We start from the raw sequence: 41,582 nt of genomic DNA on the forward strand, positions 1-41,582 counted from the left end.
CGTTGCCCACTTCCTGAGGCGTGAAGGTTAGCTTCGCGGGCTGGCCGGCGGTGAGCTGCATGGGTTGCGGCTCAAATTTCATGGCGTAGGTCTTGCCGTTGCCGGCGGCCTGGTCGTTGTGTTCGAGCTTCATGCCGCACTTGGGGCACTTCTCCCCTGCCTTGGTGCTGGTCACTTCGGGGTGCATGGGGCAGGCGTAGGTGTGGCCGCCCCCGTGTTCGGCCGTGCCGGCGGCCGGCGCGTCCGTGGGGGTGGTAACGGTGTTGGTGGCGCTGCTCGAAGCAGAATCCGAAGAGCAGCTGGCGATGCTGAAGGCGCTGGCCAGCGCCAGCAGTGAAACGGGTACGCGAAACATGGAGGGATAATTAGGGGATGAACTGCGGGGCCAGGATAGGCTGCCGGGGGCTCGGGCCGGGCTCAGGCCTGCCACTGCTGCCAGAGCACGAAGCCCAGCGCGGCGGCCAGCACGGCGTAGAGCAGGTAGGAGAGCAGGCGACGGCCCGGCCCACGGGGGGACGGTGCGCCGGCTTCCTGGCAACAACTCTTCATTGCCGAAGGAAAAAACCAAGAAAAGGAAGGGAGGGGGCGCCGCTTCGGCGCAGGCGACGGGCAAACGAAAAGGCCCGCCCCGGACATAGCAGAGCTATGCCGGCGCGAGCCTTAGCGCGTCGGGACAATCAGACCGTCAGGGACCGAATGAAAATGCGGATGTCGGGTATTTTAGGCTTCAGCTGCCGCCGGGCCACCAAGAGCACGGGACGTGACCGGTCCCACTGCTGAAAGCGGAACACCACGGTCAGCGGAGCAGGCGGCAGGGCCACCGGCATAAAGGCCATTTTCTCGATGCCGGCTTTGGGCGGGTGCGCCAGCGAAGCCCACACGGCCGCGGCGTCGTCCTGGCAGCAGGCGCCCTTGGGGCCGTGCTGGTGCGGGCCCGCAGCCGGGGCTTTGCCGTCGTGGTGGTGCGCGGCGGCCGCGTCGTGGCTCGCCCCGTGCTGGTGGGGCGTCTGGTGCTCGTGCGGCGCCTTGTGTGAATGCTGGTGGGCCGGGGTGCCGGCCGGGTGCTTGTGCGGCGCCGGCGCGGCGGGCATAACCAGTGCGCAAAAGACCTGCCCGAAGAACACGTTGAGGAAGACCACCAGCAAGGAGGCCGCCATCGTGCGTCGGGAATGGGTCTTAAGTCGGAACATTGGTACGAAACAACGGCAAAATTATCTGAAAAGTTTAAATAGCATTCTGCTGATACTGCTCCTGATGGAGCGCTACCATAAAGCCGCGTTAGTGCCCTCTGGCATCCGAAATAGCTTTTTTCGCCGGTTATGGTCCTTAAACAACGTTGCGCGGGGATTGCACAACGGGTAGCGACAGGGTACCGGTATGGAAATATTGTAAGTCTGACGACTGAATTGTGTACGTGTAGGGATTTGTTCCTTGTAGGCTATACAAATGTTGTAAGCGTTAAGCGCAATTCTGCACATCCATTGGGGGCCGAAGCCAGTTTACTTCGTGTTTACTACAACGAGCGAACCTCCGCTTCCTACTAACGCTACTGCCCGTGGAAACCATACCTCACCATCACCCGGCACCACCGGAGCCTCCTCAGTCCACGGCTCCCGCTGCCGGTACCCAGACGGCCACCCTCAACATCGAGGGCATGACCTGCGCGTCCTGCTCCAACTTTGTGGAAAAGGCCCTGAACCGCACGCCCGGCGTTAAAAGCGCTACCGTGAACCTGGCCAGCGAAAAGGCCACTATCGAGTACCTGCCGAACCAGATTGACCGCGCGGGCCTGAAAGCCGCCGTGGAGCAGGCCGGCTACGGCGTGCACGAGCCGGCCGCCCCAGTTGCTGCCAATGTGCTAGCATCCGATGAGGAGCTGGACGCGCGCAAGGCGCAGGCCTACCAGAAGCTCAAGCGTCGTTTCCAGGTGGCCGTGGGCCTGGCCGTGGTCATCATGCCGCTGAGCATGCTCATGCTCTGGCCGCGGATGATGAACCTGATTCCGACGCCGGTACTCAATTACCTCCTGTTGGCGCTGACGTTGCCGGTGCTCTTCTACAGCGGCCGGGAGTTCTACGTGTCGGCCTGGAACGGCTTTCGGCACCGCACCGCCAGCATGGACACGCTCATTGCCGTGGGCACGGGCGCGGCGTTTCTCTATAGCCTGGCCGCCACGCTCATCCCGCACTGGTTTATGCAGCGCGGCATCATGCCCGAGGTGTACTACGATACCACCGCCACCATCATTGCCCTGATTCTGCTGGGCAAGGTGCTCGAAAGCCGGGCCAAGTCCAAGACCTCGGCCGCCATCAAAGCCCTGATGGGGCTGCAAGCCAAAACGGCCCGCGTGGTGCGGGGCGGTCAGGAGCTAGATGTGCCCATTGAGCAGGTGGTGCTCGGCGATGAAGTGGTGGTGCGCCCCGGCGAAAAGGTGGCCACCGACGGGGTGCTGCTCAGCGGCCACTCGGCCGTGGACGAGAGCATGCTGACCGGCGAGAGTCTGCCGGTGGAAAAGAAGGAGGGTGACAACGTGTTCGGCGCTACCCTTAACAAAACCGGTTCCTTCCGCTTCCGCGTCACCAAGGTGGGCTCGGAAACCATGCTGGCCCAGATTGTGAAGCTGGTGGAAGAGGCCCAGGGCAGCCGCGCGCCCATCCAGCAGCTGGCCGACAAGGTCAGCGCCGTGTTCGTGCCCGTGGTCGTGATGATTGCCATTGTCACCTTCGTGCTCTGGTTTGACTTCGCCCCCGAAGCCACGCGCCTGCCACTGGCGCTGGTCAACTTCGTGGCCGTGCTCATCATCGCCTGCCCCTGCGCGCTGGGCCTGGCTACGCCCACGGCCATTATGGTGGGTACGGGCAAGGGCGCCGAGCACGGCGTGCTGATTCGCAATGCCGAGGCGCTGGAAAAAGCCGAGAAGGTGACGACCGTGCTGCTCGACAAAACCGGTACCATCACCCAAGGCGAGCCCAGCGTGACAGACTTCGTACCCGTAAGCGGCGCGGTGCCGGCCCAGCTGCTGCCGCTGCTGGCCGCCGTGGAGCGCCAGTCCGAGCACCCGCTGGCCGAGGCCGTGGTGCGCTACGCCGAGGCACAAAGCGCGGCGCCGCTGCCGGCTACGGCCTTCCAGGCCTACGAAGGCCGGGGGGCCGGGGCTACGGTGGAGGGCCAGCCCATTCTGCTGGGCAACCGGCGCCTGCTTGACGAGCACCAGGTGACGATTTCTGCCGCTACCGAGCAGGCCGCTGCGCAGCTACTCAGCCAGGCCAAGACGGTGCTGTACGCCGCCGTCGGCGGGCAGGTGGCGGCCCTGATCGGCGTGGCCGACACGGTGCGCGCGTCCAGCCGGGCCGCCATCCAGGCCCTGCAGGCCGAGGGCATTGAGGTGGTGATGATGACGGGCGACAACCCTCAGACGGCTGCCAAGGTGGCCGAGCAGGTGGGTATCAAGCGCTACTTCGCCGAGGTGATGCCCGCCGACAAGGCGGGCAAAGTCAAGGAGCTGCAGGCCGAGGGCCGCGTGGTGGCCATGGTGGGCGACGGCATCAACGACGCCCCGGCGCTGGCCCAGGCCGACATTGGCCTGGCCATGGGCGGCGGCACCGACGTGGCCATGGAAGCGGCGGGCATTACGCTCATGCGCTCCGACTTGCAGGGCGTGGTCACGGCCATGGACCTGTCGCGCCAGACCATGCGCACCATCCGGCAGAACCTGTTTTTTGCCTTTATCTACAATACGCTGGGCATCCCGGTGGCAGCGGGACTGCTCTTTCCCTTCTTCGGCTGGCTGCTCTCGCCCATGCTGGCGGCCGGCGCCATGGCCCTGAGCTCGGTGTCGGTGCTGACCAATTCGCTGCGCCTGCGCGGCTACCAGCGGGCCGCGTAAGGTGCCGGCCCTTTTCTTTCCCTTTTGTACCCTTTTCGATGGATACTGCGCAAATAATCGTGACCTTGGTGGGCGCCGGCCTGCTGGGGTTTGTCGGCTGGTTTTTCTTTTTGGCTCCGCACCGGGTAGCGACGGCCGTTTCCTCGTCGGCGGGCATCCAGCAAGTTGACATCATGGTTAAGGGCGGCTACTCGCCCGACGTCATCGAAGTAGAGCACGGCAAGCCGGTGCAGCTCAACTTTTACCGCGACGAGGAGAACAGCTGCTCCGAGGAGCTGCTGCTGCCGGACTTCAATATCCGGCGCGACCTGGCTCCGTTTAAAACCACGGCCATTGAGTTGTTGCCCCAGCAAGCCGGTACCTTTGAGTTTACCTGCGGCATGCACATGCTGCGGGGCCGCCTGGTCGTAAAATGATGACACTACCACAGTCCGCCTCTTCCGTATTGCCGGCCCCCGCGGCGGGGGCGGTCCGTCTGTCCATTCGCAACATGGTGTGCCCCCGCTGCCTGCGTGTGGTGCGGCGCGAGCTGGAAAAGGCCGGGCTGCTAGTAGACGGCGTGGCGCTGGGCGCCGCCAACGTGCGCACAGCCGACGGCGGGCCCGTGAGTGAGGAAGCAGCGCGAGTCGCCCTGCAGGCGTATGGGTTTGCTTTGGTCGACGACCCGCGCGACCAGCTGATTGAGCACGTCAAGGCCGTGGTGGTGGAGCTGATTCACTACACGCCCCCCGAGCAGCAGCCCTTCCATACCTACTCTCACTATATCAGCGAGCGGGTGGGCCGGGCCTACGCCTACTTATCCCACCAGTTCTCGGTGCGGGAGGGGCTGACGCTGGAGAAGTACATCATCCGCCAAAAGGTGGAGCGCGCTAAGGAGCTGCTCAGCTACCAGGACGCCAAGGTAGCCGAGGTGGCCGCGCGCCTGGGTTACAGCAGCGCGGCGCACCTGACCAACCAGTTTCGCCAGGTCACGGGCATGACGCCCTCCGAGTTTCAGGCCCTGGGCCCCGGCAGCGCCGGCCGCCAGGGCCTGGAAACCCTTTCCTAGCCGCCCAGGGCTGGAAACTTTACAAGCAGTTAGGCCGAATCGTGGGTAAACGTGAGCGTAACTCCACCGTTTAGCTAGGATACCTTTTTTGTTTCCTCCGCCTTAACGACTCCCCTATGTTCCGTTCCCTTCGCCTCCCCCTGCTGGCCGCTCTGCTCTCCCTGGGCTCCTTGGCCGCGTGCAATAAAGATGACTCCGACGGCCTGAAAGTGCAGGCCCACGACGACAACGTGTTCATGAAGCAAATGCACGCGATGATGGACCAGATGATGGCCATGACCAAAACGCAGGACCCCGACCACGATTTTGCCATGATGATGAAGATGCACCACCAGGGCGCCGTCACCATGAGCCAGGAGGAACTGCGCAGCGGCAAAGACGCCGACATGAAGCAAATGGCTCAGGCCATCATCACCAAGCAGCAGGCCGAGATTCAGCAGCTGGATGCCTTTCTGAGCAGCCACACGCCCCAGCAGCCTGCTGTGCCCGAGTTCAACATGAAGCAGATGGAGAGCATGGAGCGCATGATGCAGGCCAACGACCTACGCCCGCTCACCGGCGACATCGACTATGATTTTGCCCAGCTGATGGTGGACCACCACCGCAGCGCCATGGAGAATTCCCAGGCAGAAATTGAGTACGGCCGCACAACGACCATGAAAACGCTGGCCCACAACATCATTGATGACCAGGAGATGGAAATCAAGGAGTTGCAAGCCTGGCTGCTGGCTCACAAAAAGTTTTAGCGGCCCGGTTTCTCCGTTACTATGCAAGAGCGGCTTCTTCGGAAGCCGCTCTTCTGATTTCCTGACCGTCCACCAACTGCCTATGGTGCATGCACTGCTCCACTTGCTCGTGCCTGGCGTCGTGGCGCTGCTTTTTTACCGGCCACGCTGGCGCCGGGCCTGGCTGATCCTGGCGGCGGCGTTGCTGCTGGACGTGGACCACCTCTGGGCCACGCCTATGTTCGACCCCAACCGGTGCAGCATCAACTTCCACCCGCTGCACACCTACTGGGCCATGGGCGTCTACGGGCTACTACTGCTGCCGCCGGTGACCCGCGTGTGGGCGGTGGGCTTTCTGCTGCACATGATTCTTGATTACGCCGAGTGCCTGCAACTGGGCGTGCTGCTGCCGCGCTGAATTCGGCAGCCGCTACTTGGCTTGATTCTACTACTCCCTACTGCCCCGCTGATGCATTCCATGAATACCCCGCTGTTTCCTGAGTACTTATTGTGGAGTTGGTTTATCCTGACGGCCCTATCCGTGGCCTACGTGGCCTGGGACCTGTTTACCAGCACCCCCGAAATGAAAGTGATGAAGTGGGGCTGGGTGCTGGTGACCCTGTATACCGGGCCGGTGGGCCTGCTGGTATATTGGTTTTCGTGCCGGGAGCCCGCGCCCGGCACCCACGAGCAGTTCGTGGCCCCGCTCTGGAAGCAGGCCGTGGGCTCCACCATTCACTGCGCGGCCGGTGACGCGACCGGTATTATCGTGGCCGCCGCCATCACTGGCTACTTTGGCCTGCCCATGGGCGTGGACATCTGGCTGGAGTACGCCGCTGGCTTTGCGTTCGGGCTGTTCATCTTCCAGGCCCTGTTTATGAAGGACATGATGCGCATGAGCTACGGCGAGGCCCTGCGCAGCTCGTTTCTGCCCGAGTGGATGTCGATGAACGCCATGATGGCCGGCATGCTGCCCACGATGGTGATTCTGATGACCCGCGATATGCGGGCCATGGAAGCCAGTTCCCCCTGGTTCTGGGCCTCGATGTCGGCCGCGACGCTGGTGGGCGTGGCCGTGGCCTACCCCGTCAACTGGTGGCTGGTCAAGCACCAGCTCAAGCACGGCATGGGCACCGAGCGGGCGCTGGGTAAAGGCGGGGCCACGGTAGCGGCCGGACCCGCGCACGCGGGCATGGCCATGCCGGGCATGGTGCATAACGCGCCCCCGATGGCCGCCGGCGCGCACGCGGGCCACACCATGCCGGAGATGCCCACGGCCGGCACCGTGGCGCCGGTATCGCCCGCGCGCAAGGCCCTGGTCACGGTGCTCACCCTGCTGCTGCTGGCGGCCGGCTACTACCTCGCCGCCCGGTTCGGCGACCTGTCGATGCGGCCCGGCCAGCCCATGGACATGCCCGGCATGGCGATGCCCGGTATGACGCACTAAGCGGGACGACGAACGGATTTCGGCGGGCAAACTTGCAAACCCCGGGGTTCTGCGCATCTTAGTAATCCCATTTATCCCGCCCCGTCAATGCCCGCATCGTTACCGCCCCTCATTCAGCAATACAAAGCCGATTCCGAGTCCGTTTACAACACCTGGTTCATCAACAACGAGGAGCGCCTGAAGGCGTTTCGCTCCATCCGGCGCGGGGTGCAGCAGGTGGTCAAGGACATCAAGGCGGGCAGCTTCGGCAACGACTTCAAGGGCACGTCGCTGGAGTTCGTGCTCAGCGTCATCAGCGAGCAGAAGCAGGTATTTCAGGGCGCGGCCCATCCCTTCTACTGGAAGCCCAAGCTGCGCATTCCGGACATCTACGAGCACGAGGACAACAAGCGTGCTTTCGGTCAGTTTCTGGAAAGCTGCCTGGCCGCCACTACTGAGCAGCAGTTGCTCAAGGAAATTGACCTACTCGACCGCCGCAAAATCAAGGGCCTGGGCCCGGCCGTAGCCAGCATCCTCTACTTCCTGCACCCGACGCTGATGCCGCCCTTTAACACGGCCATCGTTAACGGGTTCAACGCCCTGTTCGGGGAGAAAATCAAGCTGGGTTCCTGGTCGGAGTACCTGCGCATGCGTGAGCGGCTGCGCGACCTGAATCAGGAGCACCGCCAGCACCTGAGCCTCGACTACGGCGCCTTGAGCGGCCTGCTCTTCGACGTGGGCGTGAAGAAGATGATTGCCGGCGACCAGCAGTTTGCGTCCGACGAGGACCGGGACAAGTACCAGCAGCAGGCCCGCAAGCGCCACCAGGAGGTGCAAACCGAGGCCCAGGAGGAAAACCAGCACACCGAGATGCAGCACCACCTGCTGCGCGTGGGTAAAGCCCTGGGTTGCGACGTAACGACGGCCATCAACGACCGCAACCGCCTCTGCCAGGGTCAGAAGCTCTCCTTCCTCTGCCTCGACCAGCACCCGGAACTGCCCGTCCCGGCCGACGTGGCCACCACCATCCGCCTGATTGACGTGGTGTGGTTCGCGCCCGGCACCAACCGTGTGGTGGCTGCCTTCGAGGTAGAGAAAAGCACCAGCATCTACTCGGGCATCCTGCGCCTGACCGACCTGGCCTTCTCCATGCCCGAGCACGAAACGGCGCTTTACCTAGTGGTGCCCGATGCCCGCGAGAAGGAAGTGCAGGCCCAGCTTTCGCGCCCGGCCATCCGGGCCGCCGGGGCCACCATTCATTACATCCTGTTTTCGGAATTGCGCCAGCACTGTGAGGCGCTGTGCAAGTTTGGCGACACCCCGGCCGCGATGCGCAAGATTGCGCGCTCGGTGTAGCTGCCCTCGCTTCCGAAATAATGATTGACTAAAAGTGGAGCTTATTACGCAATACCCGTGGCTACCTGTGCTCGGAGTGCTAGCCGGGGTAGTGTTGCTGCTGGCTTGGAATAACCGACTCGCAAAGGCATTGGCAGCAGAAAAGAGCCGCCTGTATAAAGAGTATCAATCGAAGACTGGTGAGCTGAACATCCGCGAGAAAGTTTTGGACCAGCGTACTTCTGAGCTGGAACGCTTGGAAAAGCTGTTGACGGAGAAAAGCAAAAGTTTCCCTTGGCTTGCCGGCGCAATTGCGGACCTAGTGCTGCTGAATAACAACCAGGTTGCCGATTATCTGGCCTTTAAGCCCCGCCCCGCCAAATCGTCGGCACTGGCAGTCCGGGAGGTAGGAAAAGAAAAGCGCATACTGGCGGCTCAACTAAAACACCTGCAGTACGTCATCAATCAGTACGAGGGACTGTTTCCTTTCCTAACGGAGTTCCGAGAGGGTGAAATTGAGGAAGCCCTGCTGGAGATAAAGGACACGTTTGGCGAACAAACAGCACCAGAAGCGGACCCGGTTACTGTCTTTCTCACAGCCGGCGAGTACAACAGTCTTTCCACAACAGAGCGGAACCAGCGGGCTTTGGAGCGCTACATGCAGGGCCGGAAGAGCCCTTACCAGCTGGGGCGGGACTACGAGCGTTACGTAGGCTATTTGTATGAGCGCGAAGGCTACAGTGTTTCCTATTTCGGCATTGAGAATGGCAAGGAGGACTTAGGCCGGGACTTGATATGCCGCAAGGACGGCAACACGCTCATCGTGCAGTGCAAATTCTGGAGCAAGCATAAGCTCATCCATGAGAAGCACATCAACCAGCTATTCGGTACAACGGTCAAATTCTACTTGGATTCAACCCAAAAGAAGCTAGCAGACCAGCAGCTGCACCTTTTTCCGCAACTGCTCGCTGCCAGCAACATCTCCGGGGTCTTTTGCACTTCCACAGTGTTGTCGGATACGGCTCGCAAGTTCGCCCAAGCGTTAGGCATTCAGGTACGTGAGCAGGTCAAATTGGGAGCCTTCCCCATGATAAAATGCCACATCAGCCCTGCCACGGGTGAACGAATTTACCACCTGCCCTTCGACCAGATGTATGACCGAACCAAGTTAGATAAGGCAGGAGAGTTTTATGCGTTGACCGTCGCAGAAGCGGAAGCCAAGGGCTTTCGAAGAGCTTGGCGGTGGCGTGGCTAGCCGGATAAGAGTTAATGTCGCTTGTACGTAGCATTAAATGGTTTTTTAGCTATTAATGCAATGTGTAAGCATCATTATCAGCTGTTTGAAGTGATTAAAAGTATACTTATTAATGCTATCTTTGCGTAACATTAACCCGTAAATTGGTCGTTAATGCTACGTAAACGTGTCATTATGGATTGGTACGCTTTAACAGACCTTGCAGCGGTCAAGGAAATTGGCCGCAACCTGCAGTTGATTCGCTTGAATCAGGATATCTCCCAGCAGGAATTAGCTACTCAGACGGGTCTGAGTCGTCTCACGATTAGTCAGGTAGAAAACGGTCGGCCGGCTTCCACCTTGACGCTGGTGCAGTTACTACGGGCACTGGGGCGCCTGGATGTGCTGGAAGTCTTGGAAGAATCCGCAACTATCAGTCCCTTGCAGGCTGCAAAACTGGCGCGACAACAACGGCAGCGGGCCAGCCGCCGGGATGAGGATACCACTGCTCCTGGACTATGACACCTGTAAATACCGCGACCATTTCTATTTGGGGCCAGCCGGTTGGGGCCGTGCTGTGGGACGACAGACGCCGAATTGGCTCTTTCGAATACGAGCCCGCTTTCGTGCGCACGGGGTTGGAACTGGCTCCGCTAACGATGCCCCTGCCGCAAAGGCGGCAGCGAGGTATCTTCTCGTTCCCGGTCCTGAACCGGGACACGTACCATGGCCTGCCCGGGCTGCTCGCCGACAGCCTGCCTGACCGGTACGGGCGCCAGCTCATTGATGCCTGGCTGGCTTCCCAAGGTAGGGATGCGGCCTCCTTTACACCCATTGAGCATTTATGCTACCTCGGCCACCGCGGCATGGGCGCGCTGGTATACGAGCCGGCCTCGCAGCCCGCGCTCGAAAAAGGAACTTCCCTTGATGTGGCCGAATTGGTGCGATTTGCCCGGGAGGTTTTGACCAACAAGGAAGGGCTGCAGACGTCGCTGGCCGGCAATGCCGCCGCCGGTTTGGCGGAAATTATCAGTGTTGGCACCTCGGCCGGCGGGGCCCGCGCCAAGGCCGTCATTGCCTATAATGCCAGCACCGAGGAAGTGCGTTCCGGGCAGGTCGATGCGCCCGAGGGGTTTGAGCATTGGCTGCTCAAACTGGATGGAGTCACCAACGCCAGCCTGGGTGACCCGGCGGGATACGGCCGGATTGAATATGCCTATTACCTGATGGCCCAGCAAGCGGGCCTACACATGACCCAGTGCCGGCTGCTGGAAGAAAACGGCCGGGCACACTTCATGACGCGGCGGTTTGACCGGGTGGGAGGCAGCGAGCGGCTGCATATGCAAACCCTTTGCGGACTGGCCCATTTCGACTACAATCAGCCCGGGCTGTATACATATGAGCAGGCTTTTCAAGTGCTGCTACGCCTGCGATTACCACATCCGGCCGTCGAGGAACTGTATCGGCGCATGGTGTTCAACGTAGTGGCCCGCAACCAGGACGACCATACCAAGAATATTTCTTTCCTGATGGACCCGCAAGGAAAGTGGAGTTTGTCGCCAGCGTACGATGTGACGTATTCCTACAACCCAACGGGAGACTGGTCGAGCCAGCATCAGATGTCACTGGCCGGTAAGAGGGACAACTTTTCGGATGATGATTTTCTGGAACTGGCCAAGAAGGTGCAGGTGAAGAAGCCGCGGGAGATAATGCAGCAGGTAACAGAAGCCGTAGCGAACTGGCCCCGGTTTGCGGCAGAGGCGGGCATACCGGAAAAACAAAGCGCCGCCATTGCGTCGACGCACCGACTCGAGTTGTTTAAGGGTATTACGGCGTGACCGGTTGGTGACTTGGCTCGGGCTTTCAAATCAACTGGCTGCTCAACGCTTCGCTAACATGGTTGTGCTTCACTTAGGCCTCTGGATTTGACTACATCATCAGATGGGCGTATTCTAAGGTGCGAAAGTCCTGCTCGTGGGTGTGCAGGGTCATCGGATTTGCCATTGCGCGCGGTTGGGTAAGGCCTGTTCGGACAAACCAAGCTTATAAGTGGATAAGGGATTCAGGCTGGCTTTCAGCTTGGTGGCTAGCTTAACTTCACCCAGCCCTTCCAGCAGGGCCCCCAGCAGGGCGCGCGTGGCCGGGTTGTAGTCCTGCGCCAGGCGAACCAGAGCGGCCTGCTCAGTCGGCAGGAGTTGTTTTATCTGCTCGCGCAGGCGCAGCAGGGCCGCAGCCGGCGTGGTGTCGGGCAGGCGCTTAATCTGCCGCAAAGCGTCGAGCAGCTGGCAGAGCGGGACTTCTTCCAGCTTCACATCGGCCCGGCTGCGCACGAAGCGTACGCGCACGTTGCCGACTTTCTTCGGCCGCCCCGGCCGGGAGGTGGCAATCTGAATTTCCTGTGGCACCTGCGTGGTCAGCCCCAAGCGGTTAAAGGCCGCGACGCCGGTAGGGTAGCCCCGCAGCTTCTTGCTGGGCGTTTGCAGCAGCACCTGCAGCACCTGTTGCTCGGAAACCGGGACCGGGCCGAACCGACTCTGCAGGGGGAAGCGGTACGTGCCTTTCGTGACCTGCTGCACCACGCCTGCCTGGCGCAGCCGGCTCAGGTTCACGGCCACCGTGCCCGGCGCAATGCCCAGGCTGGCAAAGTCCCGGTAGCGCACGAGGGCACCCGGCTCCAGCTGTTGCAAGCGGTTGAGAATTTTCTGGCGGGCGGTCGTGGATTTGGGCGCTTTTTCCATCTGCTACGGCCGGTAAAGAAACGCTAATTGTAAAGTTTTTTTGCTGCAAAACATTACAAATCATACGTCGTGTTATGTCAGAATCGTGGAGTAATACTGTCAAAGTGTTATAATCCTCACACAAATTGAATAAGGGCTGCCAGGGTAGTCGCCGCAGCTCGCACGTTAGATGTGAACTAGGCTTTGCGCTTGCCCCTCTGTGAGAGCGAGCTGCCCGCGCCGGTGGTTCGTGGAACTGGGCCAGCCTCTAGCTCATGTAACCGCTAACCCAGAGCAATAAGCAAAGGCAAGTGTATCCCATGCGCTTATGCTGACCCACCTAAGCAAAATTTTCCTGCGCCGAAAAATCGATGGTATAATTTGTAGCCAATCACCAAGTTGGGCGAACCGACGGGCTGACAAAAGCTACTTCGCCCTTTTGTTGACCAAGCCGTACAGGAAGTAAAAAGCTGACTTCCTGACGGTCAGTGTCAGGTAAGATGCAAGCTTTGCCACTAGAAAGCGGTCAAAATGGCTGTTTCGAGGCAGGTTACCTTGAAATGCTAATGAAATAAGAAAATTGGCTAAATAATTGAGCTGTTTTCGGCGCAAAACGGCTCGTGTGAGTTCGTTGTAAGCAGTCTGCCTATGGAATTAACCAATACTCGTCTTTTCAACTTTATTGACCGAATCAAGCTGCCCCGGGATAGTATGGGGAAGTATCGTGACCAGGTAAACAACCTGCAGGAAAAGCTCGCGGATAAAATTAAGAACGATGACCGCACCGGAGTTAAGGTTTCCGGCTACCGGATTGCAGGCTCCTGGGCCAAACACACCATCCTTCGGGCAACAGGACTTAACCCCATTGATATTGACTTGGTGCTGTTCGTTTCAGGCGATGAGTCCTTGCGAGACGATGTGGGGAAGCTACATGATTTCGTGGTGTCTTATCTGGAGGAGATATACCCCACAAAGGATATTGCGAAGGATGTGGATGCCGAGGGCAAGACGAAGGCTATTACCATCAAGTTCGTGGGCACGGGCCTGCACGTGGACATCGTACCCGTGGTTCCGCTCGACAAGCCAGCTGGCTACGTGTGGCAACCCGAACGCGGCGGCGGCGGCCGGTACCATACCAGCGTAACTGGTCAATTGGACGCCGCGAAAACGTGGAGGGGCAACAATGCTTCGTACACCTCCATCGTTCGAGCCGCCAAGCATTGGCGCAATCACCAAGAACTGGACCTGCTGTCTTCCTTCACAATAGAGCTTATCGTGGCCTATCTGGAAGAGCATGAAGGAGTAAGTACCAACATTGAGCACGGGTTGTTGCGCTTCTTCCGCTTTCTGAGTGATGCCACCTTTCCGGTTATCTCTTTCCCCCAGGCCATCCATAGCGTGCCAAGCACCTTTTCCAATCCAGTGTTTATCGCTGACCCGACGAACAACGAAAATAATGCGGCCAGCAAACTGACCAAAGTAGGTTGGGATGAGGTGCGCAGCAAGGCGTTAGAAGCGTACGAAACCATCCATATCGCCCGTACTATGTCGGATTTAGACAGCACCGTCGATGAGTGGAAACAAGCATTCGGTCCTAAGTTCAACGTCGAAGCCTAAGCACCATAATGAGTACCTACACGCAAACCACAACGCGCACCACCACGGATGTTCAAAAAACCTTTCAAGGGTTTAAAGCGGACCTAGGCATGATTGCCATGCGCACGAGCAAGTGGACCCAGGCGCAGGTAGACTTCTACTTCCATGACGTGCTGAAGCTGGCAGAAAATTCGTACCTGAGGCGCGTGGATATCATTCTCCACAATAGCTTGACTGGTGACCCTATCCGAGTAGCCACGTATACCGTCAACAACGAGGGCACGGCTATGGATGGCGGGCGCGCTGGCGGTAACGACTGGCCTAATCTGGCCAATACGCACCTATCCTTGCTGCTGCATTATACGTCGGAATGGAGCAAGCTCACGCCGACGCAGCAGAGCGACTTTGAAGGTAAGCTAAATGGTGCTTGGTCGCCTTCCTCCATCAACAGCAGCTACCCCCACCTGACGCGGGAAGCGGCTCAGCTTTACGCCACCAACGGGTACGAACTCCAAAAGCAAAACCTGAAGTAAATGTCTTCTTCTACGATTTTTGACAGTACGCTAGAGCTTCCTACGCAGGAACTGGTCGACCGGGCCCAAACGCTCATCGGCTTTGACGACCGGTTTACCCAAGTGCATTTCAACCTAAAGCTGCTGCTCGACCCCGAGGGGCTCAGCACTTGGAGCAAGAAGCACCACCAGCGGGAGTTACCTATTATTCGTTCGCTCACGGACCGGCACCCGCTTATCATTCTGGAGGGTGATGCAGGTACTGGCAAGACCGTGTCGGCTGAGGTCATTGCCAATAAAATGTTGGTAGAACTCAATAAAACCGGCTACTTCATGAAGCTTAGCACCCGGGTGCGTGGCGATGGCGTGCATGGGCAAATGGCCAAGCTGGTCAACCAGGCTTTTGAAGAGTTGAAGAAGGTGGCGGGCCAAAAACGCATTGCATTCTTATTCATCGACGAAGCCGATGCTATTGCCACCACCCGTGCCACCGCACAGATGCACCAGGAGGAAAAAGCGGCGGTGAACACGTTGATTCAGAAAATTGACGAAACCCGGGAACTAGCTGGTCGAGCCATCGTTTTTCTCGCTACCAACCGCTTACACTTTCTGGACGAAGCCATTGTGCGGCGGGCGGCGGTAGTGATGAAATTTGACCGTCCGACGGAGGAAGAGCGCAAAGCATTGCTCAAGCAGGAACTGGCCGGCGTGCCGCTATCGGCGAAAGAACTGGATGAGTTGGTGGCTCTCACTGACGCCGCCAAGAACGGCGGCGTTGGGTACTCTTTCTCCGACCTGCGGTTGCGTTTCCTGCCTGCCGCCGTAGCGTTAGCTTACCCAGATAAACCGCTGGGTTACGAGGTTTTACGGCAAGCTTTGACCCAAGTCCGCCCGAGTCCTCAAATCAGGTAGGCCGGTATGAAACGCATCATTGCGCTGGCGTTGGTCACGGTGTTGAGCGTGGTCGTCGTGTTCCTCATTCAAGTCTACCCGCTGGATAAAAGTCCATGGGCCGCTCTGGCAGTAAGCATGCTGGTGAACGTCATCACGACGCCGGTATTTGCGGCGATGGTGGAGCTGTTTTTTAATTTCCATCGCCTCCCGCTTCGAATCAAAACCTTGTGGTATTGGAACAAGGAAGTCCGGATTTCCATCGCGTACCTATTCCGTATTCAGGTAAACGGTAAGTACCTGCTGGTTAAGAACAGAAAACGCAACTATTACCAGCTCGTGGGCGGCGCCTACAAGGCGTTTGATTCGGCCAAGCCCACTTTCACTAAATACCGGGTGAATCCTGATCGTCAGTTTACCACCAGCCACGGGGTGGCTAAAAGCGACTTGCGCTTTATGGTGCCGGGCTGGCATGTGCTCAGTATGATTGACTGGTTTAACTCGCAGAAGGACCGGGAAACCAGTCAGTGGCGCGAGTTCTGCGAGGAACTGCTTACGACAGGGATTCTCGACAAGCACTTGTTCCGGTACGTGGACTATGCCTACGTTACGACTATTCAGACGCCCATGCGCCGCGCCAAGCGTCTTCCTAATCAAGAAATCTTAATTTTTGAGATTTACGATGTGCTACCCACCACGGAACAGCAAGCAGCTTTGGAGGAACTGTTTGCGGCGGGCGACACCGACCAGGTGAAATGGGCATCCCGAGACTTGATAGAAACGCTCGGTACCGACCACGCCAGTGAAGTCACTCCATACGAAATCGGTGCACATACTAAGTGGGCTGTGAACGGCCGCTGGAGTGACGACTGATTCAACACCACATCTTTTCCTCATGACTGCCGAAGAGCTTTACACCAGTGTCATTGCTGACTTAGCGGTGCCATCAATTCATCCGCTACACCAAGCCATCTTAGAAGAATGCTGCGAAAATGCTTTGGCGAATGACCAAGGAATTACGGGTGCCATCGAGCTTAAAAAAGTGGTACACTTGGCCTTTCTAAGCGCCTTAGCCGCGGCCAAAGGCATCCTCCTGGGCGCCTTGACTGCGGCGGACGCTGACCAAGCTACGCTACAGTATCGAGGAAGAACTTTCGTGATACCAGCCAACTCTACACTACTGAAAGATTAATCAAACGGTCCGGTTTTACCCGGACCGTTTGATTAATCTTTATCGACTTGTACGTAAAGTATCAAGCGACAACAGCGTTGGCGGGATTATTTCTAGATTACATTTATAGCCGAAATCAAAACATCAAAATGAACTTACAATCGATTTTCGACGACATTACCCAAGTGTTTGATGGACAGAATGTGAACGGAGGTTCTGTTGATGTCAACTACATCAAGAAGTACCCGCATTCAGGCCCTGTCAATCAGCACCCAAATCGGCTTATATCAGAGGTTTATAGAATAGAAGCAGACACTAGTAATTTCATTGTCGTTGATTACGAGTGCCGGGACGGACTGAGGACATTCCAAATCAATCCTGATAAAAATACGGTCGATGTCGCTTTGACTGTGAACGGACAAGTAGTAGCTAACAAGTATTACTACTGGGAGGACTAAGACTGGTAAATAAGGTAGCCAAGTCTATACAAGGAAATTAGCTAGGGCTTACTGGAAGCCACGTGCCCGGAGCAGGTCGCTGTTGGAAAGCTTGAGCTTAATATTGCGCCCGCCCCCTTTCTCGTACACCTCGACAACTAGGTTTTTCTGGTCGGGAATGGTGAACTTCTTGAACACAAACACCTGCTGGAGCTTGCCGGCGGCTTCAATCTTTTTCAGGTTGCCGTTGTAGACGTAGGTAGGCGTGAGTTCAATGGCTTGCTCGGCCGTGCGCTTGGTTACCTTCTTGTCCTGGATGTAGAACTTGACGAAATCCACGTCATACGTCACGTTGGAGCGGTTGCGCAGGTGCAGCGGGAAAAACAGGGTTTCCTGCTGGTAGCCCACGCTGCCCGCGCGCACGCTGAGCTGGTTTTTCGTGTCGCTGGCCGCCGCGCCGCCGCGCGCCAGCGCCTGCTGGGAGTAAGCATCCAGGTTGCCCTGCGGAATGGGCGTGTTCGACAGGATGGCCTCGCTGCCGGCCTGCGCGGTGGAGTTGGCTGGCGTGCTCAAATCCAGGCTCAATACCTTGGGGTCGTGCTGGTAGTTGACGACGAACATGTACAGCTTGCCCCCGGAGGTGAGCACGGTCATGTTGGTTTCGGTCAGGCGGTTGCTGGCCGCCTTCACGCGGACAATGTTGTCGGCACCCGTGGCCTTGGCGGCCAGAATGCCCGAGCTACCCAGGTCGACGTAGGTGACCGGATAGGGAAACACGAGGTGCGTAGTTTTCTGGTCCGAAACGTAAAGCGGAAGCACGGGGAGCTTGGCGGGGCCCGCGCTGGGCGCGCCCAGGTCCAGGCCCAGCTGGCGCGGGTTGCGCTGGTAGCCCACCACGAAGGAGTAGAGCTTGCCGCTGGCCGTCAGCACGGTCATGTTGGTTTCGCTGAAGCCGCTGCCGGCGGCCTTGACCCGTACGATGTTTTCGGAGCCCGTGGCCTTAGCCGCAATCAGCCCGGCGCTGCCTAAATCGACATAGGTGACCGGGGAGGGAAAGACCAGGTGGGTCGTTTTCTGGTCCGAAACATACAGCGGATACGTCGCCAACTTCGCCGCGGCCGCTGGGGCCACGGGCCGGGTGCTGGCCAGCGTCGTGGATTGGGCCAGGGCGGGCATTGCGGTCAGGCTGAGGGGCAGGGTGCAGAGGGCAAGGACGATTCGCATAGCGTAGCTTATTTATCAATCTTCAACATGACCTGGTAGCCGGCTTTCAGGCGTACTTTGACCAGGCGGATTTTCTTCTGGCCGAGGCCCTTGACGGCGGTAACCGCAACGCCGGCCGCGGCCAGCGTGGGGTCGGCGCTCATGGTCATGGCGTCGGCGGCGTTCAGGCCGTCGGCCCCAGCTTGCTTGGCTGCGTCCCGGGTAATGGCGCCCGGGATGTGCAGGCCTTCCAGGCCGTCCACGTCGTAGACTTCGAGGGCCACCGGGAAGACCCGATTGCCGGTTTTCAGCGTTTCGATGCTGATGTTCAGCCGCTCCCCGGCCAGGCTGCACTTACCGTAGATGAAGGTGTTGGCCGGCAGGGCGCGGCCGTTGACCACGGCCGATTCCGTCAGGCGCATTTTCACCAGCGAGCCGCTGACAACTTCCTGCGATTCGTGAATGACGGCCGGCAGGGTGTTGGCATCCTCCGTAGCCGCCCGACCGTCATCCAGACCCGTGAACGAGGCCGTGCGCCTCCTGCCCGCGCCGTTCGAGCCCAGCCGGGAAACGACAGCATCGTCATCGACCACTTTGGCGCGGGTGCTGGCTTTTTTCCTGGTCTTGGCCACCGCCGGCGCGGCCGGGCGGGCAACCCCTCCCCCACTGCTGTTGCTCTGCGCCAGCAGCTGGGCCATCTGCAGTTGGGCGTCTTTCTCGGCCAGCTCCCGCTCGTGCTGGCTGCGCATCAGCTCCAACTGCTCCTGAGGAGTGAGTGACCCAGGCGCCGCTGTCGTTGGGTCCACCGCCGTGCCGGGCGTGGTTCCGCCGTTCAGTTGGGCCTGCTGGGCGGCAATGAGTTGCTGCTGGGCTTCCACCACGGATTTATTCACCGAGCCGTTGGGGCCGGGCTTACCGTCGGCGCCAATCGAATACGACAGGCCCGAGCCGGCGGCCGTATCGAGGCGGGCATCGACCAGGCCCCGGTTGCGCAGGGTGTCCACCGGGCTGGCGTAGGCTTCGAGCTTGCTAGCCGTAATGGAACCCTTCTCGGCCGTGGGCAGGGAAGTATTGAAGCCGGACGGCACATTCTGAGCCTCGGCGGGCGCACCCTGGCCCCCGTCGCCCAGGTAGAACATGACGGCCAGGAAGGGGACGCCCACCACCGGCAGGAAGGTGGCCATCTTGCGGGTGCGCAGAAATTGCGCGTCGTGCGGTTTGGTTTCCATCGGGTGGGGCTTAGCGGGGCTGAGTACTGAGGTCTTCGTTGCGCAGCACGCGCCAATTTTCCATCAGGAAGCCGTGCGGGTTGTTCTCCGAGCGCGTCACGTCGCGCAGCGAGCATTCCGAAAGGAAGTTGCGGGTGGTCACCGAGGTGGCCCGGATGACGCGCTGGTGGCCGTAGCACCGTGCTACCAACGGGCGCGAGTTGGTTATCACCACGCTGTCCACGCTCATTTCCAGGCTGATGTTGGCGGCAATCAGGTCGTTGTAGAAGCCCTTCTCCTTGAAGTTCTCGTACTGGCGCTTCGCGGAGTTGTCGGCCAGGTACAGCGCCTTGTTCACGTTGCTGTCGATGGCCTTCTGGTCGGGGTCCAGGGTGAAAAACAGCTCGTGGAAGCGCGTGACGTGGGCGCGGGCTTCCACCGGGCGGTTGGCCCGCGCATCCCGGGCGCCGGCCGTGAGCAGCTGCCCGCCCTCCAGCACGTAGATGCGGTTGGCAGCTGCGGTGGTGGTCTGAAACGCGAAGTAGGCAATGGTGCCGGCCAGCACCAGCACCGCCACAATGAAGAGCAGGGCCAGGGTCTTAACCTGCTGGAAGGCGGAGTCGATGGTTTTCAGGGATGCGAACATGGCTAGGAGGGGCTAGTGGGAGGATAGGGAGCTGGTCACTCAGCTTTTGCGGCTAAATCGTTCGCGCAAAGCCATGCCCGCCCGGTGGCCGAGCTCCTCGCTGCGCGACATGTTTTGGGTGGTGGCCCAGCCGGCTGCGCCCTGGGCCACACCCGCGCTGGTCCGAAGGCCGGCGCCACTGGCTGCACCGGCAATGGCGGCGGTGGTGGCCGTGGTGGTGGTGATAAACGAAGTGGCCGCGCTGCCCACACCCGAGCCGTCAATCAGCATATCCGCCGCCTTGGGGACGCAGATGTAGCCCACGATGGCCAGCACGAGCATACACAGGTAGGCAATGTCAGCCGATTCCACGCTTCCGCCAGCGCTGAGCTGCCGGATATTCTCGTTGAGCATTGTTACCTGAACGTGGGCCAGCACCGCCGCATAAATGTTGGCTACCGGTACCCAGAGCGAAATCGTGAGGAAGTAGCCGAACCACTTCAGAAGTCCCCCGCCAAAGCCCGGAATGATAGCAATGCCAAAGGCTAGCGGGCCGGCGACGCTGAGCAGCACCAACAGGAAAGTGGAAATGAGGCTAATGGCCAGCTTGGCGGCCAGCGCGCCCAACTCCAGAATAGACTTGGTCCATTCCCGGAAGTTCTGGCCCACACTATACTGGACCTGATTGAACGCCAGACTGGCCTTGCGGCCCACGTCCAGCGCCCCGAGCTTGCCCAACTCCTTTTCGTAGTCCTCATTGATTTGCATGTCGGCTTTGGCTTTCGCATCAGCGGCCAGACGGTCGCGTTCTGCCGTGAGCCGGTTTACTTCCGCCAATTGCCCCATCCGGATAGCATCGGTGCCATGGGCTACGGACATGGTGATGCCGCGCAATGCACCGCACAAGGGCACGAACAGCAGGATGGCCAGACCGATAGCAAATGGCCGCAGCAGCGGAAACAGGTCGATGGGCTCGGCCCGGGCAATGTTTCCCCATACCTTGCTGCTGATGTACAACAGGGCTCCGATGCCCCCGATGGCCCGTCCCAGGTTGATGAACAGGGAGGTGAACGTGAGCATTTCGGTGTAAATGGCGTCGAGCTTCTGCTCGTACACGGCCATGTTCAAATCAATTGCGGTCGGGTCCATGCGGGCATTGTTAAAAGCGGAGCGAGAGACTTAATTGGCTACCTGGGCATACTCCCCTTCCCCGGAAACCAGGAGGTGGTTTTTCTCATCCAGGTAGATGATGTCCATAGCTCCGAATCCGGTGTTGACGGTGAGCTTGTGATTATCCTTGTCATAGGTGAGCGGGTATTCCTTTTTGCCTTCCAGCAGCGTCAGATTATCTCCGCGCTCCTGAATTGTCATACGCGGCCGCTCGGGGCTATCTACTGACTGCCATTCACCCAGGAACTGGGCTGTTCCGCTGTTGGAGGAACACGAGGTGAACAGTGCCATTGTCAGGGTGGCAACTACAGTGAGCAATTGATTTAGCTTGCTTTTCATCGGGTCGAAAGTGGAAGTGAAAGGAAAGGGTGCCCCCTAGCGGGCAGTCATAAAAGCATTTACCGCTTCCCGGTCCCGCACCTGCTGCGCCTGGTGCTGCGCGATGGCCCGGCACTTGTTGCTGAAGTAATTCATCAAGTCGTGCTGCTTGCTGATGCGGTCGGCGATGTTGTCGATGAACTCAATGCGCTCCGGGTCGGTCATCTTCGCCTTATTTGCGCTAAGCACCCCGGCCAGCTCCCCGAGCAGGGCGACGTTTTCCTGCAGGATGGTTTGGTAGACCGTAGAGGCTTCGCTGAGCTGCGCGGGGGTGAGCCGCTGAGCCCGTAGCTCCGGGATGGCACCTGCGAACTGGTTAATCATCTCGCTCTGATGCGTATAAATCTCCCGAACCCGGCGGTAGTTGCGGACTCCGGCGCTGATTTGGAGCAGGCTGCTGTACCATTGGTCGTGCAGCTGCTGCGTCTTGTCGATGATGCCCTTAATCTGGCCGCTCACCACTTTCATGTCGCCGGCCAGCTTCTTGCCCTGCCCCAGCAGGGTAGTGGACACGCCCTGGTGGAAAATCTGCTTACGCGAGCTTTGCTCGGCAACCGGAGCCGATATGACAGCTTGCGCGCAGGCTGGGCCCGCCAGCAGGGTCAGGCCCAGGGTGAGCATTCTGGAGGTTGCTTTCATAAGGGAGCAAGTCGGGGATGAGTCGGTGGCTAGCGGGCGCCCATCAGCGCGTTGAGGGCCTGTGTATCCTGGGCCTTCTGCTCCGCCAGGTGCATCTGCACGTAGTTGCGCTGCGTGTAGTAGTTGATGAGGCTCAACTGGTCGGAAATCTTCGCGTCCAGCTTGTCGATGAAGCGCATCCGTTCGGCATCCGTCATCTTGAGCATGGCTGGGCTGACGATGGTTTGCAGGTCCGAAACGGTGTTGGCGCCCTCCGTCAGCATTTTCGAGTACACGCTGGTCATGGTAGAGAGCTGCTCTGGCTGCACAAAGGGCGACTGTCGCAGGGTTTCAATGGCCGTGGCGTAGGTCTGGATAATTTGGCCCTGCTTCTCAAACACGGACTGCACGCGCCGATACGTGCGCACCGTCGCGCTGACCTGCTGTAGTCCGTCGTACCAGGTCTTGGCCAGCTGCAGGTTCTTCTCCGAGAATACCTTGGTTAGCTCCTGCTCCTTCACGCCGGCCTTTACCAGCACGTTGGCGGCTTTAGAAAGGCCCTTCATGGTGTTTTGCAGACCGGTCTGTACGCCGGACTGCACTTCCAACACCGGGGCCGTTACTACGAGTTGAGCAGATGCCTTCATGGCACTGAAGGAGAGGCAGGCCAAGCCCAGGATGGTGACTTTCGCTTTCATCGTTTTTTCCCTTTTGTTGATGTGAAGCTCCTACCCTTCGCGCAGCTCGGCAGCGAAGAGCTTGATGGCCGTGGGCATGTCGCGGGTCTGGCGTAGCTTCTCGAATAGCCGCACTTTCTCGGTTTCCTCGGTGGTGTAGGTCACGTATTCTTCCTTCGACACCTCGATGGCGTACACCTTCGACACCACCCCGCCCAGTGAGATGAACACCTCAGTGTAGCGGCCCCGCGCGGGCTTGTTGTCGCGGTTGATGCTCAGCACCAGGTCCTTTTCCTTAAGCGTGAGCGAGAGCAGCGCCTGTATCTCCTCGAAGCGGTTGATGAACTTGCGCTGGTCGAGCAGAATCTTGCAGTCCGAGTTGTTGATGATGGCGTCCTTGACAATCTCGTTGCCGATGATGTCGTCGATTTCCTGCGTGACCACGATGGCCTCGCCGAAGAACTTGCGCACCGTCTTAAACAGGTACTTGATGTAGGCGGCCATGCCGGGCGTGGTCAGCGCCTTCCAGGCCTCCTCAATCAGAATCATCTTCCGCACCCCCTTGAGCTTGCGCATCTTGGAGATGAAGGTTTCCATGATGATGAGCGTGACCACCGGAAACAGGATGGGGTGGTCCTTGATGTTGTCGAGCTCGAAGACGATGAACGGGGCCTGCACCAAATCCAGCTCCTTGTCGGAATTGAGCAGGTAGTCGTACTCGCCGCCCCGGTAATAGGGCCCGAGCACGTAGAGGAAGTTGTCGATGTCGAAGTCCTTTTCGCGCACCTTCTCCTCCTCCAGCACCTTGCGGTAGGTGCCCTTCACGAACTCGTAGAACGTGTTGAAGCTGGGCTGGATAGCCGGGTTGGCTTCGAGCATCACGTAATACAGGCTCACGGCCGTGGAAAGCGACACGTACTCCGACTGGCTCACCGCTTCGTCATCCTTTTTCCAGAGCGCCTGCAGCAATGTTTTGATGCTTTCCTTCTTCTCCACGTCGAGCTTGCCCGAAATCAGGAAGGGGTTGAAGGCGATGGGCGCATCCTCCTCGTAGGTGAAGTACACCCCGCCCACCAGCTCGCAGAGGCCCTTGTAGGAGTTGCCCGTGTCCACCAGCAGCACGTGGGCGCCCTGCTCGTAGTACTGGCGCACCATGTGGTTGGTGAAAAACGACTTGCCCGAGCCCGAGGGGCCGAGCACGAACTTGTTGCGGTTGAAGATGACCTGCCGCTTCATCGGCTCATCGGAGATGTCCACCAGCACGGGCTTGCCGGTGAGGCGGTCGGAGAGCTTGATGCCCTTGGTGGCGCCGGTGGAGCGGTAGTTGGTTTCCGAGGCCCAGAAGCAGACGGCCTGCTCGATGAAGGTGTAGAAGGTTTCCTCTGCGGGAAAGTCGCCGGCGTTGCCCGGAATGCCGCCCCAGTAGAGCGCGGCAATGTCCACGGTGTTCTGCCGGGGCTTGCAGTTCATCTGGTTGAAGGCCGCATTGACCAGCTTGCGCACCTCCGCCAGCTCCTCCTCGCTGCGGCCCCAGGTCAGCACGTTGCAGTGCACCCGCACCGGGCGGCGCTTGTGGGCAATCAGCTCGTTGAGGAAGGCGTGGTAGTACTCCACGTTGATGGCGTTCTGCCGGGAGTAGAGCGAGAGGGAGTTGAGCCGGTCCTTCTTCTGCTCGAAGGTTTTCACCGTCTTCTGGGTGTTATCCAGAAACACGTACTGGTTCAGGATGTGGCTGGTGCCTAGCAGCAGCCCCAGCGGCGCGGCAAAGGAGATGGGAAAGTCCGAGTACTCGGTGCTGTAGGCCTCGTAGCGGATGTCGGTTTCCACCGAGGTGGGCAGGTCGTCGAGGTTGGCCACCGAGAACATCTGGCAGAACTCCTGCCCTACCTTCAGCCCGTTAGTCAAATCCAGGTCCACCTGCAGGGCCTGGTCGGACAAGTCCAGTGAGAGATACTTTTCCAGCAGCCCGGCCTTTTCCTGGGTACCGGCCAGCTCATCGGAAGTAAGCCGGTGCGAGCGGATAAAGGGCGCGTTGGTGGGTCCCACCCCTTCCAGTGTGCGCACGAATTGGCCCACGCTGTCGAAGAAGCTTTCCAGCACCTTCGTGTCGAGCATGTCCTTGGGCACGATGTGGCGCCGGGCCAGCAGCCCCGAGGTGCTGCCCCAATTGGGCCGCTCCGACGAGGTTTTGGTGATGTAGAGGTAGCAGAAGTGGTTCAGGAACGGCCGCTCGTTGAAGTGCCGCTCGTAGGCGGCGGAGAGCAGCGTGCGCTCAGCTTCGAAGCCCGGCGCGTACTTGTCTTCCACGTACCAGTCCTGCTTGTGCACCACGCAGTGGTCGGGCAGCAGGCGCACGGCCTTCACGAAGGCGGCCTGCAGCTGGGCGTAGTCCTCGCGCGAGAGGGTGAAGATTTCCGGCAGCTCCAGCCGGAAGGCCACCGTCACGTCCGCGTTTTTCGAGACGAGGCAATCCTTCTCCACCTTGTAGATGGGCTGCTTGGATTCCAGGGAAACGGAGGGCAGAACCTTGTTGCTCATAGGCAGGGAATGCACCCGCGCCGGCCGCTACGCGCGGCCGGGCGGGTCCTGGTTGAGGCGTTGGAAAAGGCGGCTGTGCCGGTTGGTGATGTAGCGGGGCGAGGAGCGGCGGGCGGCGGCTTTCATCAGCCCATGCTCGCCGAAGCGGCGGTTCAGGGCGAAGACCCCGGCCCACATGCCGCCCCCGGCCAGGAAGGTGAGCAGCACGGTGAGTGCCAGCGGTACGCCCGCCAGGTAGCAGGTCACGAACAGGGCAAACACCAGCCCGATGCCGGCCACCAAAAAGTAAATGTTGCTGCCCACCAGCCCCTTGAATTCGACGGGCTTGTTGATGCCGCGGTTCAGGTCGTAAACGGGCATGGTTAGACAGCTTACAGGAAGAACGAGCGTACCACCGTGGCCACGATGACTAGGAAAATCATCGAGCCAAACCACGACACGGCCGTTTTCTGGGTGTCCTGGTCGCCGGAGTTCCACTTGCTGTATACCTTGATGGCGCCCACCAGGCCCAGCACCGCCCCGATGGCGTACATGAGCTTGGTGAGCGGGTCGAAGTAGCTGGTGACCTGAGTAGTGGCATCCTGGATGCCGGCCGTGCCGTTGCCGCCCCCGGTTTGGGCGTAGAGCAGGTGCGAACTAAGGAGCAGGGCCAGAACGGCCAGCGAGGTACTAAAACGCTTCTGGTTCATACGAATGGGAAAGAATGAGACGTGGAGGATGGGCGAGACGGGCACTACAGCTCGTCAGATCCGAACAGGGCGGCCAGCTCGGCCTGGTATTCTTCCAGGTGCTGGGCCATTTGCTCAGCCAGGCAGCTGCCCTGCAGGCCGGCCGGGGCGGGCGGGTTCTGGCCCGCCTGCAGCAGGGCGATGTACTCGCTGACCGATTCGGCGGCCACCAGCTGCGGGGCGGGCCCGGCGGTGATGATGTCCAGCGGGGAGGCCACCGGCTCCTCGAACGAAGCCAGCGGCTCGTAGCTCGCCGGCAGTTGCTGCTGAAGCGCGGGCTCGGCGTCGAGGAGTTCGGTGGGTTGGTCGACGGCCGCTGGCAGGTCCGCCTCGGCATGGGCTTCGCGCCGCACCAGCTCGGCCAGGCGCTCATCAGCCTGGTCGGGGGCTTCGGTCCTGTTCTGGTCCTGCGCGGCAGCCTGCTCCTCAGCCGAGACTGAAGCAGCATCCATCGGCGCGCTGTCGTCGGCGCTCTGGTCTTGGCCAGTAGCCGTAGCGGTGGAGGCGGGCAACTGGCCTTCTACTACTGATTCATTGTTGGGGGGCAGATTATCCGCCGCGCCTTCCTCCGCTACCGTGGCTTCCGGAGCGGCCCCAGCGGCAGCCGGCTGCGGCGGCGCAAAGGCGGAGGTCGGGCGCACCAGGGCGGGCGGAGCCGTGGCGGTGGCCAGGGTGCTGCCCGCGCCGCGCTTACCGAGCGAAAGCAGCGGGGCGAGTTCGGCGCGGTAGTAGAGTAATCCGACTACCAGGTAGTAGAGCAGAACCACAACCAGCATAAACAGGCCAAACTGGCTCCAGGTATAAGCGCTGAGCATCGGCAGGAATCAAGTGTGGCACCTCGGGTCGGCCGACCTGAGCGTGGAAGTGCCAAACCAGACAGGTTTGACTTGTGCAAACCTATCCGGCCTCAAAACCCGATTAGTAGAAAGTTGACGAACGGTTAAAATCGGGTGGTGAGGTGCACCGACTCCACACGAATAGCAGCTGATTAGAACCCATAAAGCGGCTCCTAAACCAGAAAATGAGCTTTGTGACCGGGATTACGTCTTGTCAGCAGCGGGCGGTTAATTGCTGTTCAGCAGGCACGCAGGACGCCGCAAGCGGAGAGTTGAAAAAGAAAATTCTGCCTAAGACGTAAACATACGTCATTTAATGTCGTATAATTGCGACATACTACATAGTTGCCATGACGTACGCCAAGACCGCCGCTTTCACTGAGGAGCAACAGCAACTCGCCCGCGTAGCCAAAGCGCTGGCCCATCCGGCCCGGGTGGCCATCATTCAGCTACTGGCCTCGAAGAAGACGTGCATTTCCGGCGACATCGCCGCCGAGCTGCCGCTCTCGCGTACCACCGTCTCGCAGCACTTGCAGGAGCTGAAGGCGCTGGACCTGATTCGCGGGGAGATTGACGGGCTGACCGTCTGCTACTGCCTCAACACGGAGCTGCTACGCCAGGTGCACCAGCAGTTCACCGCCTTCTTCGTCGAATCAACCGCCAACGAGGCCTGCGCCCCCGGTGGCTCCTGCTGCTAATTCATTTCACCCTTTCAATTCGCCTTTCGCATGGAAACGTCTGTATTTCCCCGGATGCACGTCTCGCTGTACGTCTCCGACCTAACCGCCACGGTGAACTTCTACACGGCCTTCTTCGGACAGCCGGCCGCCAAGATCAAGCCGGGCTACGCGAAGTACGTGCTCGACAAGCCCTCGCTGATCATCTCCTTCGTGCAGAACCCCGAGCGAGTGGCCAGCAACTTCGGGCACCTGGGCTTCCAGGTCGAGACGGTGCAGGAGATGGAGCAGCGTCTGGAAGTGGCGCGCAGGGCTGGCCTGGTAGCGCGCGAAGAGATGGGCACCAGCTGCTGCTACGCCAAGCAGGATAAGTTCTGGGTCAACGACCCGGACGGCGTGGAGTGGGAAGTGTACTACTTCCACGAAGACGCCGAGTTCAACGATCCGCGCTACCAGGCCGAGTACGACCAGGCCGGCGGCAACAGCCAGTGCTGCATCGCCCCGGCGGCTCAGCAGGCGCTGGCTGTCGATGAAATGCTGACGACCGCGCCGATGGCTTTCACCCTGGTCGATGCTACGCCGGCCGTCCCGGCCGCCAACGCCTGCACGCCCGGCGGCGGGTGCTGCTAGGTGCTGCTACTCGCCTTCTACGCTTCTTCCCCCTTCTCATCAACAGAACATGACCCTGCAGCCCTTCGCGCCGGAGCACTGGCCGGCCGCCAAAGCTATTTACGAAGCCGGCATTGCGACCGGCAACGCCACGTTTGCCACGTCGGCCCCGAGCTGGGAGGAATGGGACCGGGGGCACCTGCCGCACAGCCGCCTCGTCGCCCTCGATGACAACGGCCAGGTACTCGGCTGGGCGGCCCTCTCCCCCGTGTCGAGCCGCTGCGTGTACGGCGGCGTGGGCGAGGTGAGCGTGTACGTAGCCGACGCGGCCCGGGGCCGGGGCGTCGGGCGGCAGCTCCTGGCAGCGCTGGTACGCGAGTCGGAGCAGCACGACATGTGGACGCTGCAGGCCGGTATCTTCCCCGAAAACGAGGCCAGCGTCCGCCTGCACGAAGCCGCTGGCTTCCGGCTAGTCGGACGCCGTGAGCGAATCGGCAAAATGGGTGACCAGTGGCGCGACACGCTTCTGCTGGAGCATCGCAGCACCGAAGTGGGGCTGACTTAACCGCTATGACAAATCTTTCCCCTACGGCCCCGGCAGTGGCCGTTGCCCGCAAGAAGCTTTCCGGCCTCGACCGGGGCCTGACCTTGTGGATCTTCCTGGCCATGGGCGCCGGCGTGGCGCTGGGATACTTCGTGCCCGGCGTGGAGCGCGTGGTCAACTATTTCTCGGTAGGCACTGTGAACGTGCCATTGGCCGTAGGGCTCATCCTGATGATGTACCCGCCGCTGGCCAAGGTCCGGTACGAGCAGCTGCCCAAGGTCTTCCGCAACACGCGCATCATCGGCCTCTCGCTTCTGCTGAACTGGGTGGTCGGCCCGCTGCTGATGTTCCTGCTGGCTATCTGGCTGCTGCCCGACAAGCCCGAGTACATGATGGGGCTCATCCTCATCGGCATTGCGCGCTGCATTGCCATGGTGCTGGTGTGGAACGACCTGGCCGATGGCAGCCGCGAGTACGCCGCCGGGCTGGTGGCCCTGAACTCGATTTTCCAGGTACTGTTTTACTCGGTGCTGGCGTGGCTGTTCATCACGGTGCTGCCGCCCTACTTCGGCCTGAAAGGGTACGCGGTCCACATCGGCATCGGCGACATTGCCCAGAGCGTACTCGTGTACCTGGGCATTCCGTTCGCGGCCGGCTTTCTCTCCCGCCTGGTGCTGCGCCGGCTAAAGGGCGACGAATGGTACGAGCGGGTGTTTCTGCCGGCCATCAGCCCCGTCACCCTCATCGCGCTGTTGCTCACCATCGTAGTCATGTTCAGCCTGAAGGGCGAGCTGATCGTGCGCATCCCCTTCGACGTGCTGCGCATTGCCTTGCCGCTGGCCCTGTATTTCGGCATCATGTTCGTGCTCAGCTTCGTGGCCGGCAAGTATCTGGGGGCGAGCTATGCCGAAAACACGAGCATTGCCTTCACCGCGACCGGCAACAACTTTGAGCTGGCCATTGCCGTGGCCATCGGGGTGTTCGGCTTGAACTCCGGCCAGGCGTTTGCCGGCGTTATCGGGCCCCTTATTGAGGTGCCGGCGCTCATTGCGCTGGTTAATCTGGCCTTCTGGTTTCGCCGCCGCCACTATGGTGACTCGGCACCCTCCCCTCGCTAATCACTTCCGCTGCCCATGTCTGACAAGAAAAATGTGCTGGTGCTGTGCACCGGCAATTCCTGCCGCAGCCAGCTGCTGCACGGCTACCTGAACCAGCTGCTCGGCGACGCGGCCAACGTGTACTCGGCCGGCGTTGAAACCCACGGGCTGAACCCGCGGGCCGTGCAGGTTATGCGCGAAGACGGCGTGGACATTTCGCACCACACCAGCAACCACGTCGACGAGTACGCCCACGTGCCCTTCGACTACGTCCTGACCGTCTGCGACCACGCCAACGAGGTCTGCCCGGTGTTTCCCTCGACGGCCAGGAAGCTGCACCATAACTTTCCCGACCCGGCCAAAGCCACGGGCACGGAAGAAGAGGTGCTGCAGCAGTTCCGCGCCGTACGTGACCAGGTCAAAGCCTACGCACAGGAGTTTGCCCAGCGGGAGTTCGTCCCGGCCGAATAACGCCCCCCTGCTTATGCAGCCCGCTTCGGTAGACGTGTTGGTGATTGGGGCCGGCCAAAGCGGCCTGGCGGTCGGCTATTTCCTACGCCGCTCGGGCTTGTCCTTCGTCCTGCTGGACGGGCAGCCGGCACCGGGCGGGGCCTGGCAGCACGGGTGGGATTCGCTTCGGCTCTTCTCCCCGGCCGACGCCAGCTCGCTACCCGGTTGGCTGATGCCCCGGCCTGCCGACGCCACGTACCCCACGCGCGACGCCGTGGTCGACTATCTATATCACTACGAACAGCGCTACCAGTTACCCGTGGAGCGCCCGGTGCGGGTAGAAAGCATGCAGCCGCTACCCAGGGGCTTCCTTGTCCGTACTGACCAGGGTGAGTGGCAAGCCCGCGCCGTGGTTAGCGCAACGGGTACCTGGAGCCAGCCCTTCTGGCCGGCTTACCCAGGGCAAGCGGACTTCCATGGCAGCCAGCTGCACTCGGCCGAGTACCGCAACGCGTCCCCCTTTGCCGGGCAGCAGGTACTGATTGTGGGCGGTGGCAATTCCGGGGCGCAGATTCTGGCTGATGTCTCGCGCGTTGCCCACACGACCTGGGTCACGGAGCAGGAGCCGCGCTTCCTGCCCGATGACGTGGACGGGCGGGTGCTCTTTACCCAAGCTACCCAACGCTACCACGCCGGCCACACCGCGCCCGCCGCTTCGCTGGGCGACATCGTCATGGTGGACGCGGTGAAAGATGCCCGCCAGCGCGGGGTACTAAGCAGCGTCCGCCCTTTCGAGCGCTTCACCCCGACCGGCGTGCGGTGGGCCGATGGGCGCGAGCAGCTAGTCGATGCTGTAATCTGGTGTACCGGCTTTCGGCCGGCCCTTGGCCACCTGCGGCCGCTTGGCGTGGTGCAGCCCGATGGCCGCGTAGCCACCGAAGGCACCCGCGCTACCGCTGTGCCCGGCCTGTGGCTGGTCGGCTACGGCAGCTGGACGGGCTTTGCTTCGGCGACTCTCATCGGCGTGGGACGCTCGGCCAAGAGCACCGTTTCCGAAATACAAGCTTATCTCGGCTTAACCGACTAAGTGAATGCGGCTCTTCAGCTCATCCTTGCAGGAGCGGCTCACCGGGACGTATTCGGTACCCAGCAGCACGCTGCTTTCCTCGTAGGCCTGCACGTGGTCCAGGTTTACGATGTGGGAGCGGTGGGTCTTGAAAAACTGGTCGGGCAGCTTCTGTTCCAGCTCCTTGAGGGTGGAGTCAAACACAAACCGCTCCCGCACCGTGTGCAGGCGCACGTAGTTCTGCAGGGCCTCGAAGTAGAGAATATCGCTGAGCAGCACCTTCACGTGGCCCGAGCCTTTGCGCACGAACAGGTAGTCCTTAAACTTGGGGCAGCGCTCGGCCGGGCCCAGCACCTCCGTGCCGGCATCGGCCGTGTCCAGCACTGGCCCCACGGGCCCGGCCTGGTAGGCGTTGAAGAGGGCCAACTCAATCTGCACCCGCAGCGAGTCATCGGTGAAGGGCTTGACCAGGAAGCCGTAGGGCTGGGCCAGCTTGGCCCGGTTCAGGGTGGCCGAGTCGGAGCGGGCCGTTAGAAACACCACCGGCACGGCAAACTGCCGCCGCACGAGCAGCGCGGCCGCAATGCCGTCGCAGTCGCCGGCAATGTTGATATCCATCAATACCAGCTCCACGGGCTGGGCGGCCAGTACGCTCAGCGCTTCGTCGCTGTTGTCCACGGGCGGCAGGGGCGTGTGGCCCAGCCGCACCAGGGCGCGTTCAATCTCGGCGGCAATCAGCAGTTCGTCTTCAACAATGAGGATGGTAGCCATAGAGGGGAATAAGGGACGAGGCGACGGGCCGGCGTCAAACGCTGGCCACAATTACCTGGGTGCCCGTGGGAAGAAGGGGAGCGGTCGATACGCTGGCTTTTAGCTGTCGGGCTAGGGTATTAACCAACTGCAAGCCCAACGAATGAGTTTCGGGCGTCGTTTCCGCCGCTGGTAAGCCCGCCCCGTCATCCTGCACCGTGAGCTGGAAGCCAGCCGTGGTCTGTTCCAGCGCCACGTGCAGATTGCCACGGTCCCGGTCCCGGAACGCGTGCTTGTAGGCGTTGGTCACCAACTCATTCACTACCAAACCCAGGGCGCTGGCTTCTTTGGGGTCCATGACCAGGGGCGCCAGGCTGCTGCTCAGCTGGATACGCTGCTGGGGCGTGGTGAGCGAACTGTGCAGGGATTCCAGCAACTCGCCCAGGTACTCATTCATGCGCACCTGCGAGAGGTTGTCGGCTCGGTACAGAAACTCGTGCACCAGGGCCATGCTCTGGATGCGCGCCTGCGAGCTGGCCAGGGCCTGCTGCAACAAAGGGTCGGGCAGGATGCTGCGCTGCCAGGCCAGCAGACTGCTGACCAACTGCAGGTTGTTCTTGACGCGGTGATGAATTTCTTGCAGCAGCACCTCTTTCTCGGCCACGGCCCGGCAGTTGGCCTGGTTGGCCAGGGCCAACAGGGCTTTCTGCCGCCGCAGCCGCCAGTACAGGCCCCCACCCACGCCCACAGTCGTGGCAAGGCCGCCCAGCAGCAGCCAGAGCGAGTGCAGCTGGGCCCGCTGGCTGCGCTGCTCAAACTCGGCCGCCTTTTTCTGCTCGGTGAGCAACTGCACGTCGTAGCGCACCTGCAGCTGGGCCAGGGCGCGGGCCTTATTGCCGTTGAAGAGCGAATCGCGCAGATCCTCCGCCCGGGCGTCGAGCTCATCCGCACGGGCGGGACGCTTTTGGTCGGCATAGGCCCAGGCCAGGCTGGAGAGAGCATCCGCTTCGTACTCGCGCATTTTCTCCGCGCGGGCCAGGGCTAAGGCCAGCTCCGCCGTCCGCTGGGCGGCCCGGGGCCGGCCCTGCAGGCGATACACCCGCGCCAGTGAAAGCGCCGAACTGGCCGCCTGCGGCTGGTAGCGGTAGCGCTGCATGATGCGTAGGGCCCGCTGCATATTCGTGGCCGCGGCCGCCAGGCTGGCCCGCGAGCGGGGCGTCAGCTTGGCGTAGACTTCGCCCCGGAATTGGTACACGTAGCCCAGGCCCCGAGCATCGGCCGCCCGCTGCATGTAGGGCAGGGCCCGCGTGGCGTAGTGGAGCACGGAGTCGTAGCGCTGCAGCACCAGGAAGGTGTTGGCCAGGTTCAGCAGCAGGCCACCCCGCTCGCGGGGCCCTACCGAGGGGGTAGCGGCCTGCTGCCGGTAGGCCTGGCGCAGGTAGCGCAAGCCACCGGCCGCATCCTTGGTATCCACGGCCACCAAGCCCAGGCACTGGGTAAAGCGCCATTGGTCGCGGGGTTGGTGCACGCGGGTGAGCTCCACCCCCTGCTGGCTGTAGTGCATGGCGGCCACGTAGTCGGCAGCCCGCTCACAGTTTACCACCAGCTGATATAACGCGTCGGCTGCCCCGGACCAGTCAAGCCGGCGTCGAGCAAACGTTACTGCCTGCTCCCCTACCCGGCGACCTTCGGCCACATCCTGGGCAAATAGCTTATCACTTAAAGCCAGCAGCGCCTGAAAGCGAGCGGAGTCCGGCAGCGGCGCATGGCGCACCAAGGCCCGCAGCGAGTCGATGGTCTGCGGCGTCCTGGGCGTCCTATTGGAGGATGGTGTCCGGTTGTTGGCCCGGGCGCCAGGGCTGATGAGTAGCAGGCCGAGCACGGCCCAGATAGCACCGCCCTTCACGCGGTAACGAATTGTAGGTAAGGTAGTGATGGATATAAGGTTTGTGTAGACATAGCGGGGTGGTAGTAGAGCCTCTCCCCTCCCCCACCGGTAAGTGGAGCATTGGAAAAGGCCAGAGCGGGAAACGGAACGGCCAGCTCAACCACGGAAGGTGAGCCGGCCGCTATACGTATGGAATAGCCCTGGGATACCAGCGCTGCCCTATTTTTTGGGTGCCATCATCTGGCGGATCTGCTTTTTCATTGCCTTCTGCAGCTGCGCTTCGTGCTCTTCCCGGAAGCGGCTGAGGATGTTATGAATGATATCCGGGGCCGACGCGCCCCCGCCCAGGATAAAGCCGAGCTGGGTGAAATACTGCTGGTGGTCGGCCGTGATGCGCAGGGTGGTCGTCTTCTTCTCCGCCGAAGGCACGAACAGCTGCGCCAGGTCAAGCTCCCCGCCTGCCGCTGCGACCGGTGCAGCAGCGGGCAACTCCTCATCCGCTTGCTCTTCCTCCCCCTCTTCTGCTTCCGGCGCGCTGGCCGGAGCTGGCGAAGGTAGTGGCGCGGGGGCAGCGGCGCGGGGCTCGTCCGCTACCGTTGCCGGTGCCGCTACTGCCGGCTCTACCACCTGTACGGGAGCTGTGGGTACGGCTGTCACTTCTGGTGCAGGAGCCGCCTTTTTTCCCTCTGGTTCCTTGGCCGTAACAGGCAGAGTAACTTCGGCCGCGGGAGCTGTCGACGGCGCGGCAGGCGTGTCCGGAGCTGCAGGTGCGGGTGTCTCGGCGGGCGTCGGTGCCGGCGTTGCCGGCCGGGTGGCGTCGCCCATCAGGCTGAAAGCAGCAACGCCCGAAGTAAGGGCGGCAAGTTCACGCTGGCGCCGCTCGGCCGCGGCTTCTTTGGATTCGGTGGTTTTCTTGGCCATGGGAGCGGGCGTTAGTTAGCGTTGTCGTCGAGGGTTGTAGTAGCAGGGGCTGGCTGCTCAAATTCCGCGGGCGTGAAATCGATGGTTTTGCCCGAAGGGGTTACCGTGCCCTTGCCAAGCACCAGCTCCAGAATCTCGGTAATCAGGCTGCCTAGGCCAAGTTTGCCCAACTCCTTTTCCGGCATGGGAAACATCGTGGAGCGCTTGTCCTTGATGCTGACCAGGGATTCCACCCGGCTGTTGAGCAGGGGGTAACCCTTCTCGCGAAACAGCTCGGCGGTTTTGGTATAGACCGTCCGCTTCTCGGCCTTGAGGAATTTGTTCCAGAAGGCATAGAACCCTGCTAGGTTGGATTCCGGCCGCTGCTGTCGGGTGAAGTTGCCTAGGATGTGCATGTAAGACATCGTGGAGGCAATGGTGCCCATATCCGGCTCCATAGGCAGAAAGATGTAGTCTACCCGCTCCAGCAGTTCGCTCAATCCCACGACGTTTACCGTGCCGGGCGTATCTACTAGAATAAAGTCGAACTCTTTCTCGGACAGGGTGTCAATGGCCTCAACGGCCTTTTCCACGCTTGAAATAGCAATAGGGTACGGCGTTACCCCCTGCTTGATGAGCCGCTCCTGAAAAGCCACGTCGGATTGCAGCAACTGCTGCTCATGGTTGCGGTAGGCGTGCAGGGTATTCTGCGGATAGTCGCAGTCGAGCATCGCTACCTTATAGCCGTAGAGGTAGCAGAGCGCCGAGGCGACGTGCGTGCCGATGGTTGACTTGCCCGCCCCACCCTTCTGGGTGGCAAAGGCTAATACCCGAGTATTTTTCATTGGGTGAGTGGTTTTGAAAAGCAGCTCTTTATTAATGTGTCAGTGCCTCAGTGTGTCATTGTGTCTATGAAGCATTGAGGCCTTGCTTCTTTGCTTCAAAACTTCCCTGCATGTGTGAATCTTCGAAACAAAGAAGCAGAGCCTCAAAGATACATGGCCTCGTTGAATTATTGAAGCGCTGAAGCAGGCTGCCAGTGTGCCAGTATTTCAAAGTTTCAATGAAGCGTTGAAGCATAAATCCCTTGAAGCAATAATACAATGTAGCATTGAAGCAAAAAAGATTTGTATGATTGGCTTTTACGAAGCAATGAAGCGCCGAAGCATAGAAGCAAGAATTCACCGTGGCTTTTGCAATTGGTACAAATCATCTTTGTGACGCACCGAAGCGTTGACGCATTGCTTCTTTGAAGCAAAAAATCACAGAAGATAGCGCCGATGAGTGTGCAGGTGGTATGGCTAGTCATGCCAACTTTAACTAATGTATTCTTTGCTTCAATGAAGCAAAGAAGTAGTGATGCAAAGAAGCACATTAGCTATAATCCTAACCTCGTTCAGCGTCCTCGTTCAATCCGCTCGTTCATCGACCAGCAAGCCATGTCATTGTCCGGACAAACTTCGTTTGCCCGATTCAATGACACCACCATGTTCGCAGGCTCACATGGCTTGGCTTGCTAGCTCTAGCTGCTTAGATTTGCGTAGAGAGCGAACATCGCTGTTCAGTAGCCATACTTTATGGGATACCATAAATAGAATATGGAATCAGAAAAGCCAAATGAAACCACTGCCGAAGCCGCGCGCACTTTGCGCATTGATGTACGCGTGAGCCCAGATGAGAAAAAGGAACTGCAAGAGAAAGCTAAGGCAGCTGGTTACAAGAAAGTTTCAGCCTATTTGCGGGACGTTGGACGGGGGGTAGAAATAAAAGAAAGTGTGCCACCGGAGTTGCGACGACAGCTGGTTGGCATTGGTACTAACCTCAATCAGATTGCGCGTCTGGCACAGGCTGGTAAGTCGTTTAGCAACCACGAGACGCAGCTGTTAGAGGCGCTGACAGTTATTAGAAGTTATCTACTATGATTGCTAAAACAACTACGGGTAGCGACTTCGAGGGCGCGCTAACTTATGGTGCTGGGCAGCGTCAGGGGAGGGGCAAGGAGCCCGGAGAAGCGCCACTTTTAGTGGTATCCAACGTGATTCCAGGGAGCCCAAAAGAAATGGCGCAGGATATGCAGGCCGTGGCGGCTCGGAGTAAACGTGTGCAGAAGCCCGTGTGGCATACGGTACTTTCGTGGAAGGCCGGGGAGGCCGTGAGCCAGGCGCAGAAGGTGGCGGCGGCCAAGCGCTATTGTGAGCTGATGGGAGCACCGATTGAGCGGCACCAGGTGGTCGTGTATGAGCACCGGGACAAGCAGCACGCCCACGTGCACATTTACCTGAACCGAGTGCCGATTGACGGCGGCCCGGCCTTGCGGACGGATAATAATTTCTACCGGCAGCCGGCCATCACGCGGCAGATAAGCCAGGAACTAGGCATGGCCCCGCTACCCGAAAGGCGGCGCAGTTTGAAGGCGCTGGACCCCACCAAGGAGGCGGCGCGGCAGCGGGTAAGCCAGGCGCTGGCGCAGCTGCTGCAGCAGCCGGATAGGGGAGGGGAGCAGTGGCTGGCGTTGCAATTGCACCAGCTGGCCATCGAAATCCGCTACATCCACGACAAGGGTCAGGTACTGCGCGGCGTCAGCTTTGCAACGGAAGGCGTGGCTCTGCGGGGCCAGGAAGTAGGCTACAAAGGCGCGCAGCTGCGGGAGGCCCTGGCCGCGCCCATGAAGCCGGCCATGGAGCCGGAGGTTGAGCGGCAGGCCCGCCCCGGGGTATCGACCACGCTGCCCCGGTCAGTGCCGCCGGCACGGCCGAAGCAGGCCCGCCGGAAGGGGCGCAAGCAGTAGGCATAGGGCGGAGGCGGGGCCGCCCTTCGTGTGCTGAGCGTGCACCTCACCGCTGACTTTCAACCGCTCGTCAAGTAATCCGCACCAGAGGTCAGGCGGGGAGGTAAGTTGCTTGATTCACCAAGTGGTTCAAGCGATGGAAGACGAAAAAGGGTTACGGAAAATTATGGAGTTTATGCGCCTGTTTGCCATCGGGCTGCTGGCCGTAAACATCTACTATTACTGTTTCGGCTACTTCCGCGGATTGGGCTGGACGACCGGCGTGGTGGAGCACCTGCTGGAGAGCTTCACGCGCAATACGTTTCTGTTCAAGGCGAGCTGGGTCAGCAAGAGCCTGGCCGTGGTATTTCTGCTGCTTAGCTGCCTGGGCACGCGGGGGCGCGCCAACCAGGAGCTCAAGGGCCGGACGGTAGCGGTCTCCGCCGCGCTGGGGCTCCTGCTGCTTTTTGGGTCGGATGCGGTGCGCGGGCTGACGCTGGGGGCCGGGCTGACGACGGTGCTTTACGCCGGACTGCTGACGGGAGGCTTTCTGCTGCTGCTGAGCGCCGGGGCGTGGCTGAGTAGGCTGTTCAACAACGACTTGCTGAAGGACATTTTCAACAAGGAGAACGAAAGCTTCCCGCAGGAGGAGCGGCTGATGGAAAACGAATACTCGGTGAACCTGCGCACCGAGTACCGGCTGCGGGGCAAGAAGCACCGGGGCTGGCTGAACGTGGTAAATCCGTTCCGGGCCACCATGGTGCTGGGCACGCCCGGCTCGGGCAAGAGCTTCGCCATCATCAACGAGTTTATCCGGCAGCACCTGGCCAAAGGCTTCTGCATGTACATCTACGACTACAAGTTTGATGACCTGAGCCGCATCTGCTACAACACGCTGCTGCGCCACCAGGATAAGTTTGACCGGCCGGTGGGCTTCTACGTCATCAACTTCGACAACCCCCGCAAGAGCCACCGCTGCAACCCGCTGCTGCCCGAGCTGATGACCGACATCGTGGACGCCTACGAAAGCGCGTCGACCATCATGCTGAACCTGAACAAGAGCTGGATTCAGAAGCAGGGGGACTTTTTCGTAGAGTCGCCCATCAACTTCGTGGCGGCCATTATCTGGTTTCTGAAGCTGTTCGAGAAAGGCAAGTACTGTACCTTCCCCCACGTTATCGAGTTTCTGAGCCGCGACTACGAGGAGATTTTCCCGGTGCTGGCCTCGTACCCGGAAATTGAGAACCTGGTGAAGCCGTTCGTGTCGGCGTTTCAGAAGGACGCCATTGAGCAGCTGGAAGGGCAAATTGCCTCGGCCCGGATTCCGCTGAGCCGGCTGGCTTCACCGCAACTCTACTGGGTGATGTCGGGCAACGACTTCACGCTCGATATCAACAGCAACGAGGAGCCCAAGGTGTTGTGCGTGGGCAACAACCCCGAGCGCCAGGCCATCTACGGGGCCGCGCTGGGCCTCTACAACGCCCGGCTGGTGAAGCTGGTCAACCAGAAGGGCAAGCGCAAGTCGTCGCTTATCATTGATGAGCTACCTACCATTTACTTCAAGGGGCTCGATAACCTCATTGCCACGGCCCGCAGCAACAAGGTGAGCACCTGCCTGGGCTTTCAGGACTTTTCGCAGCTGGAGCGTGACTACGGGCAAAAGGAGGCCGAGGTCATCAAGAATACAGTGGGCAATGTATTTAGCGGCCAGGTATCGGGTAACAGCGGCAAGTGGCTGAGCGAGCGGTTTGGCAAGATTCTGCAGCGGCGCCAGAGCCTGAGCATCAATATGCGCGAGATGAGCACCAGCCTTTCCACGCAGATGGACAGCATGATTCCGGCCAGCACCATTGCCAACCTCACCCAGGGAAATTTTGTGGGGGCAGTGGCCGATAACTTCGGCGAGGAAATCGAGCAGAAGGTGTTTCACGCCCGCATTCAGGTGGACGTGAAGGCGGTGGCGGCAGAGGCCAGCGGCTACCAGCCCATTCCTGATATTACCAGCTTCATCAATCCGGCTACGGGCAAGGACGAGGCCGAGGAGATGATTAAAGCTAACTTCAACCGCGTGAAAACGGACGTGAAGGAGCTGTGCGCCCGCGAGCTCAGCCGCATCAAGCAGGACCCGGTACTGCGCCACCTGATTAAGGAAAAGGCCGAGCAGTAGTGCAAGCTAGGACTAGCCGCAGCAGCTACTAGTGCCTGGTTGTTGCATGGGCGGGCAGGGCACCGTGCCGTAGGAGCAGTATACGCAGCAGTCACCGGCCAGCGGCTTGAGAATGGTGTGACAACTGGGGCACTCGTAGAAATACTGACAAGCATCAGTGGGCATCTGCTCAGACTGCTGATGGGCGCAAACCGGGCAGGTAAGCGTGGAGGTCAGCTGGAGGGGTTTCATTGGTAAATCGAAAGATTAGCGGCTGGGTACGATATGGTAGCCGGTGCCATTGATGGCCTGCTGTACCTGCGCGACCGGGCTTTTGGTAGTGTCAAACCGCACCAAGGCAGTGGCTTGGTCATAGGATACCGAGACGGACTGAACTCCTGGTAATTGCTGCACGGCCTGTTCCACGTGCCGGGCACAGGCTTCGCAGGTCATACCTTCAATTTGGTAAGAAGCAGTTTGCCATACCGGCGATTCTGCCGTTGAGGCTGGAGAAGTAGGAGCCCCGGCTGCTTGGGGCTGCAGGTAGGTTCCGTAGTAGGGGAATGTTAGCAGAACTGCGGCCAGCACCGTGACGAAGCCCAGAAAGGCTTTAGACTGCAGAACCGGCTTTCGGGAGCTGACCGCGCAGCCGCAATCAGCCTCTATAACAGCTGGCTTCAGCGCCTGATACCACGCAAAGGCTAATACACCGACCGTCAACGCCACCAGAAATGGGCGAAAGGGAGCGAGCCAAGAAAAGGATGCGGCCGAGGCACCCAAGCCGCCGACTACGGCCAGCAAGGGAGTGATGCAGCACAGAGAGGCTGCCAAGGCCGCGAGAAGGCCAGTGCCCAGTAAGGATTGGTTGGTCTTACTCATGAGGTCGGAACAGAAGTTGATGAGGCAATAAGTCCCGCCAGCAGCGGCTGCACCAACGGGGCGTGGGTAGGACTCAGTGCGTAAAAAACCGTCTGACCTACTTTCCGGGCTTGCAGCACGCCCCCGTCCTTGAGCTTGCGCAGGTGTTGTGAAACAGCCGATACCGTCATGCGCAATATGTCGGCAATGTCGCACACGCAGAGCTGCTGCTCGGTGGCCAACAGGTAAAGGATTCGGAGCCTTACCTCGTTGCCCGCCAGAGCCAATACGGTGGCCATTATTTGCAAAGAGAAATCCACGTCTGCCAGACGGCCTTGGCACTGTTGGAGATAGTTGGCATCGGCATAGACCCGGATGCATGTTGTATTCATCATAAAAAAAGTGTTCTAAGCAAAGGTAATGCTTGCGAATTTAAGCAAATGCTAAAATAAGATAAGTATTCCGGTAGCAAGCGCGCCGTTCGTGTACCCGGCCGGCACCTCACCTCCTATTTCCGACCACTCGTCAAGTTTCTGCTCCGCGCCTAGTGGTGGCCGATAGGTTTGCACTAGTCGAATTCCGGGCTTCCCAGCACCCGCGCTGGGCGGTCAGGGTGGCTTTTTCCTTCATCTATTCCACTTTCCAATGGCTGAGCAAGATGACGAGATGACCCCAGCGCCGGTGCCCCAGATAAAGGCCGGCGAAGCAGACGAATCCTTGACTACCGGGCAGGCCCAAACCCCGCCGCAACCCATACCCCAAGCCGACGAAGCGGCTCTACCTCCAGGCGTTGCGCCGGCCGGTGATAAAGCCCCTACGACCTTGTTACCCGATGAGCAGCCAAGCAAGGCCCCGGAGGCGCAGGCCACAC

Annotated in this window: 47 protein-coding genes (1 of these 47 only partly in view); 25 read left to right on the forward strand and 22 right to left on the reverse strand. The window is 60.1% G+C overall.

Going from position 1 to position 41,582, the window contains the following annotated elements:
• The 3 genes from LF252_RS22135 to LF252_RS22140 all read right to left on the reverse strand — a co-directional run.
• On the reverse strand, nt 1–355 hold the start of the coding sequence (locus tag LF252_RS22135) for a heavy metal-binding domain-containing protein (protein ID WP_226271780.1). Its footprint begins 608 nt before the window's first position; the window shows 355 of its 963 coding nt (coding positions 1–355); its start codon is at nt 353–355; its stop codon lies off the left edge, out of view.
• Nucleotides 356–417: 62 nt separating this feature from the next.
• Complete coding sequence (locus LF252_RS22930) at nt 418–549, reverse strand: hypothetical protein (protein ID WP_262905066.1); 132 nt, start codon at nt 547–549, stop codon at nt 418–420.
• A gap of 128 nt (nt 550–677) precedes the next feature.
• Nucleotides 678–1,190 carry a hypothetical protein gene (locus tag LF252_RS22140; protein WP_226271781.1) on the reverse strand — a complete coding sequence of 171 codons (513 nt, stop codon included), beginning with the start codon at nt 1,188–1,190 and terminating at the stop codon, nt 678–680.
• 365 nt (nt 1,191–1,555) lie between these two features.
• Here LF252_RS22140 and LF252_RS22145 point away from each other — a divergent pair, with 365 nt between their 5' ends.
• From LF252_RS22145 to LF252_RS22190, 10 genes are all read left to right on the forward strand, one after another.
• The gene (locus LF252_RS22145; RefSeq protein ID WP_226271782.1) at nt 1,556–3,886 is read left to right on the forward strand and encodes a heavy metal translocating P-type ATPase; all 2,331 of its coding nucleotides are present in this window, start codon (nt 1,556–1,558) and stop codon (nt 3,884–3,886) included.
• Nucleotides 3,887–3,924: 38 nt separating this feature from the next.
• Nucleotides 3,925–4,302, forward strand: coding sequence for a cupredoxin domain-containing protein (locus tag LF252_RS22150; RefSeq protein ID WP_226271783.1), 378 nt, complete (start codon nt 3,925–3,927; stop codon nt 4,300–4,302).
• Entirely contained in the window at nt 4,299–4,934 is a 636-nt protein-coding gene (locus LF252_RS22155; RefSeq protein WP_226271784.1) for a helix-turn-helix domain-containing protein, read from the forward strand. Before LF252_RS22150 ends, LF252_RS22155 begins: the two co-directional genes overlap by 4 nt.
• Before the next feature lie 116 nt (nt 4,935–5,050).
• Nucleotides 5,051–5,680 carry a DUF305 domain-containing protein gene (locus LF252_RS22160; RefSeq protein WP_226271785.1) on the forward strand — a complete coding sequence of 210 codons (630 nt, stop codon included), beginning with the start codon at nt 5,051–5,053 and terminating at the stop codon, nt 5,678–5,680.
• 82 nt (nt 5,681–5,762) lie between these two features.
• Nucleotides 5,763–6,077, forward strand: a complete 315-nt coding sequence (locus LF252_RS22165; protein WP_226271786.1) for a DUF6122 family protein — start codon at nt 5,763–5,765, stop codon at nt 6,075–6,077.
• Between the two features lie 51 nt (nt 6,078–6,128).
• A complete protein-coding gene (locus LF252_RS22170) occupies nt 6,129–7,106 on the forward strand; it encodes a DUF4396 domain-containing protein (RefSeq protein ID WP_226271787.1) in 978 nt (325 codons plus the stop codon).
• An 87-nt stretch (nt 7,107–7,193) separates the two neighbouring features.
• The gene (locus LF252_RS22175) at nt 7,194–8,441 is read left to right on the forward strand and encodes a hypothetical protein (RefSeq protein ID WP_226271788.1); all 1,248 of its coding nucleotides are present in this window, start codon (nt 7,194–7,196) and stop codon (nt 8,439–8,441) included.
• Nucleotides 8,442–8,532: 91 nt separating this feature from the next.
• Complete coding sequence (locus LF252_RS22180) at nt 8,533–9,675, forward strand: restriction endonuclease (RefSeq protein WP_226271789.1); 1,143 nt, start codon at nt 8,533–8,535, stop codon at nt 9,673–9,675.
• Nucleotides 9,676–9,828: 153 nt separating this feature from the next.
• Complete coding sequence (locus LF252_RS22185; protein WP_226271790.1) at nt 9,829–10,176, forward strand: helix-turn-helix domain-containing protein; 348 nt, start codon at nt 9,829–9,831, stop codon at nt 10,174–10,176.
• The gene (locus LF252_RS22190; RefSeq protein ID WP_226271791.1) at nt 10,173–11,492 is read left to right on the forward strand and encodes a type II toxin-antitoxin system HipA family toxin; all 1,320 of its coding nucleotides are present in this window, start codon (nt 10,173–10,175) and stop codon (nt 11,490–11,492) included. Before LF252_RS22185 ends, LF252_RS22190 begins: the two co-directional genes overlap by 4 nt.
• Before the next feature lie 150 nt (nt 11,493–11,642).
• On the opposite strand, the gene LF252_RS22195 is transcribed toward LF252_RS22190, so the two are convergent.
• Nucleotides 11,643–12,392: a type IV toxin-antitoxin system AbiEi family antitoxin domain-containing protein gene (locus tag LF252_RS22195; protein WP_226271792.1), complete on the reverse strand. Its 750-nt coding sequence runs from the start codon at nt 12,390–12,392 to the stop codon at nt 11,643–11,645.
• A 627-nt stretch (nt 12,393–13,019) separates the two neighbouring features.
• Here LF252_RS22195 and LF252_RS22200 point away from each other — a divergent pair.
• Genes LF252_RS22200 through LF252_RS22220 form a run of 5 tightly spaced genes read left to right on the forward strand, consistent with a single transcriptional unit; the run spans nt 13,020 to nt 16,562 of the window.
• Nucleotides 13,020–13,988, forward strand: a complete 969-nt coding sequence (locus LF252_RS22200; RefSeq protein ID WP_226271793.1) for a CBASS oligonucleotide cyclase — start codon at nt 13,020–13,022, stop codon at nt 13,986–13,988.
• An 8-nt stretch (nt 13,989–13,996) separates the two neighbouring features.
• Nucleotides 13,997–14,500, forward strand: a complete 504-nt coding sequence (locus LF252_RS22205) for an HORMA-1 domain-containing protein (protein ID WP_226271794.1) — start codon at nt 13,997–13,999, stop codon at nt 14,498–14,500.
• Complete coding sequence (locus LF252_RS22210) at nt 14,501–15,391, forward strand: AAA family ATPase (RefSeq protein ID WP_226271795.1); 891 nt, start codon at nt 14,501–14,503, stop codon at nt 15,389–15,391. It abuts the gene before it with no gap.
• Between the two features lie 6 nt (nt 15,392–15,397).
• Entirely contained in the window at nt 15,398–16,243 is an 846-nt protein-coding gene (locus LF252_RS22215) for an SMODS-associated NUDIX domain-containing protein (RefSeq protein ID WP_226271796.1), read from the forward strand.
• Between the two features lie 22 nt (nt 16,244–16,265).
• On the forward strand, nt 16,266–16,562 hold the full coding sequence (locus tag LF252_RS22220; protein WP_226271797.1) for a hypothetical protein: 297 nt from the start codon (nt 16,266–16,268) through the stop codon (nt 16,560–16,562).
• Nucleotides 16,563–17,047: 485 nt separating this feature from the next.
• Here the strand turns inward: LF252_RS22220 and traN are convergent, their stop codons facing one another.
• The 11 genes from traN to LF252_RS22275 are packed head-to-tail and all read right to left on the reverse strand — an operon-like array spanning nt 17,048 to nt 26,938.
• Nucleotides 17,048–18,202, reverse strand: coding sequence for a conjugative transposon protein TraN (traN, locus tag LF252_RS22225; RefSeq protein ID WP_226271798.1), 1,155 nt, complete (start codon nt 18,200–18,202; stop codon nt 17,048–17,050).
• 8 nt (nt 18,203–18,210) lie between these two features.
• The gene (gene traM / locus LF252_RS22230) at nt 18,211–19,410 is read right to left on the reverse strand and encodes a conjugative transposon protein TraM (RefSeq protein WP_226271799.1); all 1,200 of its coding nucleotides are present in this window, start codon (nt 19,408–19,410) and stop codon (nt 18,211–18,213) included.
• 10 nt (nt 19,411–19,420) lie between these two features.
• On the reverse strand, nt 19,421–20,035 hold the full coding sequence (gene traK, locus LF252_RS22235; RefSeq protein ID WP_183405372.1) for a conjugative transposon protein TraK: 615 nt from the start codon (nt 20,033–20,035) through the stop codon (nt 19,421–19,423).
• Nucleotides 20,036–20,074: 39 nt separating this feature from the next.
• Nucleotides 20,075–21,163, reverse strand: coding sequence for a hypothetical protein (locus tag LF252_RS22240; RefSeq protein WP_226271800.1), 1,089 nt, complete (start codon nt 21,161–21,163; stop codon nt 20,075–20,077).
• Between the two features lie 30 nt (nt 21,164–21,193).
• Complete coding sequence (locus tag LF252_RS22245) at nt 21,194–21,523, reverse strand: hypothetical protein (RefSeq protein WP_226271801.1); 330 nt, start codon at nt 21,521–21,523, stop codon at nt 21,194–21,196.
• A gap of 36 nt (nt 21,524–21,559) precedes the next feature.
• Complete coding sequence (locus tag LF252_RS22250) at nt 21,560–22,201, reverse strand: hypothetical protein (RefSeq protein ID WP_226271802.1); 642 nt, start codon at nt 22,199–22,201, stop codon at nt 21,560–21,562.
• A 29-nt stretch (nt 22,202–22,230) separates the two neighbouring features.
• Nucleotides 22,231–22,878 carry a hypothetical protein gene (locus tag LF252_RS22255; RefSeq protein ID WP_226271803.1) on the reverse strand — a complete coding sequence of 216 codons (648 nt, stop codon included), beginning with the start codon at nt 22,876–22,878 and terminating at the stop codon, nt 22,231–22,233.
• A gap of 30 nt (nt 22,879–22,908) precedes the next feature.
• Nucleotides 22,909–25,395, reverse strand: a complete 2,487-nt coding sequence (locus LF252_RS22260) for a TraG family conjugative transposon ATPase (protein WP_226271804.1) — start codon at nt 25,393–25,395, stop codon at nt 22,909–22,911.
• Between the two features lie 27 nt (nt 25,396–25,422).
• A complete protein-coding gene (locus LF252_RS22265) occupies nt 25,423–25,755 on the reverse strand; it encodes a DUF4133 domain-containing protein (RefSeq protein ID WP_183405369.1) in 333 nt (110 codons plus the stop codon).
• 11 nt (nt 25,756–25,766) lie between these two features.
• Nucleotides 25,767–26,084, reverse strand: a complete 318-nt coding sequence (locus LF252_RS22270) for a DUF4134 domain-containing protein (protein ID WP_119446588.1) — start codon at nt 26,082–26,084, stop codon at nt 25,767–25,769.
• A 44-nt stretch (nt 26,085–26,128) separates the two neighbouring features.
• On the reverse strand, nt 26,129–26,938 hold the full coding sequence (locus LF252_RS22275) for a hypothetical protein (RefSeq protein WP_226271805.1): 810 nt from the start codon (nt 26,936–26,938) through the stop codon (nt 26,129–26,131).
• A gap of 371 nt (nt 26,939–27,309) precedes the next feature.
• On the opposite strand from LF252_RS22275, the gene LF252_RS22280 reads away from it, so the two are divergent.
• The 6 genes from LF252_RS22280 to LF252_RS22305 are packed head-to-tail and all read left to right on the forward strand — an operon-like array spanning nt 27,310 to nt 31,423.
• The gene (locus tag LF252_RS22280) at nt 27,310–27,657 is read left to right on the forward strand and encodes an ArsR/SmtB family transcription factor (protein ID WP_119446586.1); all 348 of its coding nucleotides are present in this window, start codon (nt 27,310–27,312) and stop codon (nt 27,655–27,657) included.
• A gap of 30 nt (nt 27,658–27,687) precedes the next feature.
• The gene (locus LF252_RS22285; protein WP_226271806.1) at nt 27,688–28,266 is read left to right on the forward strand and encodes an ArsI/CadI family heavy metal resistance metalloenzyme; all 579 of its coding nucleotides are present in this window, start codon (nt 27,688–27,690) and stop codon (nt 28,264–28,266) included.
• Nucleotides 28,267–28,315: 49 nt separating this feature from the next.
• Entirely contained in the window at nt 28,316–28,810 is a 495-nt protein-coding gene (locus LF252_RS22290) for a GNAT family N-acetyltransferase (protein ID WP_226271807.1), read from the forward strand.
• Between the two features lie 5 nt (nt 28,811–28,815).
• Nucleotides 28,816–29,907, forward strand: coding sequence for an ACR3 family arsenite efflux transporter (gene arsB, locus LF252_RS22295; protein WP_226271808.1), 1,092 nt, complete (start codon nt 28,816–28,818; stop codon nt 29,905–29,907).
• A gap of 15 nt (nt 29,908–29,922) precedes the next feature.
• Nucleotides 29,923–30,357, forward strand: a complete 435-nt coding sequence (locus LF252_RS22300) for an arsenate reductase ArsC (RefSeq protein ID WP_226271809.1) — start codon at nt 29,923–29,925, stop codon at nt 30,355–30,357.
• 13 nt (nt 30,358–30,370) lie between these two features.
• On the forward strand, nt 30,371–31,423 hold the full coding sequence (locus tag LF252_RS22305) for an ArsO family NAD(P)H-dependent flavin-containing monooxygenase (RefSeq protein ID WP_226271810.1): 1,053 nt from the start codon (nt 30,371–30,373) through the stop codon (nt 31,421–31,423).
• On the opposite strand, the gene LF252_RS22310 is transcribed toward LF252_RS22305, so the two are convergent.
• From LF252_RS22310 to LF252_RS22325, 4 genes are all read right to left on the reverse strand, one after another.
• Nucleotides 31,412–32,173 carry a LytR/AlgR family response regulator transcription factor gene (locus tag LF252_RS22310; RefSeq protein ID WP_226271811.1) on the reverse strand — a complete coding sequence of 254 codons (762 nt, stop codon included), beginning with the start codon at nt 32,171–32,173 and terminating at the stop codon, nt 31,412–31,414. The genes LF252_RS22305 and LF252_RS22310 overlap by 12 nt on opposite strands.
• Nucleotides 32,174–32,207: 34 nt before the next feature.
• Nucleotides 32,208–33,443 (reverse strand): sensor histidine kinase, encoded by a 1,236-nt coding sequence (locus LF252_RS23095; RefSeq protein ID WP_394370418.1) that lies wholly within the window; start codon nt 33,441–33,443, stop codon nt 32,208–32,210.
• 816 nt (nt 33,444–34,259) lie between these two features.
• Entirely contained in the window at nt 34,260–34,961 is a 702-nt protein-coding gene (locus LF252_RS22320) for a hypothetical protein (protein WP_226271813.1), read from the reverse strand.
• An 11-nt stretch (nt 34,962–34,972) separates the two neighbouring features.
• Complete coding sequence (locus LF252_RS22325; RefSeq protein WP_226271814.1) at nt 34,973–35,785, reverse strand: ParA family protein; 813 nt, start codon at nt 35,783–35,785, stop codon at nt 34,973–34,975.
• A gap of 753 nt (nt 35,786–36,538) precedes the next feature.
• Here LF252_RS22325 and LF252_RS22330 point away from each other — a divergent pair.
• From LF252_RS22330 to mobC, 3 genes are all read left to right on the forward strand, one after another.
• Nucleotides 36,539–36,862 carry a plasmid mobilization protein gene (locus LF252_RS22330; RefSeq protein WP_226271815.1) on the forward strand — a complete coding sequence of 108 codons (324 nt, stop codon included), beginning with the start codon at nt 36,539–36,541 and terminating at the stop codon, nt 36,860–36,862.
• Nucleotides 36,859–37,728 carry a relaxase/mobilization nuclease domain-containing protein gene (locus tag LF252_RS22335; RefSeq protein WP_262905067.1) on the forward strand — a complete coding sequence of 290 codons (870 nt, stop codon included), beginning with the start codon at nt 36,859–36,861 and terminating at the stop codon, nt 37,726–37,728. Before LF252_RS22330 ends, LF252_RS22335 begins: the two co-directional genes overlap by 4 nt.
• A gap of 136 nt (nt 37,729–37,864) precedes the next feature.
• Nucleotides 37,865–39,874 (forward strand): conjugal transfer protein MobC, encoded by a 2,010-nt coding sequence (gene mobC / locus LF252_RS22340; protein WP_262905068.1) that lies wholly within the window; start codon nt 37,865–37,867, stop codon nt 39,872–39,874.
• A gap of 12 nt (nt 39,875–39,886) precedes the next feature.
• Here mobC and LF252_RS22345 read toward each other — a convergent pair whose 3' ends face one another.
• The 3 genes from LF252_RS22345 to LF252_RS22355 are packed head-to-tail and all read right to left on the reverse strand — an operon-like array spanning nt 39,887 to nt 41,010.
• Complete coding sequence (locus LF252_RS22345; RefSeq protein ID WP_226271818.1) at nt 39,887–40,105, reverse strand: GDCCVxC domain-containing (seleno)protein; 219 nt, start codon at nt 40,103–40,105, stop codon at nt 39,887–39,889.
• Nucleotides 40,106–40,120: 15 nt separating this feature from the next.
• Nucleotides 40,121–40,732 carry a mercuric transport protein MerTP gene (gene merTP, locus LF252_RS22350; RefSeq protein ID WP_226271819.1) on the reverse strand — a complete coding sequence of 204 codons (612 nt, stop codon included), beginning with the start codon at nt 40,730–40,732 and terminating at the stop codon, nt 40,121–40,123.
• Nucleotides 40,729–41,010, reverse strand: a complete 282-nt coding sequence (locus tag LF252_RS22355; protein ID WP_226271820.1) for an ArsR/SmtB family transcription factor — start codon at nt 41,008–41,010, stop codon at nt 40,729–40,731. The genes merTP and LF252_RS22355 overlap by 4 nt, the downstream gene beginning before the upstream one ends.
• A 346-nt stretch (nt 41,011–41,356) precedes the next feature.
• Here LF252_RS22355 and LF252_RS22360 point away from each other — a divergent pair.
• A partial coding sequence (locus tag LF252_RS22360) for a hypothetical protein (RefSeq protein WP_226271821.1) occupies nt 41,357–41,582 on the forward strand: 226 nt, incomplete at its 3' end.

Source organism: Hymenobacter pini (assembly GCF_020421205.1).
Classification (GTDB): Bacteria; Bacteroidota; Bacteroidia; order Cytophagales; family Hymenobacteraceae; genus Hymenobacter; species Hymenobacter pini.

Bases quoted from the DNA above. Each gene is read 5' to 3' on its own strand.
- LF252_RS22210 (WP_226271795.1), top strand. From the start codon at position 14,501: ATGTCTTCTTCTACGATTTTTGACAGTACGCTAGAGCTTCCTACGCAG.
- LF252_RS22255 (WP_226271803.1), bottom strand. From the start codon at position 22,878: ATGAAAGCGAAAGTCACCATCCTGGGCTTGGCCTGCCTCTCCTTCAGT.
- LF252_RS23095 (WP_394370418.1), bottom strand. From the start codon at position 33,443: ATGCAGCGGGCGGCCGATGCTCGGGGCCTGGGCTACGTGTACCAATTC.
- LF252_RS22245 (WP_226271801.1), bottom strand. From the start codon at position 21,523: ATGAAAAGCAAGCTAAATCAATTGCTCACTGTAGTTGCCACCCTGACA.
- LF252_RS22290 (WP_226271807.1), top strand. From the start codon at position 28,316: ATGACCCTGCAGCCCTTCGCGCCGGAGCACTGGCCGGCCGCCAAAGCT.
- LF252_RS22195 (WP_226271792.1), bottom strand. From the start codon at position 12,392: ATGGAAAAAGCGCCCAAATCCACGACCGCCCGCCAGAAAATTCTCAAC.
- mobC (WP_262905068.1), top strand. From the start codon at position 37,865: ATGGAAGACGAAAAAGGGTTACGGAAAATTATGGAGTTTATGCGCCTG.
- LF252_RS22305 (WP_226271810.1), top strand. From the start codon at position 30,371: ATGCAGCCCGCTTCGGTAGACGTGTTGGTGATTGGGGCCGGCCAAAGC.
- LF252_RS22280 (WP_119446586.1), top strand. From the start codon at position 27,310: ATGACGTACGCCAAGACCGCCGCTTTCACTGAGGAGCAACAGCAACTC.
- merTP (WP_226271819.1), bottom strand. From the start codon at position 40,732: ATGAGTAAGACCAACCAATCCTTACTGGGCACTGGCCTTCTCGCGGCC.
- LF252_RS22285 (WP_226271806.1), top strand. From the start codon at position 27,688: ATGGAAACGTCTGTATTTCCCCGGATGCACGTCTCGCTGTACGTCTCC.
- arsB (WP_226271808.1), top strand. From the start codon at position 28,816: ATGACAAATCTTTCCCCTACGGCCCCGGCAGTGGCCGTTGCCCGCAAG.
- LF252_RS22170 (WP_226271787.1), top strand. From the start codon at position 6,129: ATGCATTCCATGAATACCCCGCTGTTTCCTGAGTACTTATTGTGGAGT.
- LF252_RS22175 (WP_226271788.1), top strand. From the start codon at position 7,194: ATGCCCGCATCGTTACCGCCCCTCATTCAGCAATACAAAGCCGATTCC.
- LF252_RS22215 (WP_226271796.1), top strand. From the start codon at position 15,398: ATGAAACGCATCATTGCGCTGGCGTTGGTCACGGTGTTGAGCGTGGTC.
- traK (WP_183405372.1), bottom strand. From the start codon at position 20,035: ATGTTCGCATCCCTGAAAACCATCGACTCCGCCTTCCAGCAGGTTAAG.
- LF252_RS22265 (WP_183405369.1), bottom strand. From the start codon at position 25,755: ATGCCCGTTTACGACCTGAACCGCGGCATCAACAAGCCCGTCGAATTC.
- LF252_RS22185 (WP_226271790.1), top strand. From the start codon at position 9,829: ATGCTACGTAAACGTGTCATTATGGATTGGTACGCTTTAACAGACCTT.
- LF252_RS22200 (WP_226271793.1), top strand. From the start codon at position 13,020: ATGGAATTAACCAATACTCGTCTTTTCAACTTTATTGACCGAATCAAG.
- LF252_RS22320 (WP_226271813.1), bottom strand. From the start codon at position 34,961: ATGGCCAAGAAAACCACCGAATCCAAAGAAGCCGCGGCCGAGCGGCGC.
- LF252_RS22220 (WP_226271797.1), top strand. From the start codon at position 16,266: ATGACTGCCGAAGAGCTTTACACCAGTGTCATTGCTGACTTAGCGGTG.
- LF252_RS22190 (WP_226271791.1), top strand. From the start codon at position 10,173: ATGACACCTGTAAATACCGCGACCATTTCTATTTGGGGCCAGCCGGTT.
- LF252_RS22275 (WP_226271805.1), bottom strand. From the start codon at position 26,938: ATGCTCAGCGCTTATACCTGGAGCCAGTTTGGCCTGTTTATGCTGGTT.
- LF252_RS22335 (WP_262905067.1), top strand. From the start codon at position 36,859: ATGATTGCTAAAACAACTACGGGTAGCGACTTCGAGGGCGCGCTAACT.
- LF252_RS22140 (WP_226271781.1), bottom strand. From the start codon at position 1,190: ATGTTCCGACTTAAGACCCATTCCCGACGCACGATGGCGGCCTCCTTG.
- LF252_RS22355 (WP_226271820.1), bottom strand. From the start codon at position 41,010: ATGGCCACCGTATTGGCTCTGGCGGGCAACGAGGTAAGGCTCCGAATC.
- traN (WP_226271798.1), bottom strand. From the start codon at position 18,202: ATGCGAATCGTCCTTGCCCTCTGCACCCTGCCCCTCAGCCTGACCGCA.
- LF252_RS22155 (WP_226271784.1), top strand. From the start codon at position 4,299: ATGATGACACTACCACAGTCCGCCTCTTCCGTATTGCCGGCCCCCGCG.
- traM (WP_226271799.1), bottom strand. From the start codon at position 19,410: ATGGAAACCAAACCGCACGACGCGCAATTTCTGCGCACCCGCAAGATG.
- LF252_RS22345 (WP_226271818.1), bottom strand. From the start codon at position 40,105: ATGAAACCCCTCCAGCTGACCTCCACGCTTACCTGCCCGGTTTGCGCC.
- LF252_RS22325 (WP_226271814.1), bottom strand. From the start codon at position 35,785: ATGAAAAATACTCGGGTATTAGCCTTTGCCACCCAGAAGGGTGGGGCG.
- LF252_RS22330 (WP_226271815.1), top strand. From the start codon at position 36,539: ATGGAATCAGAAAAGCCAAATGAAACCACTGCCGAAGCCGCGCGCACT.
- LF252_RS22250 (WP_226271802.1), bottom strand. From the start codon at position 22,201: ATGAAAGCAACCTCCAGAATGCTCACCCTGGGCCTGACCCTGCTGGCG.
- LF252_RS22160 (WP_226271785.1), top strand. From the start codon at position 5,051: ATGTTCCGTTCCCTTCGCCTCCCCCTGCTGGCCGCTCTGCTCTCCCTG.
- LF252_RS22150 (WP_226271783.1), top strand. From the start codon at position 3,925: ATGGATACTGCGCAAATAATCGTGACCTTGGTGGGCGCCGGCCTGCTG.
- LF252_RS22165 (WP_226271786.1), top strand. From the start codon at position 5,763: ATGGTGCATGCACTGCTCCACTTGCTCGTGCCTGGCGTCGTGGCGCTG.
- LF252_RS22300 (WP_226271809.1), top strand. From the start codon at position 29,923: ATGTCTGACAAGAAAAATGTGCTGGTGCTGTGCACCGGCAATTCCTGC.
- LF252_RS22240 (WP_226271800.1), bottom strand. From the start codon at position 21,163: ATGGACCCGACCGCAATTGATTTGAACATGGCCGTGTACGAGCAGAAG.
- LF252_RS22310 (WP_226271811.1), bottom strand. From the start codon at position 32,173: ATGGCTACCATCCTCATTGTTGAAGACGAACTGCTGATTGCCGCCGAG.
- LF252_RS22205 (WP_226271794.1), top strand. From the start codon at position 13,997: ATGAGTACCTACACGCAAACCACAACGCGCACCACCACGGATGTTCAA.
- LF252_RS22930 (WP_262905066.1), bottom strand. From the start codon at position 549: ATGAAGAGTTGTTGCCAGGAAGCCGGCGCACCGTCCCCCCGTGGGCCG.
- LF252_RS22260 (WP_226271804.1), bottom strand. From the start codon at position 25,395: ATGAGCAACAAGGTTCTGCCCTCCGTTTCCCTGGAATCCAAGCAGCCC.
- LF252_RS22270 (WP_119446588.1), bottom strand. From the start codon at position 26,084: ATGAACCAGAAGCGTTTTAGTACCTCGCTGGCCGTTCTGGCCCTGCTC.